The sequence below is a fragment of the Thalassotalea sp. Y01 genome (assembly GCF_012932945.1).
GTDB lineage: Bacteria > Pseudomonadota > Gammaproteobacteria > Enterobacterales > Alteromonadaceae > Thalassotalea_A.
In genome coordinates this window covers 165,101-222,771 of the sequence record NZ_JABBXG010000006.1, presented here as the reverse complement: position 1 = coordinate 222,771, position 57,671 = coordinate 165,101, and the positions used below count along the sequence as shown (strand labels likewise).

Below are 57,671 nucleotides of genomic sequence, written 5' to 3'. Positions count from 1 at the left end.
TTGCAAAAAAATAATGTTTTTATCAAGGATTGCAAATATACTCTAGACTCGAGAGAATAAAAAATGTACTATGTGCTCGCTTTGGATTGCTAATAGCTTTTTCTATACTGCTCTGTATTCTCTTTATTCTCCTTTTTAAGTCGTTTATAGATATTCATATGCTCTACTAGCTACCGGCTATCTATAGCTCCATTGGTGGATTTCCACCGCAAAACAACATTATTTAAAAAAGGCTCCAAATATGTCTAACACAGTAACTGGCGTAGTAAAATGGTTTAACGAAGATAAAGGTTTTGGCTTCATTACACAAGACGATGGCGGCAAAGACGTTTTTGTTCACTTCCGTTCTATTGTATCTGAAGGTTTTAAGACTTTGTCTGAAGGCCAGGCTGTTTCTTTCACTGTTGAGCAAGGCCAAAAAGGTCCTCAAGCTGCTAACGTGACTGTAATCTAGTTTATAGATAACAAGGCTAGATATTTATCTAGCCTTGCTTATTTCCACCCATATTGATATCACTGCACCCTAAACGTCAGGAGTGACCCATTACGACCATATCACTATACAAATATAAAGAATTTCATTAATGACAATAAATACCAACTCAAATACTTTCCAAGTATCTCCACCTATTTCTCAAATCTCAGTAAACAAACAAAACGTTATTTTTACCGATTTGCAAAGTAAGAAACACATCCAACTTAAAAACGCTGTAGAAGCAAAATGTTTTTTAAATTGGCTATTAAGTGTATCTGACGTTAGCTACTATTCTAGTGAAAATAACTAGAATAGGGTGAGCCGTTGGCGATGCCTCAACACCTCTTTTTTTCTAAATTGGCTATTTAAGAATTATTGTAAGATCTGATATTTACAGACTTATAATGTTCATATAGTTGGTTAATTCCACCAATATTTCAATCACTTAAATAGCTAATAATTAGTTAACTTCGCATTAACCTAATTTTAATAAATCGTATGTTTATGATTTTCATACGGTTATTTTATTGGCGCGGTCTTTGCTTTACTTCCTTTAGTAATAATTTTTACATGACAAAAATGTTTTCAAGGAAGTACACATGCAACAAGCTTTAACCGCCAATGAACCTCTTGCTAGTCCTATAAAAAATAACTGGTTGAGCCACAGTGCTAAATTTTGGTTTTTCGTGACCGTATTTGGTCAATGGATCTTCGCATCTTATGTGGCCATATTTTATGGTGGTGCCTCTTTAGAGGGAAACTTTGCCGGTTGGAATAAAGTTATGCCTCATGGCTACATTGCCGGAGACACCATAGGTAATATTGCCGTTGGGACGCATTTACTGTTCGCCTTGGTGGTCTTGATAGGCGGACCGCTGCAGCTTATACCGCAGATACGACGTTTAGCGCCTAAATTCCATCGCCTCAATGGTCGCATCTATATCCTAACCGCACTGATATTAAGTGTCGGTGGCTTATTTATGGTTTGGTCACGTGGTGTTGCCGGTGGTGAAATGACCAAATACAGTATTAGCATAAACGCTATATTGATTATGGTTTTCGCCAGTTTGGCGGTTTATTTTGCAATAAAACGAGATATAAAAACGCATCGTCGTTGGGCGATTCGATTGTTTATTGTTATGGGCGGGGTGTGGTTTTTTCGCATCGGATTAATGTTATGGCTCATGATTCATCAAGCACCGGTTGGTTTCGATGCAAAAACGTTTGAAGGGCCGTTTTTAACGTTTCTCGGCTTTGCCCAGTATCTTATTCCGTTAGCATTGGCGCAGTTATATTTTAACGCTTTTGAGAGTCAAAACCATTTATATAAAATAAGTGTATCTGTTGTGCTAACGTTATTAACCTTGGCCATGGCGGGAGGCATCTTTGCTGCCACTATGGGAATGTGGTTGCCACGTATATAGTAATATAGAGGTTATTGAGCTTAGTGAGGCAATTGGCTTAACAGAGTCATTATAAATAAACCAATAAAACAATGACGTATTGGCTTACAAACAGGGCAACATGTTCACTTCAATATTGGCGAGCAGATACAAAAAAGGGCTGGGTAATTATCATACACAGCCCTTATTTATTTGCTTCAGGTTAAGTTACTTAACTTCTTCACCAGCGGCTTGCTTATCAGCGTGGTATGAGCTGCGTACTAATGGACCACAGGCGGCATGTTCAAAACCCATTTTCATCGCTTCTTGACGGAACATTTCAAACTCATCAGGGTGAACATAACGCTCTACCGGCAAGTGGTGCTTACTCGGTTGTAAATACTGACCTATGGTTAACATGGTCACACCGTGTGCACGTAAGTCGCGCATAACCTCAAGAATCTCTTCATTGGTCTCACCTAAACCGACCATCAAGCCTGATTTGGTTGGTACCTCAGGGTTTGCTTCACCAAATTTCTGTAGAAGATCAAGAGACCACTGATAATTCGCACCTGGACGTGCCTTTTTGTATAGACGTGGCGCGGTTTCAAGGTTGTGATTGAACACCTGTGGTGGATGCGCATTAAGGATCTCTAATGCTTTGTCCATACGGCCACGGAAATCTGGTACCAAAATTTCTACTTTAGTGTGTGGTGCATGCTCACCGATTTCACGAATACAGTCAGCAAATTGTTGAGCACCACCATCGCGCAAATCATCACGGTCAACAGAGGTAATAACTACGTACTTAAGCGCCATGTCTTTAAGTGTCATAGCAAGTTTCTTTGGCTCATCCGCATCCGGTGCTAATGGGCGACCATGGCCAACATCACAAAATGGGCAACGACGTGTACAGATATCACCAAGGATCATAAACGTCGCTGTACCATGGTTAAAACATTCCGCCAGGTTAGGGCATGAGGCTTCTTCACATACAGAGTGCAGACCACCTTTACGTAGACCGGCTTTTACCTTATCGATATTTTCCGTGGTACGTGGCAACTTAATTTTCAGCCAATCAGGCTTACGCAACATGGTTTCACGTTCGCTTGGGATCACTTGCACCGGAATATGTTGCATTTTATCGGCATCACGTAGCTTTGTGCCTGGTGCAATTTGCGAGGTTTTTAAACGCTCAGTTGTGTTGCTCATAATTCATCTAAACCTGTTTTGTATTCGACATTGTCAGCTTGCAATAACTGTTGTAATTCTAGCTGTAACTTCTCGCCAGCTTCACTGACGTTATCCGGCCCATCTAATTCAGCCGTTTGCACCATCTCTAAACCGGCATAACCACATGGGTTAATGCGTAAAAAAGGTGACATGTCCATATTTACATTAATCGCTAAACCGTGGAATGAACAACCTTTGCGAACTCTTAAACCAAGTGAGGCGACTTTTTTGTCATCGACATACACCCCAGGTGCATCTGGTTTTGGATACGCCTTAATATCGTATTGAGCGAGCGTATTGACGATGCCGTTCTCGATTAAGGTCACTAATTCTCGTACACCCATCTTGCGTCTACGTAGATTGATCATAAAGTAGATCACCTGCTGACCAGGGCCGTGAAAGGTTACCTGTCCGCCACGATCGACTTTTACAACCGGTATATCGCCGGGCATTAATAAATGTTCTTCTTTGCCTGCTTGTCCTTGCGTAAAGACCGCAGGGTGCTCTACTAACCAAAGTTCGTCGTCGACGCTATCGTCGCGATCATCGGTAAACTGCTGCATTGCTCGCCATACGGTTTCATAATCCATGTTGCCGAGTTGACGAATAACCAGTGGGTAGCTCACATTCATTCCAAAGTTAAAAAATTAGGCCGCCATTATAGCTATATAAATCTAAAAATCCAGCAAGGCTGTAGGCTTACGCCTGAACTTTGCTGGAACCAGTGTCATCAATAAGTAACACCTATCATCGCCCATTGGACAATACTGTTCGCCTAGGCTTGGTGTTTATAAAACGTAACGGACTTCTTCAATGGCCGACAATTCTTTGTACAGCTTTTCTATATGCGCTTGGCTATTTACCGTAACGCGAACAGAAACAGAGTGATAGGTGCCTTTACTGCTCGGTTTAATCGTTGGTACATAATCACCCGGTGTGTCACTTTGTAATACTGCAACAACCAGATCGGGCAAATTAGGAACCGCTAAACCCATCACTTTAAAATTAAATACATAAGGAAATTCAATTATTTCATCGAATCTAGCTTTCATATAACTCTCTTATAACTGGCCTTGGGCCATATACAAATATAAATTTAATGGTGGTTGAAGGCTGCTTGAGTCTTGTGCTGACAAGGTTCGTATCGGTACATGTTGATGCACCCGCGATAACAAGCTTTATTTGCTTTTTGTCGCCAATAATTGACGTTTAAAATGCTGAAATTCCGCAAACAGCGTTTTGCTGATCGGACCGACTTTACCATGGCCGATTATTTTATCATCAATTTGTATGACAGGGGAAATTTCTCTGCTTGAAGAGCTTATCCATACTTCGTCAGCAGCCAACAATTGCTCTATATGGATGCACTGTTGTTGTATTTCAACCCCTGCAGTATGGCAAATTTCAATAATTACGTCGCGAGTAATACCGCCTAATATGTAGTTGTTTTGTGGTGGGGTGTAGACGATGCCGCCGTTAACGATAAAGACATTCGATGTGGTGCCTTCAGTAATTTTACCATCACGATGCAAAATGGCTTCATCATAGCCTTTAGCTTGGGCTTGATTGCGCAGCATGATATTACCTAACAAGGCAATACTTTTTATGTCGCAATGTTGCCATCGAGTGTCTGCTAATAGCGTTGCTTTGCAGGATGTAAGGGGTTGTTCAGCGACGGTTAACGGGCTGGCCATCAATAACACGGTAGGTGTTATATTTTCTTTGTAGAGATGATCTCGCTCGTCATGAACGCCACGGGTCACTTGTAAATAAATTGACATATGACCGCCGCCATTGCGCTCTATCAGTTGCTCTATAATGGTTTGCCATTGCTCTGACGAGTAGGGCGATGTGAGCTTAATTTGCTCTAGGCAGTATTGTAGGCGGTTGAGGTGATCGTTTAAGCGAAAGGGATTGCCATGGTATACGGGGATAACTTCATAGATACCGTCTGCAAACAAAAAGCCTCTATCAAAAATAGAGATTTTTGCTTGCTGTTTGGCGAGCCATTCGCCATTTAAATAGACGGTATCCAGATTAGTCAGCCTCGATTATTGAAACTGCAATTTAACGTAGTCAACTAGACGTGAAAACATACCGCCTTCATTAACATTTTGTAGTGTAACTAATGGGTAGTTTGCTACTTCGTCACCATTTAATTGCAATGACACACTGCCAACAACTTCACCTTTAGCCAAAGGCGCGGTTAGTTGACGATCTAATTTTACTTTCGCCTCAAGGTTTTTCTTTTGACCGCGAGGGATGGTAATCGCAACATCAGACAAAATACCTAGGTCAACTTCTTTAATATCGCCCATCCATACACGGTTGGTAGCAAAGCTTTCACCGGCAGCGTAAGGAGTCACTGTTTCAAAAAAGCGGAAACCGTAGTTTAGAAGCTTCTTACTTTCAATCTTACGAGCCTGTTCGCTGTCAGTGCCCATTACAACGGTTACTAAACGCATGTCACCTTTAGTCGCACTGGTTACTAAGTTATAACCGGCTTTTGAGTGATGACCTGTTTTTAAACCATCAACATTTAGGCTCTTATCCCATAACAGGCTGTTACGGTTGTATTGCTTGATGTTGTTGTAGGTGAATGACTTTTGCTTGTACAAAGCATACTCATCTGGCACGTCTTCAATAAGAGCGCTAGCAAGCGTCGCCATGTCGCGTGGCGTAGTGAAGTGGTTTGTACCACTTAAACCATGCGAGTTTTCAAAGTTAGAGCCTGACATACCCAATTGCTGTGCGTACGCGTTCATCATATCTGCAAATGCGCTTTCACTACCTGCAAGATGTTCCGCCATAGCCACACAAGCATCGTTACCTGAGGCAACAATAATACCTTGGTTTAGTAAGCTAACCGGTACTTCAGTACCTACTTCAATAAACATTTTTGACGAATCAGGGAAGTTTTTCGCCCAGGCGTTTTCACTTACCATGACCTTGTCGTCATTGGATATATTACCTAATTCAATTTCTTTACCGATAATATAACTGGTCATCATTTTTGTTAATGATGCCGGTTCTAATTGAATATCTGCATTACCTTCGGCAATGATATGGCCGGTTGCATGATCGATTAAAATATACCCTTCGGCGTTAATTTGTGGAGGCGCGGGAATGATGTTTTTAGCGCTTGCGACTGTGGCTGTACTAGCCAGCACAATGCCTGACAATAATTGAATTAATTTATTAGCTGAATTGCTCATTATTAACCTGTGTATTTTTATATTTGAAATAGTGAGTGAAACGACGTTCTTTATGCTTTTATTAGGTGAACGTGCTGTTTTTGCAAAATTGCCGAATAGTATAGCAATATTGGCCCCTTTGTTAAGAGGCTTCATCGCTTATTTTGCTATTATCAGCGCCTTTTGACCGGCTTTTTTCTGTTATTTTGGCGCAAACAGCGGATATGCTTCTTGATAACCCTGATTATGCAAACTGGCTAATAATTCTTGCGCTTGCTTCGCCTCTGATATTGGTCCTATTTGCACCCGAAAAAGTTCATTATTTTGCGTTAAATTTACCGGTACCTGTAATAAAAACTCTAACCCTTTGGCTGTATTATCCGCCAACATTTTATTGCGGGTTACCAGCACATGAATATAAGGTTGAAACACCTTGCCGTTATCGCTCTGAACTTGGCTTTTTTGCACAGCGTTTTGCTTTGCAATTAACGGGCTAGTTACCGCCGTGTCGTTAGGTGATTGTTGCGGCACAAACTGAGCGATATTAGATTTAGTTATCGCTTCAACTTTTACTTTTGCAGTGCCTTTGTTAAGCATGCCTAATTTGTATGCGGCACTGTATGACAAGTCGATTAACCGATCTTGATGAAATGGACCACGATCGTTGACGCGAACAATGACCTTACGATTATTCTCTAAATTAGTAACTTGCACATAGGTAGGTAAAGGCAAGGCTTTATGCGCGGCTGAAAAACCATACATATCGTACACTTCACCGTTTGATGTTAGATGACCATGAAACTTTTTTCCGTACCAAGATGCGGTACCCGTTTGCACGTATCCTTCAGCATTGTCCATGACCTGATAAGGAATACCAAACACTTGGTAATCTTTATTCCCGCCACGGCTCTTCTCGACAACTTGCGGTTGTGGTTCATTGAGTTCTTGCTCGCTAGGTAAGCGACTCGGAATGCTGTCATGTTTTTGCGAATATCGGGAAGGCTCAGGGCTTTGACAGCCAATCAAGGTGACACAGGCGCAAAACGCTAGACTTAAAACGGGCTTCTTCATGGAGAGTTCTGTTTATTATTATTGAGAAACGAATACTCCAACTATAAATGGCCTGCAGTGCAAGTACAACAGCACATTCAGGCCAATATCGTATTTTATTCGTTTAAGAGGAAATTAATCGCCTGTGAGTACTGATTGCCATCAGTACACCAAAGCCGGCCATCAAGGTAACCATGGAAGTGCCGCCATAACTTACCAATGGCAGAGGTACGCCAACCACAGGCAAGATACCGGATACCATGCCGATGTTTACAAACACATAAACGAAAAACGTTAAAGTCAGGCTACCTGCCAATAGTTTAGTGAAGGCCTCTTGAGCATGAGTGGCAATCCACAAACCACGCATAACAATTAATAAGTAAATGGTTAATAAGCCAATGACACCAAATAAGCCAAATTCTTCACTAAATACAGAGAAGATGAAATCGGTATGACGTTCAGGCAAAAATTCCAGTTGTGATTGGGTACCTTGTAACCAGCCTTTACCGGTTAAACCACCAGAGCCGATGGCAATTTTAGATTGAATGATATGGTAACCAGCACCGAGCGGATCTTCTTCAGGGTTCAGGAATGTCAGCACCCGTTGTTTTTGATAATCACGCATCAAAAACATCCACAAAATTGGTAGGAAAGCCGACAATAATCCCGCACATATGCCAATTAAACGCCAACTGGCACCGGCCAAAAATAATACGAATACACCAGAGCTGGCAATCAGTAACGAGGTTCCTAAGTCCGGCTGCTTGGCGATCATTAAGGTTGGGATCATAACCAAGGAAAAGGCGATAATGATGTGTTTGTTTTTTGCCGGTAAATCATATTTTGCAATAAACCAAGCAACGGTCATCGGTACCACAAGTTTCATGATTTCCGAGGGTTGGAATTTCATAAATCCCAAATCAAGCCAGCGCTGCGCACCTTTACCAACGTGGCCAAACAACAATACGCCAAGCAACATCAATAGACCGAGTACAAACACTACCACAGCCCAACGTTGATAAACCACCGGGGAGATTTGCGCAACCACAAACATGACACCTAAACCTATGCCTAGGCGAATCACTTGACGTACTACCAAGTCCATGTCTTGGCCACCTGCGCTGTATATCACAGCTAGGCCGAGCCCCATTAATACCAACAACACAAATAACAACGGCAAATCGATATGGATCCGCTGCAAAAAGGATTTCTTCTTTGTTTCGTCTTTACCGGTATTGCGTATCATTATTTATTTTTGCTCTGACTTTTACTGACCAAGGCGCGATTGGCGAAATATTGATCCATGATTTGACGGGCAACCGGGCCGGCGTTTGAACCACCACCACCTACAGCGACGTTTTCAATGGCTATGGCAACAACAATCTCTGGTTTATCATGCGGCGCATAAGCAATAAACATCGCATTATCACGCTGATTTTCCGATAATTTTGTCGCATCATAGTCAACGTCTTCAGCACGACCAACAACTTCACCGGTACCTGATTTACCCGCGGCTTGGTAATCGCTACCTAAAAACGCGTTATAACCGGTACCCGCAGGTTTGCCAACCGTAGCACGCATGCTATCTAGAATAATATCCCAGTTGTTTTCATCGGTCAGCACAATTGGTGGCTTCTCATTGATTTCAAACGGGATGATTTGTTTTTCAAGGTCTCGGGAAGTGGCAATCTCGATACCATCTGTTGCCTCGGCTAACGTATTCTCTGCAGTTAACTCAACTGGTTCGTGAATATGTGAGACAAAATGTGGTTCAACGACACGGCCTTTATTTACTAAAATGCTTGTGGCTTGGGCCAATTGAATCGGCGTTACTGTCCAGTAACCTTGACCAATACCGATATTTACTGTGTCACCATGATACCAAGGCTGGTTGTAGCGAGCACGTTTCCAGCCTCGACTTGGCAAGATCGCCGGGCTTTCTTCATAAATATCGATACCTGTAGATTCACCAAAGCCAAATTTGGCCATGTTCTCACTGATACGATCTACACCAATCTTGTACGCTAAATCGTAAAAGTAGGTATTGCAAGAGCGCATAACCGCTTCTTCAAGGGTAACCCATCCATGTCCCCATTTGAGGTGGTCACGATACTTACGCTTACCATTTTTTAAGCGGAACCAACCCGGATCCCATATTTTTGATTCTTCACGAATCAAATTTTCTTCAAGGCCAATTAAGCCGAGAAATGGTTTGATGGTCGAGGCGGGCGGGTACGTACCTTTGGTAACACGGTTGATTAACGGCTTATCTCTGTTTTGTAGTTTCTTGTAGTTTTTTGATGAAATGCCGTGTACAAACAAGTTGCCATCATAACTGGGGTTTGAATAAAACGCCAAGATGCCGCCGTCTCTCGGATCCATGGCGATAACGGCACCACGGGTACCTGATAAAGCGCGTTTGGCGATCATTTGCAACTCAATATCAAGGCTAAGGGTTAGATCTTTGCCAGATACCGGAGGTGTATAGTTTAAAGTGCGCAGAATACGGCCACGGTTATTCACTTCAACTTCTTGATAGCCCATTTGCCCATGCAGCATATCTTCATAAAAACGCTCAAGCCCCAGCTTGCCGATATCTCGCGTTGCTTGGTATTGTTCGAGTTTATCTTGTTGCTCAAGTCGATTTAAATCTCGCGTATTAATTTTGGCAACATAGCCAAGCGAGTGGGTGGTCAGATCGGCAAACGGGTAGTAGCGTTTTAGGCGTGCATCTATAACCACACCTGGCAAGCGGTGCAGGTTTACGGATATTTTGGCAACTTGCTCATCATTGAGTCTGGATATTAATTCAAGCGGTTTAAAGCGACGCTTAAAACGCATTGATTTGATAAAGTTTTGCTTTTGCTCTTCGTCAATGGCGATAATTTCTGTCAAGGTGGTCAATGTATCGTTGATATCATCGACTTGCTCAGGAATGATCGACAAACTAAAAACCGGGCGGTTTTCAGCGAGTAATACGCCATTGCGGTCATAAATTAAACCTCGATTCGGCGCAACCGGCAGCAGCTTGATGCGGTTCTTGTTAGAGTGAGTTTGATATTTCTCGTAGGCATTAACTTCTAGGTCATAGATATTGTTGAACAATATCAAAATCATCACCAATACGCCGATAAAGGTGATAAATGCGCGACGTGCGAATAGGTTCGCTTCAGCGCTATGGTTTTTTATACTGACCCGTTTTACTGCCAAGGGTTACTACTCCCGATGATAGGGGTGATTATTATTAATACTCCAGGCACGATACAGACTTTCTGCAATCATGATCCTTACCATGGGGTGTGGTAGCGTTAGAGGCGATAATGACCACTTTTGTTCCGATGCTTTTATGCATGCCGGCGCCAAACCTTCAGGACCACCTACCAATAACGCCACATCTCTGCCGTCCATTTGCCAATTTTGCAATTGAGTCGCGAGTTGTGGCGTGGTCCATGGCTTGCCTTCCACTTCTAAGGTCACTACACGAGAACCTTTTGGTACCGCAGCCATGGTTTGCTCGCCTTCTTTTTCTAGAATACGAGCGATATCAGCATTTTTACCACGCTTACCTGGGGTGATTTCTACCAGATCAAAGCTCAGATCACGAGGAAAGCGACGGGCATATTCACTAAACCCCTCAGCAATCCATTTTGGCATCTTATTGCCAACGGCAATCAGGGTAATGCGCATAAGTGCTAGTCTTCAGTCCAAAGTTTTTCTAACTGATAAAAGTCGCGAATGTCATCCGTCATAACATGGACAACGACATCGCCTAAATCAAGCAACGCCCATTCACCAATATCATTACCTTCAATACCCAAACTATCAAACGATGAACGTTTTACTTCGGTATGTAAGTTATCGGTAATTGATTTTACATGACGTGTAGAGTTACCCGAGCAAATAATCATAAAGTCGGTAAAGCTTGCTTTGCCTTGCACGTCTATGGTGACAATATCGCGAGCTTTCATGTTATCTAGTTGCTCTAGGACAAATTCAACTAATTGTTCAGTTTGCAATAGGATTCCTTACTGGTCGGTTAAAGGCCGTTTACAGCCACAAAATTGCTTACTCATTTCGGCTATTCTAGCCCGAACTGGCACTAATTTACAGAGCTTGGACGCTGATATAGCTGATTTTCTTTAATGTAGCGTGCGATGTAGTCAGGTAACGGCAAATTTTGTTGTTGGTCAGTTTCTATACTGTGGCGGATTTGTGTTGAAGAAATGTCTATCTGACAAGTATTTAGCAACAATATCAGTCCAGAAGGCTTGGCCAATACTTGCTTGATATCATCGCGAATCTTGTCGTGCAGTGGGGAATTGGATATGTCAGTTGGATCATAGCCTGGGCGAGTGCTAACCACAAAATGACAGTGTTGCAAGATGTCATCGATGCGATACCAGGTATGTAAATTCAATAATGAATCGGTACCAATGAAGAAAAACAACTGCGCATCAGGGTTCTCTGCTCGAAGTTCGATGATAGAGGTTAACGTATATGATGCTTGCTGGCGTTGCAATTCTCTGTCATCGCAGACAAATAATGGTTCGTGCTGACATACTAAAGTAATCATCGCTAAGCGTTGTTTACTGCTGGCATGGGCTAAGGCTTTATGAGGTGGAATGTTGGCAGGCATGAGGCGCACTTGGCTAAGGTTTAGCGCATTAGCGAGGTCTTTACATGGTTCGATATGGCCTGAGTGTATGGGGTCAAATGTGCCGCCAAATATGCCAATACGCTGTTGATTCGTCATAATTCGCTCGTGAATCGACTGTTTATGCCTGCATATCGTAATCTAGGGCCAACGCTTGTGTTCCATCGGCAAAATAAAGACTGATGCACACATCGCTAAGCAAAAGAAACGGGTCGAAATCACTGGCGGTTTTGCTGATCAAGTCGACTTGCCCTAAACGCTTTTTCGCTTGTTTGATGTTGTTAATGGAAACCTGTTTTAAGGCGTTTTGGTAGAGCGGCTTTTTCTTATCCCAGACTTTAAACTGCTTCATGACATCGTTAAAGCTGTCGCCTTGACTCAGCAGAGTTTGCATCTGCTCTAACTGACTTAACTGATTATGCAGTGCCCAAATCAATTGTGCGCCCACCACGCCTTCGTGCTTCATTTGCGTAAGCATGTCATTAACTTTGCTAAGTTCGCCTGCCAATAAAGCGTCGGTTAATTGAAATGGCGTAAACTTAGATTGGCGTATCAATAATGATTCCAAATGGTTGGCGTCAATGTACTGCTGATTATACAGCAACATTAGCTTTTCCATTTCTTGCGCAAGAGCGGGGATGTTACCAGCAAAAAAGTCAATCAACATGCGTTGCGCATCTGCGCTTAAGTTTAAGTTAAGGCGCTGACATTGTTGAGACAACCAAATAGTTAAACCTTTGCCTTCAAGGTCATACAAGGGAATGTAGCAGCCTTGCTTTTCTAACGTTTTAAACCATTTCTTTTTACTACTTGAGGCATCTAACTTATTGCCATGCAAGATCAACATCACATCGGATTGCCCGGTTGCTTGCAGTTCAGCAATTTCGGTTAAAACCTTACTACCTTGCTCATTAACTTTGTTGTTGCCCATGTCTATTTCAATGATGCGCAGGCTGGAGAATAAACTCAAGCTGTTAAATTCATTGAGCAAGTCATGAAAGTTAAAGTGCTCGTCATTACTGAACCGAATAAGTTCATCGTAACCTTGTTGCTTGGCGTGTAATTTAATTTGCGCGAGTGCGTCATTTTTCTGCCAAGGCTCATCACCAAACACTAAAAACGTGTGATTAAGTGTTTTCTGTAACTGCTTGTTGAGTTGGCTATGATAAATGCGCATTAATTACAAAACCTTAAATTTCAATACTGGCAAGGTTTCTAAGAATGATATCGGCGGCTTCCAAACGCATTTCTTTGCGCAGTAAGCTTAATTCCCGTGATTTTGCTAACGCTCTATCGGGATCATCTTGATAGTTTCGAGTGACGTTGAAATTAAATCGTTGGCTCTCATCGTAAGCAACAATAATTTCGTAACTTACCGAGTAGGTCAGTTCATATTCGGCAACTTGACCATTTTCAAATAAGCTCAAGGTACGACGACTTAAACCGTCTTTGACGATACGAAGATGTGGAATATTGGTGTCAGCGGTTTTAACAATGTTGACGTCATTGACGGCCAAATGTTGTTTAACCAAACGAGTGAGCTCACCATGTGGGTCCGGAGAGCTAACATAAAGTGTTTGCAGTTGCTCTGGAAGTAAGTAATCACCGCGCAGTTTAAATCCACAACCACTGATTAGAGAGACCGTAAGCAGAGTGCTTACGGTCAGGGTGAACAGATTTTTAATGGTTTTTTTTAATGACATTAATTGGCCACAATATTCACCAGTTTGCCAGGTACATAAATGACCTTACGAACGGTTTTTCCTTCAGTAAACTTAGTAACATTCTCCTCATTAAGAGCTTGTTTTTCAACATCTTCTTGAGAAGCAGTGCTTGCTACTGTGATCTTAGCACGTAATTTGCCGTTTACCTGTACAATAACCAATTTTTCGTCTTCAACCAAGGCTGCTTTGTCAACTTGTGGCCATGCGGCCTCTTCAACTTCGCTGCCGTCACCAACAAGTGCCCATAGTTCATGACCTAAATGCGGGGTAATTGGCGTAAGCATCAAGACAATCGCTTGCACCGCTTCTTTCATTACCGCTCTATCAGCGTCTGACTCTAGCTTGGCTTTAGCTAGTGTGTTCATCAATTCCATAATGGCTGCGATAGCCGTATTAAAGGTATTACGACGACCAATATCATCAGTTACCTTAGTGATGGTCTTGTGTACTTCACGACGAAGGTTCTTATGTGTTGCTTCAAGTGTTACTTGGTCTAATGCTAAGGCATCACCGGCTTCGGTAAAGTCATGAACCAATTTCCAAACACGTTTTAAGAAGCGATGCGCACCTTCAACACCAGCATCAGACCATTCTAGTGTTTGCTCTGGTGGCGAGGTGAACATGATAAACAAACGAACGGTATCGGCACCAAATTGGTCGATAACTTCTTGAGGATCAATACCGTTATTTTTTGACTTACTCATTTTGCTCATACCAGCAGAAATAACCGGCATGCCATCAACTTTTGAGTTTGCTGAAATAACTTGGCCTTTGTCGTTGCGTTCAACATCAACATCGGTTGGTGAAATCCAGGTTTGTGCACCGTTACTTTCTTCACGGTAATAGGTATCCGCTAAAACCATGCCTTGACACAATAAGCTTTTGAACGGTTCATCAGATTCAACTAAGCCGACATCACGTAGCAATTTGTGGAAGAAGCGAGAATACAATAAATGCAAAATGGCGTGTTCAATACCACCAATGTATTGATCTACAGGCAACCAGTAATTGGCTTTTTGTGGATCTAACATGCCAGTATCATGCTCAGGAGAACAATAACGGGCGTAGTACCATGACGACTCCATAAAGGTGTCGAAGGTATCGGTTTCGTGGAATGCAGGCTGACCATTGTAGGTTGTTTTTGCCCACTCTGGATCGGCTTTGATTGGCGATGTAACACCATCCATAACCACATCTTCCGGTAACTCAACGGGTAACATGTCTTCAGGTACTGGTACTGATTCACCGTTTTCCAATGTTAACATTGGAATTGGCGCGCCCCAATAACGTTGGCGAGAAACACCCCAATCACGCAAGCGGTAATTAACGGTGATTTTACCTTTACCTAGAGATTCAAGTTTCGCGGCAATCGCTTTAAATGCGGCATCAAAGTATAAGCCGTCAAATTCACCAGAATTTACTAAAGTATTTTTCTCAACGATAGCGGCCAAGTTAATATCGTCGCCTTCGGCAGCGGTAATGACTTGTTTGATTTCAAGGCCGTATTTTTTAGCAAATTCATAATCACGTTGATCATGACCTGGTACTGACATAACCGCACCAGAGCCGTAATCCATCAATACAAAGTTCGCTGCCCATACAGGCACAAGTTCACCGGTTATCGGGTGAATCGCTTTAAGACCGGTATCAACACCAAGTTTTTCCATGGTCGCCATTTCCGCTTCACTGGCTTTGTTGTTTTTGCATGCATCAACAAAGCTGGCTAGCGCGGCATTGTCTTTCGCAGCATTTAACACCAACGGATGCTGGGCGGCCAATGCGACGTAAGTAACACCCATTACGGTATCAGGACGAGTAGTGTAGATATCAAAGCTTTCGTCGCTGTCAGCCAAATCGAACGTCATATCAACGCCTTCAGAGCGACCAATCCAGTTACGTTGCATGGTCTTTACTTGCTCAGGCCAGTTTTCAAGCTGATCCAAGTCGTTTAATAACTCTTCCGCGTAATCGGTGATTTTGATAAACCACTGTGGAATTTCTTTGCGCTCAACAATAGCGCCTGAACGCCAACCGCGACCGTCGATAACCTGCTCATTTGCTAATACGGTTTGATCAACTGGATCCCAATTTACCGTGGCGTTTTTCTTATAGACCAAACCTTTTTCATAAAGCTTGGTGAAAAACCATTGTTCCCAGCGGTAGTAATCTTTTTGACAGGTCGCAAATTCACGATCCCAGTCATAAGCAAAACCAAGCGACTTAAGTTGGTTACGCATGTAATCTACATTTTCATAAGTCCAAGATGCCGGCGCGGCTTTGTTTTTAATCGCCGCGTTCTCTGCCGGCAAACCAAACGCATCCCAACCCATAGGCTGTAAAACATTTTTGCCCTGCAGACGTTGATAACGACTGATCACATCACCCAATGTGTAGTTACGAACGTGGCCCATATGTAGGCGCCCACTTGGGTAAGGGAACATTGATAGGCAGTAGAACTTTTCTTTGCCTTCAATTTCTTTGGCTTTAAATGTTTTTTTTTCCATCCAGCGTTGCTGAATTTTTTGCTCAATAGATTGAGGGTTGTAAATGGCTTCCATCAAAAGATTTTCCGAATATGATTGTCGTAAAGCGCCGCTACCAAAGTTTCATTAAGGCGTATTTTTCGCCTTGTTGGTCGTGCTTGAGGCGCAACATCCCAAATTAAAAATATGGCGGCAATATTACCTTATTTCGCCCCTGTCTCACAATGCTTTCTTGTGACTATACTTAAAACAAATGGGAGCTTTTAACGAGGAGCTCAAAGTGGCAGAGAAAAATCAGCAATATCAAAGCTTATTCGATCGCATTGGCGACTGGCTAAATGAGGCTGCGCCCAATGAAATGAATAATGTTAAACAATGGGTTAGCAAAGCCGAACAACTTATCGATGCGGCTGCTGACGTATCGGTCAATGAATATCAATTGAGTATCGACAGCTTTAAACATGATTTGTTTGGCTTTTATCGTCATTATCAACAAGATGCCGAACAGTCTTTGTATTTGGTTGGCTTGCAAGAAGGGATGTGGCAGCACCTGGCGAATATGACGGATCAAACCCAAGTAGAATGGCAAGAGTTTCTCGATGATATAGATCACGATGGCGTATACAAAAGCGGTGACTTAATTGGCTTTGGCCGAATCATTTGCACCAATTGCCAACATAAGATGGATATCACCCACGCGTGTAAAGTCATAGACTGTCCAAACTGTGGTCACACTAGCTACATTCGACAGGCATTTGAGCACAATATTTAAGCAATTGAATTCAATCAGTGACATTGCGGTTATTTAGGCTTTGATTTTTGCTGCTACACGTGGTTACACTGGCCTTAAGCAATAAAAATAAGGACAGTAGATGACAGCGACTACAGATGCGTTACAGGTTCCCATTGAACAGTTAACCGCAGCGTTGCCTGCACAATTGTTTACCCAATCGGTTGTTGATGACAAAGTAAAACAGAAATTTATTGGCCATGATCGCGCCAAAGAAGCGCTGAATTTTGGTCTGTCGATGACGTCTAACGGTTTTAACGTGTTTGCTAAAGGCGAACCGGGCACCGGACGACAAACGCTGATTAGCCAAATGCTGGCGGAATTCGCGTCCAATGAAGACACTGCTGATGAGTGGTGTTATATCAATAATTTTGATGATCCCCAAGCGCCCCACAAGCTCTATTTGAATGCCGGTGAAGGCAAGCAGTTACAGGCAAAAATTAACGATTTGCTCGATGACTTACTCGACTTGTTCCCTGAAATTTTTGATAATCCGGGCTACCAACGTCAAAGAGCCTCCATCGACCGTGAGTTTAACAAACGCTATGACTCGGCGATTGAAGAGCTCGAAGAATATGCCTATTCAAAAGATGTTGTCCTATACGAAGAGAAGGGTGAAATCAGTTTTTCGCCATTGGTCGATGGTAAGCCGCTAGGTGACAAAGAGTTTGCCAATCTCGATGAAAAGACTCGTACCGCCTTTTATCATTTGCTAGAAGAGCTTGAAACCATGCTCAGCGAGAAGTTGCTTGAGCTGCCACTGTGGAAACGTGAATCAAGTGTGGCATTGCGAAAATTGAAATTCGATACCGCAGAACAAAGTATTCGTCCGCTTTTAAAAGAGCTTGAGCATGAGTTTACCGCCAACCTTGGCGTGCTTAAATATTTGCGTCAGGTAAAAGATCATATCACCGAAGTGGTACTGGATATTCTGGTTGATGAAAATTCAGATAATCCTCGAGATGATAAAGCCTGTCGTAAATTATTGGTTGAACGCTTTATGCCAAACTTATTGGTTGCGCGAGAAACCAATGACGGCGCTCCGGTTGTTTATGAGCAAAACCCAACATTTCAAAATTTGTTTGGTACCCTCGATTATTCATCGATTCAAGGTGCGGTTTATACCAACTACCGCTTAATTCGTGCCGGAGCCATGCATAAAGCCAATGGCGGGTATTTATTACTGGATGCGGAAAAGCTGTTATCTCAGCCAATGGTATGGCAGCGCTTAAAGTTGGCGTTGAAAACCGCTGAAATCCAAATTGAACACCCTTATGCAGAGATGAGTATTGGTGGCAGCGTCTCTTTAGAGCCTGAAAAAATCCCTCTAAAAGTCAAAGTAGTATTACTTGGCAATGCGGAAATTTATTACACCTTGCAAGAGTACGATCAGGAATTTACCGAACTGTTTCGGGTCTTAGCCGACTTTGATCGTCATGTTGACAAAAGCGACGAAAATTTAAGATCTTATGCGACCTTGATACGTCAACATGCGGCAAAACATGAATACCCGTATGTCGATGATGAAGCAGTCAGTTTATTGGTGCGTTATTCACTGCGCAAAGCAGAGCATCAAAATAAATTGTCGGCCAATATCGTCAATATAAATGACTTATTAGACGAAGCGGTGTTTATTTGGCGTATGGATGATCAAGAGACCATTCAAGCCAGTCATGTTGAAGCCGCGCTTACCGCGAAAAAACGCCGCTCTGGGCGCTTAAGCGAAACTTGGTTACAGGAAATTAAAGAAGAACAGGTTCTTATTTCTACAGAAGGTGCAGCCGTCGGTAATGTCAACGGCTTAACCGTACTGGAAATTGGCGACAGCGTATTTGGTACGCCTGCTCGTATTTCCGCTACGGTTTATGCTGGTGCGCAAGGGGTTACTGATATTGAACGAGAAGCTGAACTTGGTAAGTCGATTCACTCAAAAGGTGTTTTGCTATTAATCGGTTATCTGGGTCATAAATATGGTCAAGGTTTTCCATTATCCATTTCTGCCAATATTGCTATCGAGCAATCCTATGGCCATATCGATGGCGATAGCGCCTCAATGGCAGAGCTTTGTGCTCTGATTTCATCGATTACTGGTTTGCCGATTAAACAAGAAATCGCCATCACCGGATCAATGAATCAACATGGTGGAGTGCAATCTATTGGTGGCGTAAATGAAAAAATCGAAGGTTTTTATCGTCTATGTAAGGACAAGGGCTTAACCGGTAGCCAAGGGGTTATTATCCCTAAAACCAATATGATGAACTTAATGCTGGACCAAGACGTTATTGATGCCGTGCAGCAAGGGAATTTTGCAATCTACGCTGTCGATAACGTCGATCAAGCGTTAGAGATATTGCTTGATGAAAAGGCTGGTACCGCCAAACGTGACGGGAGCTATCCGAAAAAGAGCATTCATGGTCAGGCACTTACTCGCCTTAAAATGCTATCGGATCTGCTTAATGGCAGTGATGACTAAGTCTTTACCTTAGCCTTAAATCTGCGTTAATACCCTTAACACCTTCAATAAAAGCGCCTTAATCAAGGCGCTTTTTTGTCGTCATTTTTTACAACTCATTTGTTACTGACTTAGCGGCGTTACAGAGCCATCTATCCGTCATTGTTTAAGTTAACTACTGTCAAAGTGATCTTTTTTTGCAGTTAACTCTGTTGTTGTTAAAGTAATAAGTAATATCATTATCAATGCTAAATATATGAATAAACTTATCGACTTAAGTCATACCATTGAAGAAGGAATGATTACCTACAAGGGTTTACCCGCGCCGTTAATTTGTGATTACTTGAGTAGAGAAGCCTCGAAACAACATTATCAACAAGGTACATCATTCTTGATAAGCTCCATTGAACTGTGCTCTAACACCGGAACCTATCTTGATTCGCCGTTTCATCGCTATGCAGAAGGTAAAGATTTGTCTGAACTTGAGTTGCAAGCCTTGGCAGACTTGCCGGCCATTAAGGTCGTCATTGAGGATAATGTTACCGCCATTGATAAACGCTACTTTACGGGCTTAGATTTGCAAGACAAGGCGGTGTTAGTGCAAACCTTATGGTGTCGACATTTTAATAGCGAACAATACTTTGAAGGGCACCCCTATCTAACCGCCGATGCCGCAGTTTACTTACGTGATAACGGGGTGAAGTTGGTGGGCATTGACTCCTATAATATTGATGATGTCAGCATTGACACTCGACCAGTACATTCGACTTTGCTCGGTGCCGATATTCTTATAATCGAGCACATGTGTAATTTAGATGCATTACCTAATAGCGGTTTTCAATTTTTTGCTGTGCCGGTGAAAATGAAAAATGTCGGTACGTTTCCGGTCAGGGCATTCGCTCAAGTCAAAGATACTTCGTGTTAAATCGAGCCCGTTGCTTGCACAGTTGGCTAAGGGTTTTAGGCTTTGGGGGAGATCGCAGCGAAAATAATAAACGGTCCTAAAGGTAAGGTAAGTATGCCGACGTAACGAAAATAGGGTTTAAGTTGTTGCGCTACTTGGAGCGCAAATGCTTGATGTTTTTTTACCGGCGTAAAGGTCAAACCCAACGCCACCAAGACCATCAATAGACCAAACATATCGAAAAATAACGGATATCGTGTTGCTTGAGCATAGGTTATGAACAATAAACCAAACCCCAACCGGGTTAAAATTTCAAACGGGTGAAAATAGCGCCAGTGGCTAAAGTGAATGATACGCTCGGCAAACTGTACCGGTCTTACTACCATTTGCAGGCAGAAATAGCACATCAGCAACCCAAAGGCGATAAACACCAACATCATTGTTCCTTACACCTATAATAATGAGCTATTAATATCAGTTTGTTAGTTAGTCTGTCAAAAAGCTAAGAGCTAAAAGCTAAGGACTAAGAACTAAGAACTAAGAACTAAGAACTAAGAACTAAGGACTAAGAACTAAGGACTAAAGCGAAAACAAAACAATAGGCAATCCGACACAGGAGCACAACGTGGCCAATATAATCATTAAAGACGCTGTTGCCAGCGATGCAGAGACCATCATACATTTCATACGAGAATTAGCGATATATGAGAAAGCCGAGCATGAAGTGGCAGCAACCGCCGATGATATTCGAGCTAGCTTATTTGATCCTCACACCACAACCCAAGCGGTACTGTGTTATGCCGATGATAACGTTGTAGGTTTTGCGGTGTTTTTCCTCAATTATTCAACCTGGTTAGCGAAAAACGGTTTGTATCTTGAGGATCTGTATGTCTCGCCAGACTTTCGTGGTATTGGTGCTGGCAAAGCGCTATTGCATCATTTGGCTGGATTAGCCGTGGCTAAAGACTGTGGTCGCTTTGAATGGAGCGTACTGGATTGGAATACGCCAGCCATCGAATTTTATCAATCAATAGGCGCCAAACCTTTGACCGAATGGGTTGGCTATCGCCTTGCTGGCGAGGCCTTAATACAGTTCGCTAAAAGTCCACTGTGATGCAAGATACCGCGATTCCTAAATTGCCATGAAAAAACTTACCAAGTTCTGTCGTAAATCTTTGTAAGTTTTTCATTTCTTTGTCTATTATTTAATCAGTAACAAAAACAACAACTCAACGCAACGGGCGTTGAGGTACGATAAGAATCACTGAGTTGAGCAACTAATTAGGCTTCAACTGTTTTCGGTATTGTTGGCTATCGCTACTTAGCATGGGGCGCTTTGCACCAGAACTATGTCGATAATAACAGTAATAACATCAAGCGTTCTCGCAACAACAACACTGGCAGATGCAGACAGTGGTACAACGCTGTGGCCTATTGCCTTGTATTTTATTTCCTTGGTCGTGCTATTGGCCTTGATGTTGTTTTTGGCGAAAAATCTAGGTCCCAAAACCGATCGCCGTCACACCCATACACCCTATGAATCTGGCATTGTTGCCGCTGATGCGCCGAATAGCCGTTTTACCAGTCATTTTTTCCTTTACGCCATTTTCTTTGTCATTTTTGATTTAGAAACCATTTTTTTATTTGCTTGGGTCATTGCCTTTGATGAAGTCGGTTTAGCCGGATTTATCGAGGCGTCTATTTTCATCTTTATTCTGTTAGCGGCATTAATCTATGTATGGCGCATAGGTGCGCTTGAACTGAAGCATAAGCACAAACCGGTGAAATTACCGAACGAGTCCATCAAACAATCAGGAGAGCTGTAATGGAATGGTCATTAACAAAAGCAGCCCTTGATCAACAAATGCAAGACTCACGCGCTCAGGCTGAGCAAGATTTAAAGCGCAGCGTATTGTTTGCCAAGCTTGATGATTTGCTCAATTGGGGTCGTAAGAATTCAATCTGGCCATTTAATTTTGGCTTATCCTGCTGTTATGTCGAAATGGCCACCAGTTTTACCTCGCGCCACGATATCGCTCGATTTGGTGCCGAAGTTATTCGCGCCACGCCAAGACAAGCTGATTTGATGGTGATATCCGGTACCTGCTTTCGCAAGATGGCACCGGTTATTCGTCACCTCTACGACCAATTACTCGAGCCTAAATACATTATTTCGATGGGCTCTTGTGCCAATTCCGGTGGCATGTATGACATCTATTCGGTAGTTCAAGGCGTCGATAAATTTATCCCCGTTGATGTTTACGTGCCGGGTTGTCCGCCGCGTCCAGAAGCCTTTATGGAAGGTTTATTATTGTTGCAAACCAAAATTGCCAATCAACCGAGACCGGTAAGTTACGTTGTTGGTGAGCAGGGGGTGCGAGAAATAGATAAGCCCTCTTTACGGGATATTAAACAGCAAAGTCGTATCGACGTGCGCCAACTGGATGAACCGGACAGCGTATGAGCGATAGCAATAAACCCCACTTTTTAAGTGGCAGCAAAGAGTGGCAACCAAGGTTTGATATTGCCTTGCTTGATGAAATTCTCGCTGAGAGTCCAAGTCTTGAACTGCAACCAGAAGGCGCAGAGCAAGCGATTAAAGATGGCATAGAAACCTATTGGGTCAAACCGCAACAGTTATTAACCTTGATGCAAGTATTGCGTGATGGTGTTAATGAAGGTTTTGACTTTTGTTTTGACATTACCGCCATTGATGAGCGTTTGCGCGAACATCGATTAGCAGAGCAGATTGCCGATTTTACCCTGGTTTATCATTTGCGCAGTTATCAGCGCAATCGTGATGTACGCATTAAGTTGGCCTTAAATGTTGGCAATACTGGTGTCGACAGCATTTCGCATATATGGCCTAACGCCAATTGGTATGAACGAGAAGTCTATGACATGTTTGGCATCGAGTTTCGTAACCATCCACATCTTACCCGAATTTTAATGCCACCGACGTGGGTTGGTCATCCGTTATTAAAAGATCATCCTGCCCGTGCCACCGAAATGGATCCATTTCAATTGCCGGACAGTCAGCAAGACATTGAACAACAAGCGTTAAAGTTTCGTCCTGAAGAATGGGGAATGAAACGACACAGCAAAATCGCCGACTTTAGCTTTTTGAATCTTGGCCCAAACCATCCTAGTGTTCATGGTGCATTTCGCATTGTGCTGCAAATGGAAGGGGAAGAGATTATCGACTCGGTGCCCGATATTGGTTACCACCATCGTGGCGCTGAGAAAATGGGTGAGCGCCAATCTTGGCATAGTTATATACCTTACACCGACCGCATTGATTACCTCGGTGGTGTAATGAATAACTTCCCTTATGTCATGGCAGTGGAAAAGCTCGCGGGTATTGAGGTACCTGAGCGAGCGAAAGTCATTCGTATTATGACCGCCGAGATGTTTCGTATACTGTCACACTTATTGTTTTACGGCACTTTTGCCCAAGATATTGGTGCCTTATCGCCAATCTTTTACATGTTTGTCGACCGTGAAAAGCTGTTTGCCATTATTGAAGCTATTACTGGGGCGCGCATGCACCCAAGCTATTTCCGTATTGGTGGTGTCGCACAAGACTTACCAAAGGGGTGGGACAAATTGGTGCGTGAATACGTCGAGTATTTACCTAAGCGTCTTGATGAATACGACAAGATGGTCATGGCCAATGAATTATTGAAAAAGCGAACCGTACATGTTGGTGCTTATAGTACCAAAGAAGCCATCGAGTGGGGCGTTACCGGACCGGGTTTACGGGCAACCGGTTACTCTTGGGATCTTCGTAAGCAACGTCCTTATAGCGGTTATGATCAATTTGAGTTTGATGTGCCAGTTGGTCACAACGGCGATTGCTACGATCGTTGTAAAGTGCGAGTTGAAGAGATTCGCCAAAGCATTCGCATTATCAAACAGTGTTTAGAAAATATGCCTGAAGGCCCATACAAAGCTGATCATATTGCCACCACACCGCCAGATAAATCGCGTACCATGACCGATATCGACACCTTGATACCGCATTTTGTCAATGTATCCTGGGGGCCAGTTATTCCGCCAGGCGAAGTGTCGGTTAGTGTCGAAGCCACAAAAGGCATTATGGCATATCACTTGGTCAGTGATGGCTCGACCATGAGCTATCGCACTCGCATTCGCACCCCAAGTTTTGCCCACTTGCAAATGATCCCGGCGATATCTCGCGGGCAAATGGTCGCTGACCTGATTGCCACCTTGGGCAGTATCGATTACGTCATGGCCGACGTGGATCGCTAGGGGGAATAATCATGAATCGACTCATAGATCTAGCTAAGCAAAACCTTGAACAACATATCGATGACCAAAACGTACAATCACAATCAAGCATAGATTGTCATTACATTGACTATAAACACTATTTAACCGATGCCGAAATTGCCGATATTGAACACGAAGCCGATATTCTTGAAGAGCGTCGAGCAGCAGGCATTGAAGCGCTAAAAATAGTTCAGCAACAGCGCGGTTGGATCAGCGATGAATCGTTATATGCGATTGCCGATTTATTGCAGATGAGTGCCGCCGAACTTGATGGCATAGCGACGTTTTATAACCTTATTTACCGCCAACCGGTTGGTAAATATGTGATTCATTTATGCAACTCCATCTCCTGTTATTTAACCGATTTTGAAGGTGTTGCCAAAGCCATTAAAGATGAGCTCGGAATCGATTACGGACAAACAACCGACGATGGCCTGTTTACCTTAATCACCAATGCCTGTTTAGGGGGTTGTGATAAAGCGCCGGTAATGATGATAGCTGATCGCCATTTTGAGCATCTCACCAGTGAGTCTGTTGTGACCTTACTTGGTCAGATACGAGAACATGGCTTACCGGAACTGGCTATTGGAGGCAAAGATGACTCAGCCCATTAATACCCCTCTAACAGCGCATGTGAATTTACTATCGCCGCCAGATTATCAACGCTATGTCGATAGCGGCGGATTTGTTGGCGCTAAGAATGCGCTGGCAATGAATCAAAGTGATTGTCTCGGCCAAGTTAAAGACTCTGAATTAAAAGGTCGCGGCGGCGCTGGCTTTCCGACAGGAATGAAGTGGAGTTTCGTGCCTATGGGCGACGGCGCCCCTGAGCGTAAGTATCTGATTTGTAATGCGGATGAGATGGAGCCCGGTACATTTAAGGACAGATTATTACTAGAAGGTAATCCGCTGCAATTGGTTGAAGCTATGCTTATTGCCAGTTATACCATAGGCGCAAACCAAGCCTTTATCTTTTTACGTGGTGAGTACCATCTTGCAGCTCAACGCATTCAAGCAGCGATTGATGAAGTGAAAAGCCAAGGCTGGCTTGGCAATAATATTCAAGGCAGTGGTTATCAACTCGAACTGTATTTGCATACCAGTGCCGGACGTTACATTTGTGGTGAAGAAACCGCGCTCATTAATGCGCTTGAAGGTCGTCGAGCAAACCCAAGGGCTAAGCCGCCTTTCCCACAAGTTAGTGGTCTATTTGGCAAGCCAACTATTGTTAATAACGTCGAAACCTTGTGCAATTTACCGCATATTTTTGCTCATGGGGGCCAATGGTTTAAAGAATTATCAGGCGATAGCGACGCCGGTACGAAAATATATGGCGCCAGTGGTCGTTTAAAAAATCCTGGATTGTGGGAAATGCCGTTTGGCAAAACCTTGCGTGAGGTGTTGTACCTAAACGCCGGCGGATTACAAGATGGTTTGAAGTTTCGGGGATTACTGCCAGGTGGTGCCTCTACCGACTTTTTGGTGGAACAGCATTTAGATGTTGCCATGGACTATGACTCCATTGCGAAAGCCGGCAGCCGACTGGGCACCGCCGGTTTAATTGTGCTTGATGATCATAATTGCCCTGTGGGCATGGTGCGTAACCTGTTGCAGTTTTTTGCTCAGGAATCCTGTGGTTTTTGCACCCCATGTCGAGATGGCACGCCATGGGCGGTTGAGTTGCTCACTCGCATTGAACACGGTCACGGCACCATGCAAGATATCGACGCCTTGGATCGTTTGTGTGACTTTATGTGGATAGGTAAAACCCATTGTGCGTTAGCACCCGGCGCGGTTGAGCCATTGCGCAGTGCGCTTAAATATTTTCGCGATGATTTTGTTGAGCATGTTGAAAAAGGTTGCTGTGCCATCGCTCAGGGGAAACGCCCCGGCACGTTAGGCTTGACAGGCCAACGCTTGACCAATGCCGCTGATACTCATGCGCAACAAGGAGCAAGCCATGACGGAAAATAACCAACAAAACGAGGTGACGTTTTACGTCGATGGTAAACCATACCAAGGGCAGGCAGGAGATAATTTACTGTCGGCGATGCTCTCTAACAAGCTTAATGTACCGTATTTTTGTTGGCATCCAGAGCTAGGCTCCATTGGCGCATGTCGCCAATGTGCGGTGACCCAATACAATGATGATAGCTGTCAAAATGGTCGCTTGATCATGGCGTGTATGACGCCAATTACTCAAGGCATGCATATTGGTTTGAGTGATGACTACTCAGCTGATTTTCGTGAACAAATTATTTCGGCAATGATGACCAATCATCCTCATGATTGCCCTGTATGTGCCGAAGGCGGCGAATGTCATCTGCAAGATATGACGGTGATGACAGGTCATAGCCAACGTCAATTCCAAGGGGCTAAACGTACCTTTAGTAATCAGGATTTAGGGCCACTAATTGGCCATGAAATGAATCGCTGTATAACTTGTTATCGCTGTGAACGTTACTATAGTGATTACGCTCATGGTAAAGACTTTGCGGTATATGGCTCGAAAAACCAAGTGTATTTTGGTCGCCAACAAGACGGCGTACTGGAATCTGAATTCGCCGGTAATTTAGTGGAAGTCTGTCCGACCGGAGTATTTACCGATAAGCCGTTTTCTCAGCATTATTCACGCAAGTGGGATTTACAATCATCGCCCAGTGTCTGCCAAGGTTGCAGTGTTGGCTGTAATATCAGTGTTGGCGAACGGTACGGCATTACCCGTCGTATAGTCAATCGTTACAATCACGACATCAATGGTTATTTCCTTTGTGATAAGGGCCGTTTCGGCTTTCAATACGTCAATAGCGCAACACGCATCCGCCAACCTCAGGGGTTTGATATCCAACCGAGCCAGCAAAGTAGCAAAGGCAATAATGGCCAAGCTAGCAACAGTTTGTCGGAAAAACATATTATTGGCCGTTTGAGTCGTTATAAAACGCAACGCTTTGTGGCAATGGGCTCGGCCAGTGCATCAATTGAAACCAACTTGGCATTAAAACATTTATTTGGCAGTGCTCAGTTTTGCTCGGGCTTAACCGACGCGCAAACCGAGCAGTTGGCTTATTTCGATGGGTTTAATCGTCGTTTTGGCAGTGACAGTGTGCGTGATATTGAACAATGTGACTGGTTACTTGTGGTTGGTGAGGATCTAACGCAAACCTCGCCACGACTTGCCTTGGCCGTCCGACAAATGGCCAATAACGTCAGTAACGCCAAAGCGGCACAATTAAATGTGCCACAGTGGCAGCAGCAAGCGGTAAAAACCCTAGCGACCGATATGCAAGCCCCCATTTTCCAATTAACCCTTGGCAAAAATAAATTATCTGACATTTGTGCTGTGAATGGTTATCAATCGCCTGCTGATATTGTTGTCAGCTTAGCGCAGTTAACCAAAGCGTTGACTCATACCATAAAGGACTCATCTGCAGGTGACGATGACAGCCAACAAGACTTTATTCAGGTCGCCTTAGCCGCTTTAAAAAACGCGCAAAAGCCAATGCTGATTTGCGGTCAATCTTTAGCGGGCAGCGATCATCTAAGTGCGTGTGAGCAATTACTTAATGTCATGACAAGTCAGGGCAAGACCGTAAACGTTTGCAGTGTCCCTAAAGACGTCAATAGTTTGGGCTTGTATCAATATCTTGATTCTGACTGTCTTTCGATTGAGCAAATGTTGGCGCTAAGTCAAGCCGAGAACTTTGATGGTATGGTTGTCGCAGAGCAGTCTGGGCAAAGCTTTAGCAAGGCGCAATTACAAACCATGCGTGACACATTCGATACCATCATTTGCTTAGATTATTGGCACAACCCAATCAGTGAGTCGGCGGATGTGCTATTGCCCGTGGCAACATTTGATGAGTCACAAGGATTGGTGGTCAATTTTCAAGGCAAAGCGCAATGCTTTTATCCAGCATTCACCGCCAAACTGCCTATATTGCCAGCTTGGCGATATATTAAATTGATTGATGAGGCGATGGGCAATGGTCATTTATCTCAGCCAGAGCAAGACGTAAACGATAACGCCTCGCTGTCGTTAAGTCGACGACTACAACCATCTGAAAAGCAACATTTAGCACATTCATTACCGAAATTTTGGCTTCGACTCAAACAACTGCAGAGCGACTTTATCGATACGGATGCCTATGTACGCACTGGACAGTGGTTATTAGCATCTAGGCAAACGCCACGAGCGTCAGGACGTACCGCCATGTATGCCAATCAAAGTGTGCATGAACCCAAATCAACAATTGATTTGAGCTCGCCATTTAACTTTTCAATGGAGGGCTTTATATCACGTGAAAACCAAGCGCAACAATTAAGCGGCGAACAACAGGCTGCACCGCCTGCCAATGCATATAGTTGGGCACCAGGATGGAACTCAAACCAATCGGTAAGCAAGTACCAAATTGCACCGGGTCAAGCGTTGAATAAGCCCAATGCCGTAGTGCATATTTATGATCCAACCAGCGGTCAATCGCAACCGAAAGACAGCCAAACCCATAAACATCAGGCGGCTAAGCAAACAGCGTCGGCCTCGCAAAAAAGCCAAGGTGAACTCAACTACCTAGGTAGCGAAGCGCACATTTTTGCCGATGATGCAAAAGGTCGGTTAGGTTTTGATTTTGAATTGTTATCGCCGCTACCTGCGGCGGTGATGTCGACGGATATCGCACAGTCATTAGCGCTTGAGAGCAGCTCTCATCTGCGCCTTAATTGGCAAGATAGTGCGCTTGCCAAAGTCATGCCAGCACAAACCTTACAATTGTTTGTTTGCGATGAACAGGCCGATGGCTGCTTGTTACTGCTTAACAGTTTATGGCGACAAGCAGATATTACCTTTGCCAATGAGCATACGGATATTGGCGCACAACTGCAGTTAACGGCCGCGAGTGCGCAGCAAGTCGACGACTATGAACAGTCGCTAGCAGCGCATTTGAACAATACTCAACAACAAAAAGCACAATTGATTGCCGATTTAAAACAACAGGATCAATATATACCAATCCGCCTTGTTGCTGGAGGCCTAGATGATCGCTAAGTTGATTGAAATTGTTGTTATCCTAGGGTTGTTGATCCCAATCGCAGCAATGTTGGTGTGGGTTGAACGACGTCTCATCGGTATCTGGCAAGACCGTTTAGGTCCTAACCGCGTAGGCCCATTTGGCATTTTACAATCTGTTGCCGATTTATTGAAAATTCTCGGTAAAGATGAATTTACGCCAAAATTCGCTGACCGATTTATATTTGTTTTGGCACCGCTAATTGCCGCCGTTACGGTATTGATGAGTTTTGTCGTGGTGCCATTTAGCGACACCATCGGCATAAGCAACCTCAATATTGGTGTGTTGTTTTTTATGGCGATGACATCTTTGGCGGTATACGCGGTCGTTCTTGCGGGGTGGGCGTCAAAGAGTAAATACGCCTTACTCGGCAGTATGCGAGCCGCGGCACAAACCATCAGCTACGAAGTCTTTATGGGCTTGTCGCTTATGGGGGTGATCATGCTTAGTGGTAGTTTTAACATGCGCGATATTGTTGAAGCGCAACAAGATGGTTGGTTTATTAGCTCACAGTTTATTGGCTTTTTTGTGTTTCTTATCGCCGGTATTGCTGAAAGTCATCGTTTACCGTTTGATTTACCAGAAGCGGAAACCGAATTAACCGCTGGCTTTCACACCGAATATTCAGGCATTAAATTCGCCTTGTTTTTCCTTGGCGAATATTTAGGTGTCACCCTTATTTCGGCGATGTCAGCGACCCTGTTTCTTGGTGGTTATCTGCCACCGGCGTTTCTGCAAGATACAATGTTTGCGGCTATCCCCGGTATTATTTGGTTCCTTGCCAAGGTCAGTTTGATGATCGTGTTTTTTATCCTGCTGCGTACCTCATTGCCTCGCCCACGCTTTGATCAATTACTGGCCTTTGGTTGGAAAGTCATGCTGCCGTTGTCACTGATTAATTTATTGGCAACCGGGGCGCTGAAGTTAACCGGCGTATTGGCCTTTGTCGACAACCTGTTTTTAACGGGAGTTGCCTATGCTTAAGCTTATCTGGAGCCAATTTCGTACCATGGGCTTGGTACTCAAGCACACCTTTAGCAAAGCCGATACCGTTGAGTATCCTGAGCAAAAACCGTATTTAGCACCGCGTTATCGTGGTCGTATTGTGCTTACCCGCGATCCCGACGGTGAAGAGCGTTGTGTAGCCTGCAATTTGTGCGCGGTCGCATGCCCGGTTGATTGTATTGCCTTACAACAAACCATCGACCCTGATGGCCGCAAGCGCGCTGAATTTTTTCGCATTAACTTTTCCCGGTGTATTTTGTGTGGCTTTTGCGAAGAAGCGTGCCCAACCTATGCGATTCAACTTACCCCCGATGTCGAGATGTGTGAATACGACAGACAAAACTTGGTTTATGAAAAAGATAATTTGCTGATCAGTGGGCCCGGAAAGTATCCGGATTACAATTTTTATAAACACTCAGGGGTGGCCACCAACGTCAAGCAAAAAGGCGAAGGTGAGAGCGAACAAAAACCGGTGAACGTAAGAGATTTAATGCCTTAAACAAGGCCAAACAACAAACAATTTGAATAACATACCACAACAATAAGAGAGTAATGATAGTGAATAATGTTGCTTTAATCAGCGCAATGATAACCAGTGGCCAGACTCCATTTTATGTCGCCGCAGCAATTGCTGTTGTCGCATCATTAAAAGTGGTCACCGGATCGAATGCCGTGCATGCATTGTTGTATCTGGTGGTGTCATTGTTGGCTGTTGCTGTGTGTTTTTATTTTCTCGGTGCACCTTTTGCCGCGGGTCTGGAAGTGATTGTCTACGCTGGTGCTATCTTGGTGCTGTTTGTGTTCGCGGTAATGATGTTTGATTTACAAGGCGATAAAGATCCGGTTCATTACGGGAACAAAGAAGCCAATTTGCAAAGCTGGTTTGGGGTATTTTTACTGCCGATTATTCTGGTTTCGATTTTATTGGTGCAAGTGGTGTATGCCATTGTTATTGATGCCAATCATGCAATCACCGCCAGCAACATTATAAGCGCTAAGCAAGTGGGTACGCTGCTTTATGGGCCGTATTTATTGGCGGTTGAGCTTGCGTCATTTCTCTTGCTAGCCGGTCTTATTGGCGGCTACCATTTTGCCAAAGCAAAAATCCCTCAGCTAAGCGACGGGGTAAACAGGGAGGTGCGCGATGACTGATATTCCCTTAACTCATGCATTGATTTTATCGGCATTACTTTTTGTCATCGGCTTAGTTGGTGTTTTGGCACGTCGAAATATGCTGTTTATGTTGATGAGTCTTGAAGTCATGCTTAACGCCACCGGTGTAGCGTTTATCGCGGCAGGCTCGGCTTGGCAACAAGCAGACGGTCAGGTGATGTTTATTTTAATTCTAACGTTGGCAGCAGCGGAAGTCGGTATTGGCTTAGCCTTACTTATCTCTTTGCATAAACAGCGTCAATGTTTAGACGTCGACAAACTCAGTGACCTGAAGGGGTAATGATGATGAACGATCAACAAATGCTCCTCGCATGGTTACCGTTTTTCCCATTATTGAGCTTTTTGCTGTTGGTCACGGTCGGCCATAAATTAAATTGGTTTGCCAATACCGCATTAAGCGTTGGCGCAGTGTTATTGTCCGCTGCGAGCGCCCTGTATCTGCAGTTCACCGTGTTTAGTGATGCCAGCGCAACAATCAACGTGCAGCTGTGGCGTTGGTTTATGATTGGCACAAGTGACGTTAACATTGCTTTTAAACTTGATAGTTTGTCGATGGTGATGACCCTAGTAGTCAGCAATATTGGCTTTTTAATTCATGCCTATGCTAGTGCCTACATGAAGAGTGATGAACACTATCATCGCTTTATGGCCTACATGAACCTGTTCATTGTCGCCATGCTTATTTTGGTGCTTGCCGACAATTTGGTGCTGCTCTATTTGGGTTGGGAAGGGGTTGGCTTATGCAGCTTCTTGTTGATTGGCTTTTGGTATCAGGATGCCAATAACGCTGCGGCGGCAAAAAAAGCGTTTATCATCACCCGAGTTGGCGATACCTTTCTGGCTATTGGCTTGTTCATGTTATTTAAACATACTGGCAGTTTACAAATCGATGAGATATCCGAGTTTGCACAATTGAATAATTTTGTCGATGGTGATGTGGTATTTATCATTGCCATGTTGCTGCTTGGCGGCGCCGTCGGTAAATCGGCGCAATTGCCATTACAAACCTGGCTTCCTGACGCCATGGCTGGGCCGACACCAGTCAGTGCACTAATTCATGCGGCGACTATGGTAACCGCGGGAGTTTATCTTATTGCCCGCATGCAGGCGGTGTTTGTACTCAGTCCTGATGCGATGATGATTGTAAGCTGGGTCGGTGCTCTTACATTACTGCTCGCAGGGCTATGTGCATTGGCGCAATCCGATATCAAACGGGTTTTAGCCTATTCGACTATGAGCCAAATCGGCTATATGATGCTGGCTCTTGGTGCCGGCGCATTTGCCCAAGGCATAGATCATTTAATGACCCATGCGTTTTTCAAAGCCTTGTTATTTTTAACCGCAGGCTCAATTATCCTTGCCCTACATCATGAACAAAATATCTTTAAAATGGGTGGTTTACTCAAACGTTTGCCGGTGATCAGCGGGTTGTTCTTTGTCGGTATCGCGGCATTATTGGCATTACCGTTGACCAGTGGCTTTGTTAGTAAAGAAGCCATTATTAATCAGCTGTATTTATCGCCTACCGCCGGGCCTATGTTTTGGTGGATGGCGGTAATTGGCGCCTTACTTACCAGTATCTATAGCTTTAGGTTGGTGTTTATTACCTTTTTCGGTCGCTATCGAGGCCATGCCGAGGTGAAATCTAAACGGCCAATCTTGGAATATCTGCCGTTGATCCTGCTGGCCATTTTATCAATTGTCGGTGGCATGTTACTGGCTGACTTATCCTTTGTCTTGCCTGATGTAGTGACCAATGGTCTGTACGAACCCGGTTTTACTCATATTTTGGCATTATCGACGCCATACCTAGGTGCGTTGATTGCCTATTTTGTTTATTTCCCCAAAGCGTCTAAGCAAACGGCCGACAACGCCATTGAGCCGCAAAGTCGAGTTTACCAATTTTGGCAAGACGGTGGTGGTTTTGATTTGGTCTATAAATACCTATTGATTAAACCGTTTGCATTTCTCGCGCACATTAATCGCCGCGATGTCATCGATAAAATCGTACTGCTGATTGAGTTTAATACGTCGGCGTGGTCTGAAATGTTACGCGCCTCTCAAAATGGCCTGTTGCGATTCTATGCCGCGATGTTGGTACTCGGTTGTGTTGTTGTACTCGCCTTTGTCATGGCGGTTATGGGGGCTAGCGCATGATTTTAACGCATATCATCATCATCTTAATGATTGGCGCTGTCATAGCGTGGGCCTTTGATTTTCGTCGTCCAGGCACTGGCCGCTGGATAGCACTGTTTAGTTTGGTTATGGCGAGCATCACTTTTATTGACTTTGCCAGCAGCAATAAACAATTGTTTCATGGTTTTATGCACGTCACTGAAATTGATTGGATCGAAGCGTTTAATATTCACTACGCAACCGGCATTGATTCGTTGTCTTTTATTCTAATCACACTGACCTTGCTCTTGGGGTTTATATGCGTACTGGTGTCTTGGCAAGAAATTCATTTTCGCCAAGGCTTTTATTACTTCAATTTACTCGCCACTTTGGCAGGTATTGTTGGTGTATTCATTGCCACAGATTTATTTTTGTTCTTCTTTTTCTGGGAAGTAATGTTGATCCCTATGACCATTTTAATTGTTATTTGGGGTCATGAACATCGCATCTACGCGGCGATTAAATTCTTTATTTTCACCCAAGCAAGTTCATTACTGATGCTAATTGCTATTGTTGCTATGGCGTTTTTACACAAGCAATATCATGGCGAGTTAAGCTTTGACCTGTTCGCGTTGAAGACTATGCACTTACCGGCTGACATGGGTATGTACATAATGTTGGGATTCTTTATCGCTTTTGCGGTGAAGTTACCGTCATTCCCAGTGCATACTTGGTTACCCGATGCTCATACGCAAGCGCCTACCGCAGGCTCGGTGTTATTGGCCGGCGTATTGTTGAAAACCGGTGCCTATGGCTTGATTAGGTTTGTTATTGAGTTGTTTCCGCAACAAAGCCATGAATTTGCCTATGTTGCCGCAACCTTGGGTACCATCAGCATACTGTACGGTGCAAAAATGGCATTTGCACAGACCGACTTTAAACGGCTGGTTGCCTATAGCTCCATTTCGCACATGGGCTTTGTTATGTTGGCCCTGTTTAGTTTCAACCAAAGTGCCTATCATGGTGCATTATTGACATTGATCGCCCATGGCTTAAGCAGTGCTGCTTTGTTTGCTATGGCAGGTATGTTATATAGCCGCCTGCATACCCGTGACCTGACGCAAATGGGGGGGTTATTTGCCAGTGCACCACAAATGGGGGCCATGCTATTGGCGTTCGTAGCCGCGGCATTTGGCATGCCGGGTTTACTAAATTTTGTCGGCGAGTTTTTGATCTTAACCGGTGCTTTTTCGGTGTTTCCAGTGCTGGTGATTGTCTCTGCCGCTGGGCTTATTGGTTCGGCTGTCTATGGCATGCGCTTGTTTCAGACAAGCTTTCAAGGACCAGTAAACAAACAGGTTCTTGATTTGAGTGGACGCGAGTTTATTATTTGCGTCAGTCTATTGTCTTTATTGTTGATTCTTGGCGTCTATCCCGAGTTTATTTTTTCCCACTTCCCAGATAATTATCCTGTGGTATTGAACGAATCCATGCAGCCAATTCAATCACAATTGGGCAGCTTAACGGCAACGCCATTATCGGGAGCTAAATTATGAGCTGGTTAGAAATACAAACCATTATGCCGCAGATTATCTTGTCGGCGTTTATTGTTGCGCAGTTGTTGTTGATTGCCATTAATCGCAGTCGCAAAGCTATTTTCTATTTAACCTTATTAGCGATAGCGAGTTGTTTAACCAGTTATTCGATGGTATTAGACACCATCAATACACAAGCCACCATATTGTTTTATTTTGATGGTTTCTCGCTTGGCATAAACGCCATCCTGTTATTTTGCGGTTTGATCATCACCTTACTCAGTTATCGTTATTTAAAAAGTGCACTGGAAGTCCATGACGAATTTTATGTGCTGTTATTATTGGTTTTACTTGGCGCAACATTATTAGCTATTTCCAATCATTTTGCTTCGGTGTTCTTATCAATAGAGCTACTGTCGCTGTCCTTGGTTGCTATGGTCGGTTATTTAAGGCGTCGACAACAATCATTAGAAGCCAGCTTTAAATACTTGATATTGTCGGCAACCGCGTCGTCTATTTTGTTATTAGGCATGGCGTTTATTTATGCTTATAGTGGCGAAATGAGTTTTTATTTTATTTCACAAAAAACCGCAGCAGCAGCTCCGCAAGTCGGTCATATTTGGATGTTTAGCGCAGGGTGTTGCTTACTGTTAGCCGGCATCGCATTTAAATTATCGTTAGTCCCATTTCATTATTGGACACCAGATGTCTATCACGGTGCACCAGCGCCGGTGGCAATGACATTAGCAACGGTGAGTAAAATCAGTGTGTTTGCGGTGTTACTCAAGTTTTGGTTCTTTTCAAATCAATACATCATAGACACGGGAGCTGAGCAGCATATAGAAAGCTTGATGATAAACATCATCGCTGTGATTGCCATCGCGTCAATGTTAGTGGGCAATTTATTGGCGCTTTTTCAAAGCAATATCAAACGCTTAATGGCCTACTCATCAATCGCGCACATGGGCTACTTATTGATTGTTTTGTACGTGCAAAACCAAAGCTCGATGCAATTGGCTTGGGAGTCGGCGCTGTTTTACTTATTCGTTTATGCTTTAGCGACCTTAGTGGTGTTTAGTTTCATCAGTCAGACCTCAAATGCACAGCACCCCAGTGACAACGATAACTGGCATAACTGGCAAGGCTTGTTTTGGCGTAATCGATTACAAGCATCAACTTTAATTGCGGCATTCTTGTCTTTGGCAGGGGTACCGTTAACGGCGGGGTTTATTGGTAAGTTTTACTTGGTGGCTACCGCGGTTGATAACCATGCGTGGGCATTATTGATTGCCTTAGTCGTCGGTTCAAGCATCAGCTTGTTTTATTATCTGAAAGTCATATTCATTATGTTTTCAAAACGACCTTCACAACACGAGTTGCCTCTCAGTGGCATATCCCATGCGGTACTTATCTTTTTGGCGATAAATATCATTGTCTTTGGCGTTCTTCCTGACCTGATAAGTGAGCATGTTCGTTTGGTGGCGTTATCTCATTTTGGTTAGTGAAAAAAACCAATAATTAGTTTAATTAACAATTTATTAACTTGGCTTTTGTGTTCGCTCAATTAAATGGTCAACAATATCAATAGCTTAAAAAGTTGGCGCGATACTTGATTGTATTTACGCAGAGATAAAAAATACACTCAGGGATACCTAAATGAAAATTAAATCAAATCTAGCTTGTTTACTTACTGCCGTTATTCTTTTACCTGGTTGCGTTATTCATGTTGGCGCGAAAAGCGCAGACGTCGAGATTCAAGAAAGCTTGTCTCTGGATGCAAACAACTTGAAGGCGTTGCATGTAGAGGCTGGTGCCGGTAGCTTGACCATTAAAGGCGATGAAAACGCCACCGACATTAGTGTCGATGCGGATATCTATACCACTAAAGATCGTGATTATGAATTGACGTTGGTGAAGAAAGGTGACAAAGCTGTATTGGTTGCCAAGCACGGTTCAACATCGGGTATGTGGAATAACTCACCCAGTATCGATGTCACGGTTACTGTACCTGCCAGTTTGCAATTGGATGTGGATGACGGCTCTGGTTCTATCGAAATTGCCGATATCAACAACATGGTAAACGTAAAAGATGGTTCAGGTAGTTTGGATATGAAAAACATCAATGGTGACGTGATCATCGATGATGGTTCTGGCGAAATGGAATTGCGTAATGTCGCTGGTAATTTAGATATCGAAGATGGCTCAGGTTCGATTTGGGTATCTGATGTAAATGGTAGCGTATCAGTTGACGATGGCTCTGGTGAAATGACCTTACGTCATATTGGCGGTATGGTGACTATCGATGATGGCTCAGGTGCTATTAATGTTCGCGACGCTGGCGGTTTAACCATAGTTGAAAGCGGCTCAGGTGGCTTGAACGTTAAAGAAATCAAAGGCGAAATGAATATCGACTCGTAACGATTTTGAGAGTTAAAAAATCCCGCTGCGGCGGGATTTTTTATGCTGTACATATTATCTTTTCAATTGCCTGGCAGGGTGCTTTATTTAATCGCTAAACCTACCCGTTTAATGTCAACAATATCAATTGATTATAAAGCTTTCATCAAATACTAATTTAGCAGTTTGAGAGCAATGCACTATAGTAAATCTATCGACCATATCGCTTGGAAATTACTATGATGAAAATGAACATGTGTATTGGCTTAATCTGTTCTTTTCTGCTGTGCTCAGCTGCAGCACAAGATACACCGTCTGAGACCTATCAACTTGATATAAAAGAGTGGCAAGTGCCATGGAAACAAACCAGGCCGAGAGATCCTGCCGTAGACTCCAAAGGTATCGTTTGGTTTTGTGGTCAAGCAGGTAATTATCTGGCCAGTTTAGATCCCGCCAACGGCGAGTTTAAACAGTATTCCTTACCTGACGGAACCTACCCACATAATCTCATTATCGATGCCGAAGACATGATTTGGTATGCCGGTAATCGCAACAATCATATTGGTCAGCTCAATCCAAAAGATGGCAGTATCAAACGCATAGAAATGCCCGTAGAGCAGCCTATTGACCCACACACCTTGGTCATCGATGAGCATCAAAATATCTGGTTTACCGCGCAATGGGGCAACAAAGTCGGTTATTTTGACCGTAAAACCGGCAAGGTAGATTTAGTCGATATGGAGATTGAGCGGTCACGTCCATATGGCATCAAGGTAAATAAGGCCAATACGCCTTGGGTGGTCTTGTTTGGTACCAACAAATTGGCCAGTATTGACCCGGTGAGTATGGCGTTGACCATTGTTGATTTACCTGATCAAGCAGAGCGTCCCCGACGCATAGAAATCGCCAGTAACGGCGATGTTTACTATCTTGATTACACCCTAGGCTATTTAGGCCAATATAGCCCGGTAACGAAAAAAACTCAGCGTTATATGGTCAAGCAGGGCAGTGATGCCAAGCTTTATGGCTCGGCGATGGATGATAAAAACCGTGTGTTTATTGCCGTAACTGGAGTGCAACCTAACATCATCAGTGTATTTGATACCAATAGTAAAGGTTTTATCGCCAGCAAAGAAGTGCCCAGTGGCGCCGGTACGATTCGGTATATGTATTACCATCAGCCAAGTGATACGGTATGGTTTGGCACGGACAATGACACTGTTGGTCAGGTGAAGCTAAGTACGATCAAACAGCCTTAAATTGCTGACCATTAACTACTAATAAAAAGGCACCGGCGCATATAAGCGATCAACGCCACGTTTTTCAATATTAGCTTGAGAATGATAAGGAATAATGCCAATAATACTGGCGGCTATTGACCTACTGAAACCCTGATTTATGCCACTTTAATGATTAACAGCAATGCATTAGCTATTTTCTTTCTGTTTGACAGAAGGCCTCCTTGTACGCTGTTTGGTATTTGTGCCTATGAAATTTAATACAAGTTAGCGACTTGGTATGCCTAGCCTTACTCAAAGCCACGAGCAATTCCTGTTTATCCCGCAACCCTTTGGTTTTATTGTAAATAATATCGATAAAACGACAGCTTAAAGATTACTACGTTATTTTCTACGAGTTTATGCATTCTTTGTATAAATGACTAATATTTAAGATAAGTAACTCGTAAAGGGAAAAAGTATGAATGATACAAGTAATGCAACATCGCGAATAAAAGGCGTTGTGTCATTTCTAATTAAGGCTGTGGTTATTATTGGCGTTGTTGGCATATTGTCTAAAGCACTTGCCTCACTTGGTGCAATTCATGGCAAAGAACTACCAGAAGAGTATTTCTCAACTGGCTACCCAACCATTTTAAAATTGCTCGATTCTGAGCTGTTTATGGGGCTTATTTTTCTAATTACATTATCCGTTTTCGCCTATGTTGGGTATTTGTTGTGGCAGCTGCATGAAATTGCTCTACATAAAGCAAAGCGTGACTCGTCACCACAAATACAACTCGTCTTTGCATTGTCTTTATGTGGCTTATTTATCGATAAAACATGGTGGGTTTTGGCGTTGATTATCGTGTTCACTAGTTGGGAACATATCATGGTGCGCATCAGTGACATTATCGGCAAAGGCGTAGCTAGTGCTCAGGTAAATGAAGATAAGGAGAAGCAATAATGAAAGAGATCATGCTTCCCTACATACTTATTATGTGGATTTTGGTAAAACTTGGCGTGATAAAGTGGACCATACGCAACGCCACATACATTATCGGTTTAGGTTGTTTTATCTCTTTTATGTTGTTTACAGCGCACCGATTTTGGTCGCCTGCCGACCTTACCGACAGTTCAACCATCAAAGCACCTTAAGCCATACTTAGCCCACTGATCGGCGAGCAAATAGCAGAGGTACTGGTCACTCATAACCAGATAATGTCTCGAGGCGAGGTCATCTACACCCTTGTTGATACAGAATCCGTGGCGGACTTGGAGAATATTGAAGCCGACATTAAGCAGCTTGAGGTGAAAATCGCCCAACATAGACGAGATATTCAGCGCAGTGTCGACGCACCAGGTGTGTTTGCTGAACGCGATATAGAGCGCATCAAAACCGAATTGGACGCTGAAGTATCAGCCAAAGAAGCATTACAAGCGGAATACGATCAGGCGATGTTCGAACAAAGTCGAAAAACTGTTATTGCACCGTTTGATGGCCAAGTGTCGATCACCAATATTGCCAAAGGTTCTCGCTTGGGCAACATGCACATTTACGATACCAGTCGCAAGTTTTTAGAAATGCGCATTCCCGATCAGTCTTATCGATACATCAAAAAAGGCCAGTTTGCTGAATTTTATGTCAATGCTTATCCGGGGGAAATATTTAGAGGACGGGTTCATAGTATTACCGCAGGTACGGGAGAAGCACAATTATCGGTGAGAAGCGGTGAGCAAATGGTTGGCCAACACATTGGTCAAAATGCGCCGTCACATGGCCGAACCGTGGTCATTGAGTTTATAGAACCTGAGGGATATAACGTGCCGATTGGTGCCACAGGTTCCGGTTGGATATCCGCAACGAAGCCACACCCAATACTAGGTTTTATGGATATTATAGGCGCCGCGACGGTGCGCCTTAAAGCGTACAAAGCCTATTTGAACGCGTTGTAATAGGCTTTCACAGCGAGCCTGGTGATATCTGAGATATATCGTGTCATGTATGTTTTGTTTTTGATACATGACACGACGTTATATACGTAACCCATATATTGGTGACCAATATAGTCGTGAAAAATAAGGCTTTATCTTTGGCGCTGAGTGCTCGCCTATGACTTACTTTGCACGTTCACTTTTTGTCCATCGCGCAAACGTTCAGCACCGCGAACCGCAACACGATCGCCTTCGCTAAGCTCACCTTCGATGGCAACCCAATCTCCTTGTCCTTGACCGACATTCACTGTCATCTTGTGAGCAATATTTTGCTTATCTATTTTCATCACGTAGGTTTGGTTTTTACGCAAAATCAATGCGTCGCGATGAATGGCCAATGTTTCTTGATCCGCTTGTACCGGAATTTCAACCTTAACCAGTTGTCCCGCAGTCCAATGACTTACGCTGTCAGCATCAAGCTCGAGGCGCAATTCAAAAGACTGTGAGCGTTGATCGGCAGCAGGGATGATCGCTTGAATGCGGGCGATAGTTTGATATTGCTCATTAAATACCTGCAATTGGCTTTTGTTGTTCAAATATGGCATGTAACGCACAGGCACAAACATACGCACTTGCAGGTTTTCGGTATCTAACATACGCAATAATACTTGTGAGCGATTCACATCGCTGCCTTCGCGCTCTAGTCGTTCGGTAATGACGCCGGAAAATGGCGCGCTGATCTCAGCACGTGCTAGCTGGTCGTGTATTTGCTTTAGCTTTAATTCAGCTATTTCTAAATCGGCCATCGCCAATTCATATTTTGATTTGGTTTGGTCTAATTGAAATTCAGCGGCGTTATTATTGGCCTTTAATGCTTCAAGACGCTGTAACTCACGCTTGAGGTAACCGATATTAATTTTCTCTCGTTTAATTTGTGCTTGCTGTTCAAGTTGCATCAGTTCAAGTGGCAGAGTATCCATTTTCACTAATACATCGCCTTTACTCACGAATGTGCCTGGCTCGACTAACCAAGTAAGCTGTCCATTGACACCGGCGGTAATGGCAATGTTGGAGCGGCTATACACGGTACCGAGTAAATTGGCACTCGGTGATAACTTCGTTTGTTTTACTTGTTCGGTTTTTACCGCTGGTGCAGGCGCTTCGCTAGCCCATGCAGCTGTCGCTAACAACAAGGTGGAAGTCAGCACGGCGGTCAGTTTTTTTGTTAACTTATTCATAATGGTTTCTCATTTCCGTGTTAATTGACGGCAACAGGTTGTTGTTCATTGGTGTTGCTTTTGACAAGTTGATTGTCTTGAGCACTGCCAAGTCGGAGCAGACTAGGTAGTAATATCAGTGTGAAAATGGCGCTGATTGCCATACCACCGACAATGACCGTCGCCAAACCGCGATATATTTCGGCACCAACGCCGGGCATGAGCATCAAAGGTAACATGCCAAATAAACTGGTCAGGGTACTCATATATACTGGGCGTGCACGAATACGCACCGCTTGCGCTACAGCGTCACTGCGACTGGCGCCAAGTCGTTCGGCACTGCGAGTTTGGTCGACCAGCAAAATAGCATTGTTAACGACCAGTCCAAGCAAAATAATAAAGCCAATCATGGTCAATAAATCCAACGACTGAAAGCTGAACAGATTTAATACATACAAAGACATCACACCGCCAGCAACCGCTAATGGCATAACCAGTAACACTAAAAAACTGTCTTTAGCTGACTTAAACAAGGCCGTCATTAGCAGGAATAAAATGATTAACGCTAAAGCAAAATTGGTCAGCATATCATTAATGGCATTGGCCATTTTATTGGCATTTCCACTGAGTTTGATACTGGCATCGCTCGGCAATACTTGGCGCATCTTAGGGATGACTTGGTTATTTAAGGCGCTGAGCGCTTCTTCCATAGACATCGATTCAAGTGGATACACCGTTAATGTCACCGTACGTTTACCATCAACTCGACGCAATTGCGTTGGCCCGACGGTACGACGAATTTCGGTCAGCTCGCCGAGGGTTTGCACACCAGCAAGCGGTGTATAAATAGGCATCTGCGCTAACTCGTCTGGATTACTCCATAACGACCCACGCAAAATAACGTTCATTCGTTCATTACCATCAAAGTATTCGCTAACAAATAAGCCGTCGGTAAACGCTCTGACGGCATTGGCGATGTCACTGCGGTTTAATCCTGCTTGGGCGATGCGTCTGTCATTCGGCAATAATTGCAGCTCAGGCTCTGCCATAGACAGGCCTGGCACAGGTTGTGCACCGACACCGGGTAAATGAGTTTGAATAGCACCAAGTCCGGCTTGTGCTGTTTGCATCAACTCATCCAAATCCGAGCCTTGAATGTCGATATTAATCGAACGGCCATTACCACCACCGCTGACGTTGATCATCGAACCTCGGAATAAGTAGACTTGGGTATCTGGCAATCCAGCCAAAATGTCATTTTGCACAATATCCATCAACTCTTCGACGTGCTCTGCATCATCGGCATAGATAAAACCACCACTTATGCTGGCGCCATAAGAGTAGAAGTTATAACTCTTGATCTTAGGCATTTTGTCACCATTTAGGTGCGGGTCGATACGTTCTTTAACCAGTTGTGCCATTTCTTGGTCGACAAAATTGAGGTTGCCGCCAGGAGGTAAACTGATATTGAAAAAGAAGCCATCAATAGGGGCACGAGGCATAAAGTCGGTTTTTGGAATAAGCAATATACTGATCGTTAATGAACCGCCCAACAGTAAGGCTATCCAGCTAAGTTGCTTACTCGTGGTGTCGGTCAAGCGCATCACAAATTGCGTTAGCTTGTGCCAATATTGCGCCATCGGGTCAACTTGGCAATATTCTTTTAACCAGTATTTACTGGCAATAGGCAAAACGGTGATTGCCGCCAATAACGAAGCGATGACCGCAATCGATAAGGTCAGTGCTAAGTCCGAAAATAACTGACCTTCAATGCCTTCCATAAACAGGATAGGTAAGAAAATTGCAACACTGGTTGCGGTTGACGCAAATAAAGCTCCAGTAACCTGAGTGGCGCCACGGATAACGGCTTTGTGTTTATCCATGCCTTCGGCACGAAGTCGGACAATATTTTCTTGTACGATAATCGCCGCATCTAACACCAAACCAACAGCAAATGCCAGACCCGCTAGGGAGATAACATTTAAACTACGATCGAATACGCTTAATGCTAAAAACGCCACCATCAAAGAAACTGGAATTGTGGTGGCGATGATCAAGGTTGGTTTAAGGCCGCGTAAGAATAACCACAAGATGGCAAAGGCAAGCAAGACACCGAGGCCAAGATTACTTTTTACCAAGGTTAGCGCGTTACGAATATGTACTGATGAATCAAAACTTAAATCAATGGTTAAGCCATTATCGGCCAGTACGCCTTGATTCAATTCATTGATGGCTAGATTGATGTCATCTAACAGTTTGACGGTATTGGCATCGTTATTTCGAGTCACCGTAATATAATAAGCTGGCGCACCATTGCGCAGGGTTAGGCCAAACCTGTCGACTAAAGTTTCTTCAACATGAGCGATATCTTTTAAGTAAATAGGTCGTTGATCTTGATAACCAATGATCATTTCCAACATCGTACTAACGTCGTATTGACCGATAAAGCGCACTGTATATTGACGGCGACCAACATCGGCAAAACCACCTGAAATATCAGAGGAACGCGCAATTTTACTGCTGATTTCGCCAATTTCGATACCCATGGCGGCAGCTAAATATGGGTCAAAACTGATACGTAATTCTTTAGCTCGTCGTGAATTTAGATTGACCTGACCAATACCTGGGATACGCGATAGTCTCGGTTCGACCACATCTTCAATAATTTTTTGGTAGCTTGAAATGTCTTTATTGGGATTGCTCTCGACAACCTTAACTAACAATGACGCGGCATTTGGACCACCGCGACCACCACCTGCCGCGACGACAGGTTCCATAGCATCTAGCGGTAATGGTGGTGCCTGATTAAGGTTGTTAATCACGTCCAACATCGCTTGTTGCATGTTGGTCCCTATATCGAAGGTTAAGGTGATATTACCAAACCCGCTATTGATATTGGTGGTGACGTCGGTGACACCTCGGGTGTTTTTTACCACATTTTCTTGTGGCTCGATGATCACCGATTCAAGCTCTTGCGGTGAGGCACTGCGCCATCCGGTGGAAATGGTTATTTGTGGTTGTTCAATATCTGGCGTGAGCTGAATAGGTAACTTACTGATACTGATCAATCCAAACACAAAAATCAGTGCGGTAATCACCAGCACAGCTGCGGGATTTTTCAGTGAACTTCGGGTTAAGTTCATTCGTTGTCCTTTAACGTAGCGATAGGCCGGAACATTCATTAAGCGCGGCTTAACGAAAAACAGTGAGCGCTGTATGTATTTGCCATCGAGTAAACACAGGCAAATATAGTTGGCCGACAATATTGTGCTGATTATGGATAGCTAGACCATGATCAGCAAAGCATTTTAGGTCTATCGCCATTTTTACGGGATAAATGACGGGAGATGTCAAGGCTGAAATTGTGGTGATAGTGTAATCCACTTGTAATTAAGTAACAGTGCTATATATGTCGAAAAGTCACTAATAAACAGCGGTTTGTATATGTTTGATGATTATTTGAGCATTAATTACATAATGTTACTTGCAAATTTTTAACAAAAAGGTATGATGCGCCCTCGATTGCAACATGTAATAGGGTCAAAGCTAAATAAGCTTGCTGACCAACATAAGTTGCGCAAAGAGTGGGTTATTTCCGCCATCCGACTTCTAAGCTGGTTCTCTGAGTATTACGCAGCCAGCCCATGTCTAAATAGTAAGTTGCTTACAACTTAACTATCGCCATAAGTCGCCAGGTGGATAACGAATATGAATTTGCAGTTATTTGCCTGGACGAACAATTTAGCTCGTCTGTACTAAGCTGCCTTTAAAATAGAAGACTATTAATGACTGATACCAACAATGCTGCCGTCAGCTTTGACGACTTAGGCTTGCCTGAATTTTTATTATCTGCAATTAAGGACATGGGCTTTAGTGTTCCAACTCCGATTCAGGAAAAAACCATTGTTCCTTTACTACAAGGTCACGATGTATTGGGTGAAGCCCAAACAGGTACAGGTAAAACTGCTGCGTTTGGTTTACCAGCGCTAGCAAAAATTGATACTAAATTGCGTCGTCCGCAAATGTTAGTCTTGGCTCCAACACGTGAGTTGGCGATTCAGGTTGCTGAGGCGTTAGAAGACTTTGCGAAAAACGTTAAAGGTTTACGCATTGCCACGTTATACGGTGGTCAATCATACGGTCCACAATTATCACAGCTAGAAAAAGGTGCACAAGTTGTTGTTGGTACCCCTGGCCGTTTAATGGATCACTTGCGTCGTAAAACATTAAAGCTAGCTGATGTAAGCTTTTGTGCATTGGACGAAGCGGATGAGATGTTAAACATGGGGTTCTTGGAAGACATTGAGTGGATTCTTGATCATCTTGCAAAAGACACCCAAATGGCATTGTTCTCTGCCACTATGCCGCCAGCAATCAAAAAAGTTGCCGATCGTTTCCTTGATAAGCCTGTGCATGTAAAAATCGCTCACAAGAAAGAGTCAAAGAAAAACATCACCCAGTTGGCATGGAAAGTAACCGGTGTTAATAAAAACACTGCACTTGAGCGTATCATTGAAACTCAAGACTTTGATGCAATGTTGATATTCGTGCGTACTCGTAATGACACGATTACGGTAAGCGAGCTATTAGAACGTCAAGGCTACCCATGCGCTGCATTAAATGGTGATATGAACCAGGCCCAGCGTGAGCGCACGGTTGATCAACTGAAAAACGGTAAGATTTCTGTGATGATCGCCACCGATGTTGTTGCTCGTGGTTTGGATATTCCACGCATTGACATGGTAATCAACTATGACTTACCAGGCGATACTGAATCATACGTGCACCGTATCGGTCGTACCGGTCGTGCAGGTCGCGAAGGTACCGCATTGTCATTTGTTCGTCCTCGCGAAATGTACAACTTGCGTCACTACGAACGTGCTACCTCTGGTCAAATCAATAGTTTTGAAATGCCAGCTATCGAAGAAATCGGTAAAAAGCGTGTTCAACGTGTGCAAAAAGAAATCATGGACATCGCTGCTAAGCAGGATTTATCTCACATGATGAAAGTGCTTGAGCAAATGACCGAACAGACTGAATTTAGCATGGAATATTTGGCCGCTGCCTTGTTATATCAAAAGCAGCTTAAACAGCCTCTACAACCAAAAGAAGATCCTCGTGAACGTCGTATGCGTGATGATCGTCGAGATGGTCGTGACAATCGTGATGAGCGCCGTGCTCGTAGCGACCGCGGTGAACGTCGTGGTGATCGTCGCCCAGAACGTGGTAATGAACGTCGCACAGAACGTAATGACAATCGTCCAGATCGTGGTGAACGTCGTCGCAGTTCAGGTCCTCGTGTAGAAGTTGATTGGCAAGCATACCGTATTGAAGTAGGTAAAGAGCATGGTGCTCGTCCTGGTGATATCGTTGGTGCCATTGCAAATGAAATCTCATTGGATAGTGCATACATTGGTCAAATCGATTTGCACGAACAACATTCGATCGTGCATTTACCAAAAGGTATGCCGAAAGATTCTTACAACAAGCTACGTACAGTACGTATTCGTCGTAAGCAGCTTGATATCACAGTGTCAGATGAAGCGGTTGCAGCAGCTCCGCGTCGTCGTACCAACAAAGGTGAGCGTCGTCGCGCCCACTAAGCTGATAAGCACAAACATGATATAAATGATAAAAGGAGGCCATAGGTCTCCTTTTTTTATCGCACACCTTGGCCATTATCAATAAAAGCTAAAAACTGATTCCAGTATTCTCGCATTATCAACTCCGCTCAATACCGCTATGCTGTTAACCAAATGTTAATGCGCGTCTTGTCATTTGACGTTAAAAGACGCGATTTTTTAATCGCAATGTATTGTGTTTTCTGGAGACGCAAATGGAGTACAACAATTTTCAAACGTTCACCGTCGAGGTTAAAGACGCCGTCGCGTGGGTTACCTTTGATTTTGGCCCTGTTAATGGTTAAGGACAGGAAATGCTGGCTGATCTAAGCAGTCTGGCATTGCGACTTGAACGTGATAGAGAAGTTCAAGTTGTGGTATTCCGATCCGCTAATCCTGAGATATGGGTTTGCCATTATGACACCAACTTACTTCGCGATATGGCACAACAAGCTGTGTCGCGAGAAGAGGCGCAGTAACTCGGTTTACAGGTCGTGTGCGAGCGCATCAGTAAAGTACCACAGGCGACGATTGCCAAATTAGAGGGCTATGCCCGCGGTGGTGGCCATGAGTTTGCTTTAGCCTGTGACATGAGGTTCGCTGTGCGAGGCAAATTTAAATTCATGCAAATGGAAGTTGGTATGGGGATTTTACCCTGTGGCGGAGGTACATCTCGCATGGCAAGACAGGTCGGTCTTGGTCGAGCGATGGAAATCATCTTGAGTGCTCGTGATTTTGATGCCGACGAAGCCGAAGCGTGGGGCACCATAAACAAAGCGATGGAGCCCGATGAGATTGGTCCCTATGTTGAAAACCTCGCAATTCGTATCGCTCAGTTTTCGGCAGAATCGATTAATGCGTGCAAGCAAATGGTCTATGAATCTATTGATAAACCGATCGCCGAGGCGTTAAAAGCCGAAGCATATTGGTTGTATCCGGCGACCAGTACAACCCCCGCGATTAAACGATTCACCAGGGCCGATGAGCAAGGCGCGCAGTTTGAGATTGATAACCAACGTAATTGGCCAGTAATGGTGATGCAAATCCAATCGATACAAAACAATGAATAACAAATGACGTTTGCTATTAATGGGGGCGGTAATTGTTGATGATGTTGTAAAGGCATCGAAAGCCCTGAAGGCCGTAAAAGCCGTAAGGCCCGAAAATATAGAATAAAAAAGCAGCTCCTAAGAGCTGCTTTGCTTTGTATTATACGTTGACGTTACGCGCTACGTGTTATTTTACCGCTTTTAAATCCTTGAGAGGATTCCACTGACCAGATTTAACCTTGTAGCTTGAACCATATGAGCGCCAAGTCACTGACCATTCATCGACACCATCGGTAGTGATGTTATTGATGGCGTCTTCGCCGCAGTTGATGCTAACGGTATAGGTGCCATCTTTGTTTGCTACAGCGTCTCGACTATTGATGACGTTGTCGCCTAATGGCAGTAACCAACCCTCGGCATCGTACAAAGTGAATGACCAAAACTCGTCGACACGTGGATCTTCAAAGGTTGTTTGCATACATTGTGTGCCTTTGATGTTGTTTGACATTTGGTAGTTATTGACACTAAATGCCATGCCACCCCAGCCTGCCGCATTAGATAGTGAGCGAGTCAGCGGGTCAATGGTGTCCTTATCGTAGGCATACTCAAGAAATATACCGGAACCAATAGCCTGTTTGTTTAACTTGGTCCATAATGCGTCTCGGTCGGCTTTATTATAACGAGGTGTGATATATGAACGTGTGCCGAAATCCGTCACAGATAACGTTTTTTGCGCTTCGCGTGCTTTATCAAGACCTTCTTCAAGACCTATTCTAAAAATAACCAAAACAAAACCATCGGAAGGAGCGACATCAAAACCACCAGGCGTCCAGACGTAATCTTTAGCAAAACCATTTTCATCTAACACCAAGGCAGATTGAAATATACCATTATCAGGTTGCTCAATATGAATACCGTTTTGGTTGTCATAAAGACCTACGGTGTATAGCGTATCGCGGTTAGCGCGAATCGTTGGTGCAGGTCCTGCAGGGTAGTAGTCGGTTAAATCAACCGAGCTATTCATAATGCCCTTGCTGGCCCACTTATTGAAATTGACTGCGGCTTCAACTTGGTCAAAATTGTCCATGGTCACTGGGATGGTTTTGTCATACTCTTTACCATCAATGGCCATATCCGCTATAGCTGCACCACTTAACAGCGACGATATCATCACGGTACTGGTTAATAATGTTTTAAGTTTCATGGTTCGATTCCTTTAAAGATATATAATCTGACTAAATAAATGTTTTACTGGGCTTTTTTCGAGTAAACCAAGTTGATATGTGACAATTATGGTTGAAGATTTGTTTTTTTTCTAACGGATAAAATGCATACTGGATATGTGTTGTGTGCATAATTGCATTGATGCGTTACCCTTTATTGTGCTGGCTGGTGAGGCGGGACAAGCTGATTAGCGGTTAATATTGACTATCATTAACACTATTAATGCCCATGTTATCGACACTAAATGCTCATTTTCGCCTATCTTTTATGACACTAATGGTTAAATGCATATTTCATTCTCTACTCTCTTGCTAAGGACACTTTATGAAGGCTATCGGTTATCAACATTCACTGCCTATTAGTGATGAAAACGCACTACAAGACATCGAACTCGAAGAGCCCCAAGCTCATGGTCATGATGTACTGGTTGAAGTGCAAGCGGTGTCGGTAAACCCAGTTGATACCAAAATACGTCAACATGTTAGTCCCGAAAATGGTCAATGGAAAGTACTTGGTTGGGATGCAGTCGGTATCGTCAAATCAGTCGGTGACAACGTGACTCGCTGTAAAGCCGGCGATAGAGTGTACTACGCTGGTGATTTAACGCGCAGTGGCAGTAATGCGCAACTGCAATTGGTCGATGAGCGAATTATTGGTCATGCTCCTAAATCATTAAGCAATGCTCAGGCAGCGGCATTACCGTTAACGTCATTAACGGCGTGGGAAATGTTGTTTGACCGACTCCAGGTAGAGACGAGCCAAGGTGGAAGTGAAAAAGGTGGCAAAGGCAAAACATTACTCATCATTGGTGCGGCCGGTGGTGTGGGTTCTATTATGGTGCAGTTAGCGAAAAGTTTGACTAACTTAACGGTGATTGGTACCGCGTCACGCAGTGAAACCAAAACCTGGCTGCAACAGTTGGGCACACATCAGGTCATTAATCATCGCAATCCATTATCACAAGAGCTGGCCAGTGCAGGTATAGATGAGGTTGATTATGTGGTGAGCTTAACCAATACCGAAGATCATTGGCCTGAGATCGTTAAGGTTATTAAACCACAGGGTAAATTTGGTTTAATTGACGACCCGTCAAGTTTGGATGTGGTAGCCCTAAAAAGTAAAAGTGTATCACTGCATTGGGAGTTCATGTATACCCGCTCGATGTACCAAACCGACGATATGGTCAGTCAGAGTATGATTTTAAATGAAGTGGCGAGTATGGTTGAAGCAGGGCAATTGCAAACCACCATGGGGGAAAACTTTGGTACCATTAATGCCGAAAATCTGCGTAACGCCCATGCCTTGCTGGAGTCGCAAAAAGCCAAAGGTAAGATAGTATTAGAGGGCTTTTAAGGATCGACAAACATTTATAAAAAAAGGGCTGAATATTCAGCCCTTTTTTTATAAATGTTTGTATACAATGCGTAGTCGTTAGTACTTATTTGCAGTACTTAGCCGCTAGTACTTAGCTGCAAAGACTTAGTCGATAGTACGTAGCAATTCGTTTAGACCTGTCTTGCCAAGAGTTTTCGCGTCAACTTTCTTAACGATGATCGCAGCGTAAAGGCTATACGTACCGCACTTAGACGGGATATTACCAGGAACAACAACAGAGCCTGCAGGTACACGACCGAAGTGAACTTCGCCTGTTTCGCGGTCAACGATTTTAGTCGACTGGCCAATGTAAACACCCATAGAAATCACCGCGCCTTCTTCCACAATAACACCTTCAACGATTTCTGAGCGCGCACCAATGAAACAATTGTCTTCGATAATTGTAGGGCCTGCTTGCAGAGGTTCAAGTACACCACCAATACCAACACCACCAGAAAGGTGAACATTTTTACCAATTTGTGCACAGCTACCGACAGTCGCCCATGTATCAACCATGGTACCTTCATCTACAAACGCACCAATATTAACGAATGATGGCATGACAACCACATTTTTACCGATAAATGAACCGGCACGAACAGAGGCACCTGGTACCACGCGAACACCTTCGTCAGCAAAACGGGCGTGATCATAATCTTTGTATTTCATTGGTACTTTATCGAAGAACTTGCCGTTCTTGTCGCCGTCTTCAATAACTTCGTTGTCCCAGATACGGAAAGACAACAATACCGCTTTTTTAAGCCATTGATTTACAACCCACTCACCGTCAACTTTTTCAGCGACGCGAGCAGTACCATTATTCAGCATTTCCAGAGCGTCAAGGATCGCCTGTTTAACATCAGGCGCTACCGATGAAGGGGTAATATCGGCACGGTTTTCGAACGCCTGTTCAATAATTTGCTGTAGAGAACTCATACTATTTCCTAAAGATAATTAACTAAATTTTGATCTGTTATTTATTATTCTTATATTCACTGTTGCGCGTGTTGACGGGTGCTACGCCATTTCACAAAGTCGTGATTCTAACTGATTTTGCTCGTCAATTGATAGTGCCTGTTCATTTTTATTTGAAACGATAAAAATATCTTCAACTCGCTCACCATAGGTACTGATTTTTGCGGTGTGAACAATAACATCACACTCCTGAAAAACCTGACCAATATCAGCGAGTAAACCAGGTCTATCCATTGCGACTACTTCGATTGAGCAGACATTGGGATTATTGTGCTTAATGAAACTGATCTTAGTGCGCACTTTAAACTGCTTGAGCTTACTCGGGATCGGCTTATTGGAAACGTCTATGGCTTCACCTTCGGTCAAGTACTGATTCAATGTTGTCTTGATGTTGTCCAAGTAATAAAGGTCTTTCAAAGGATGTCCTTTACCATCTAGCACAACAAAGGTGTTTAAGGTGTAACCGTCTTTTGATGTCATGATTTTTGCGTCATGAATAGACAGCTTCTTCGCCGATAACACCGATACGATGGTGGCAAATATATTGCTTTTGTCTTTGGTGTAGACGAATACTTCGGTACCACCTCGATAAGGTTTTTCGCTGATTATCACCAAGGGTTTTTGCTTATCATGACTGAGAATGTGCCGCGCATGCCAAGCTTGCTGCGTCGGCGTGTAGCGCAAGAAGTAATCTGGCTTGAGCTGCTTCCATAACGTTTTTACTGATTCAAGATCAATACCTTGCTCGGCAACTTTCTCCAAGGCTTTTTGGCGGTTTTCACGAATTTTAGTGCGTAATTCAACCGGTTTTTCCAAACCGCGTCTAAATGCCGCTTTTGTCGCAAAGTACAGCTCCTGCAATAAATTAGACTTCCAACTGTTCCATAAGCTTTCGTTAGTGGCACGCATGTCCGCGACGGTTAAGCAGTATAGATAGTCCAGTCTATTTTCATCTCGCACTACGCTAGCGAATTTGGCAATAACTTCAGGATCTGAAATATCTTTTCGTTGCGCCGTAACCGACATTAATAAGTGATGCTGTACTAACCAAGCGACGAGACGAGAATCATGCTCTGACATCTTATGAACTTTACCAAAAGCCAAAGCATCAACTGCGCCTAATTTACTGTGATCACCGCCTCGACCTTTGGCGATATCATGAAAAATACCGGCGATATATAACAGCTCAGGCTTGCGAATTTTTTGCGCTATGGTCGAGCACAATGGAAATTCGTGATTATGCTCAGGCAAAGAAAAACGATACAGGTTTTTGATCAGTCGGTAACTGTGTTCATCAACGGAATAAGCGTGAAACAAATCAAATTGCATTTGACCAACAATACTCTGCCATTCCGGTAAGTAATTGGCTAAGATTTCGTGACGATGCATTAAGTTAAAAGCGCGTCCTAAGCCATTTGGATGACGCATCAGTTCCATAAATAATGTACGGCAGGTCGCGTAATCATTAAGACCACCAATTAATCGGCGACGGGTATTTCGCATATTACGAATGGTCTGCGAGTGAATACCTTTAATTTTAGGGTTATCAGCTATCGCGATAAACAATTTTAAAAACATCGAATGGCGAATAAAGCCACGTCTGTTTTTGACTCGAATAAGTGTGCCAACTTGCTCAAAATGTTTGTCGATATCAACCGGAGTAACGTGTTGGTCTTTACCGAGAATGCCTTGCTCAAAATGTTGTAATAACATTTCATTTAATTCGTTAATGGAGTTAATGATACGGAAAAAGCGTTTCATCATACGTTCAACCGCCGGTTTACCATCATCACCAAACCCCATCATGTTGGCCACGTCGCCCTGATAATCAAACAACAGGCGATTTTCACTGCGCCCAGCGACGATATGCAAACAAAAGCGCATACGCCATAAATAATCCTGACACTCTATCAGTTCGGCCAGTTCATTGTCTGATAAGTAATCGTGTTCGACCAATTGCTGAATGGTATTGGCAAGGAAGTGACGCTTGGCTACCCAGCTTATGGTTTGAATATCACGCAGGCCACCTGGGTTGGCTTTCAAATTAGGCTCTAGGGTATAAGCGGCACCTCGGTATTGTTGGTGACGCTGTTTTTGTTCGTCGCGTTTGGCAATAAAAAACTTATCCGAAGGCCAAAACTCTTTTTTATTTAGGTGCGGGCGTAATTGCTCTTCAAGCATGGTATTGCCACAGATCAAACGCGATTCAAGTAAGTTTGTGGCAATCGTAACATCGGCTTTAGCGCGTGTTACACACTCCTTCACACTGCGCACGCTATGACCAATATCGAGTCGAATATCCCATAACTCGGTTATAAACGCTGCTATATAGTGTTCCAATTCTTTACTGATTTTGGACTGGGTCAGAATCAAAATGTCGACATCTGAATGCGGATGTAACTCGCCTCGACCATAACCGCCAACCGCGAGTAGGCTGATTTGATGTTCGTCCAAATGGTGTTGACACCATACCTTTTGCAAAACCTGATCAACAAAGTCGGCTCGAGCGTGAACTAGGGCTGTGATTTCATATTTGTGAAAATTGTCAATCAACCATTGGTAAAACTCTTGGCCGAGTTCGACCAGTTCGCTGGTGGATAAAGCCAATGCCGCCGGAGCAAGTTTGCTGGTGAGGTGTGCAGGTATTATTGGGTTATGTAACATGAAACGTCGCAGCCTATATCAAGTATATGGTTTTAGTTTATTAGCACTTAGTAGGTCAGTCTGTTTAGGCAATAAAAAAGCCCTGACTCAATATCTAAGTCAAGGCTTTATTGTCTACTAGTTATGCATGATGCGTTGAATACCTTTTTCGTCATCACGTAAGGTCAGTATTTCACAACCTGTATTGGTCACTAATATCGTATGTTCCCATTGTGCTGAGTTTTTACCGTCCACTGTGTAGGCTGTCCAACCGTCGTCTTTGTCTAATACCGTGCCGCCTTTACCCAAGTTGATCATTGGTTCTATGGTAAAAATCATACCAGGCTGCATTTTACGGTTATCGGCATTTTTGTAGTGCAGTATTTGTGGCTCTTCATGGAACACACTGCCAATACCGTGACCGCAAAAGTCTTTTACAATGCCGTAACGGCCAGCTTTTTTTATGTATTTTTGAATGGTCGCACCGATATCGGCAAAGGTATTGCCTGGCTTTACCTTTTTAATGGCCGCATATAGGCTTTCTTGAGTAATACGACATAAACGTCGATTCTCTGGCGATACGTCGCCAATCAGAAACATTTTCGAGGTGTCACCGTGAAAGTAAGTGCGATCTTGCTCGGCTGTCGTGTCATCATCTAGGCTAATTTTAACGGTAATATCGATGTTGACGATATCACCATCTTGCAGAATATGCGCAGATGGAATGCCGTGACAAACCACATGATTGACTGATGTACAAATGGATTTTGGGAAACCACCTTCGCCATTTTGATCCGCACCATAATTTAATGGTGCAGATAAGGCATTGTTTTCGGCGGTGAAGTCGGCACAAATTTGGTCTAGCTCAGCGGTTGTTACACCGGCTTTTACATGAGGCTCAATCATTTGCAGAACCTGAGCAGCCAGTTTACCAGCTACACGCATTTTTTCGATTTCATCTTGCGTTTTAATAGCAATACTCATCAGTTTCCTCAGTGGTTAGCGACAGGCGTTTGTCTAGGATAATCGTCTAGGGGAATCAAAGCCTGCGAAATCAATATTTTAAAAGACTAAATAATAACCCAGCTTTATTGAAAAAGCACCTGCACGCCATGAAATTTAACGGTCTTGGCTGTGACCGTTAAAAAAAATGCCCTAAGACACTAGATTTAGGTCGTTTTATGTACTTTCTGCTTTTCTTTTACTGGCAATAATGGTATAAAGCACGGCTCCTGATAAACAGCATTTATCTGTGGTCAGGAAACCCTGTGGTTAATGTATTATGTTAATCACAGATAAATTAAATTTTTTATTAATCTCACATACATTCAGCGAACATATTCCGGGGTGCCTGTTACCTGCCTTAAGGTAACCATAGGTCGGAGATATGGAATGTATGAACGCATAACCCCAAGAGGATTTTAAAATGCCAAACGTATCTATGCGCGACATGCTTAAAGCAGGTGTTCACTTCGGTCACAAAACTCGTTACTGGAACCCTAAGATGAAGCCATTCATCTTCGGTGCTCGTGACAAAGTTCATATCATCAACCTTGAAACGACTGTTCCAATGTTCAACGAAGCTCTTCAATTCCTAGCTGACGTTTCAGCTAAGAAAGGTAAAGTTTTATTCGTTGGTACTAAACGTGCAGCAAGTGATTCAGTTCGTGAAGCAGCTAGCAAGTGTGACCAATTCTACGTTGATCACCGCTGGTTAGGTGGTATGTTGACTAACTGGAAAACAGTTCGTCAATCAATTCGTCGCCTAAAAGAACTTGAAACTCAAAGCCAAGACGGTACTTTCGATGCTCTTACTAAGAAAGAAGCATTGATGCGTACTCGTGAAATGGAAAAGCTTGAGAAAAGCCTTGGTGGTATCAAAAACATGGGTGGCCTACCTGACGCTATCTTCGTTATCGATGCTGACCACGAGCACATTGCTATTAAAGAAGCAAACAACTTAGGTATTCCTGTAGTTGCAGTTGTTGATACTAACTCAAACCCTGATGGCGTTGACTATATCGTTCCTGGTAACGATGATGCTATCCGTGCAGTTAGCCTATACCTTGAGTCTGCAGCTAACGCAGTAATCGAAGGTCGCGATACAAACATCGCCGTTGCAGCAGAAAAAGACGGTTTCGTAGAAGCTGAATAATTGCTGCATGTCACAGGTGTCATCTCTTTGACATCTGTGGCTGATACCCTTTAAGGAAAGGGAATTCTTTCCCTTTCGCATGAAAAAATACAGATATTTAGAGGAATAAGTCATGGCAATTACTGCTAAAGACGTTAAAGAATTACGTGACCGCACTGGCGCGGGCATGATGGATTGTAAAAAAGCTCTTCAAGAAGCTGACGGTGACATGGAACTTGCGATTGAAAACATGCGTAAGTCTGGTCAAGCTAAAGCGGCTAAAAAAGCGGGTAACATCGCAGCTGAAGGCGCAATCATCATCAAGCAAGCTGAAGGTGTTGCGGCACTAGTTGAAGTTAA

Annotated in this window: 49 protein-coding genes and 1 pseudogene (1 of these 50 cut by a window edge); 29 read left to right on the top strand and 21 right to left on the bottom strand. The window is 43.6% G+C overall.

Going from position 1 to position 57,671, the window contains the following annotated elements:
* The first annotated feature begins 241 nt into the window (after positions 1–241).
* Positions 242–454 (top strand): cold-shock protein, encoded by a 213-nt coding sequence (locus HII16_RS10975; RefSeq protein WP_135439761.1) that lies wholly within the window; start codon positions 242–244, stop codon positions 452–454.
* Between the two features lie 620 nt (positions 455–1,074).
* Positions 1,075–1,899, top strand: a complete 825-nt coding sequence (locus tag HII16_RS10970) for a DUF2306 domain-containing protein (RefSeq protein ID WP_169130094.1) — start codon at positions 1,075–1,077, stop codon at positions 1,897–1,899.
* Positions 1,900–2,085: 186 nt separating this feature from the next.
* Here HII16_RS10970 and lipA read toward each other — a convergent pair whose 3' ends face one another.
* The 14 genes from lipA to leuS all read right to left on the bottom strand — a co-directional run bounded on the left by lipA (position 2,086) and on the right by leuS (position 16,270).
* Positions 2,086–3,069: a lipoyl synthase gene (gene lipA / locus HII16_RS10965; RefSeq protein WP_169130092.1), complete on the bottom strand. Its 984-nt coding sequence runs from the start codon at positions 3,067–3,069 to the stop codon at positions 2,086–2,088.
* Positions 3,066–3,722, bottom strand: coding sequence for a lipoyl(octanoyl) transferase LipB (gene lipB / locus HII16_RS10960; RefSeq protein ID WP_169130090.1), 657 nt, complete (start codon positions 3,720–3,722; stop codon positions 3,066–3,068). Before lipB ends, lipA begins: the two co-directional genes overlap by 4 nt.
* A 156-nt stretch (positions 3,723–3,878) precedes the next feature.
* Positions 3,879–4,142 carry a DUF493 family protein YbeD gene (ybeD, locus tag HII16_RS10955; protein WP_135439766.1) on the bottom strand — a complete coding sequence of 88 codons (264 nt, stop codon included), beginning with the start codon at positions 4,140–4,142 and terminating at the stop codon, positions 3,879–3,881.
* 126 nt (positions 4,143–4,268) lie between these two features.
* A complete protein-coding gene (locus HII16_RS10950; RefSeq protein WP_211183489.1) occupies positions 4,269–5,051 on the bottom strand; it encodes an aminotransferase class IV in 783 nt (260 codons plus the stop codon).
* A gap of 90 nt (positions 5,052–5,141) precedes the next feature.
* The gene (locus tag HII16_RS10945) at positions 5,142–6,305 is read right to left on the bottom strand and encodes a serine hydrolase (RefSeq protein ID WP_169130088.1); all 1,164 of its coding nucleotides are present in this window, start codon (positions 6,303–6,305) and stop codon (positions 5,142–5,144) included.
* A 180-nt stretch (positions 6,306–6,485) separates the two neighbouring features.
* The gene (locus HII16_RS17065) at positions 6,486–7,355 is read right to left on the bottom strand and encodes a septal ring lytic transglycosylase RlpA family protein (protein ID WP_169130086.1); all 870 of its coding nucleotides are present in this window, start codon (positions 7,353–7,355) and stop codon (positions 6,486–6,488) included.
* A gap of 103 nt (positions 7,356–7,458) precedes the next feature.
* Positions 7,459–8,580 carry a rod shape-determining protein RodA gene (gene rodA / locus HII16_RS10935; RefSeq protein ID WP_169130084.1) on the bottom strand — a complete coding sequence of 374 codons (1,122 nt, stop codon included), beginning with the start codon at positions 8,578–8,580 and terminating at the stop codon, positions 7,459–7,461.
* Complete coding sequence (mrdA, locus tag HII16_RS10930) at positions 8,580–10,544, bottom strand: penicillin-binding protein 2 (protein ID WP_169130082.1); 1,965 nt, start codon at positions 10,542–10,544, stop codon at positions 8,580–8,582. The genes rodA and mrdA overlap by 1 nt, the downstream gene beginning before the upstream one ends.
* A 6-nt stretch (positions 10,545–10,550) precedes the next feature.
* A complete protein-coding gene (rlmH, locus tag HII16_RS10925) occupies positions 10,551–11,021 on the bottom strand; it encodes a 23S rRNA (pseudouridine(1915)-N(3))-methyltransferase RlmH (protein WP_135439771.1) in 471 nt (156 codons plus the stop codon).
* A 5-nt stretch (positions 11,022–11,026) separates the two neighbouring features.
* Positions 11,027–11,350, bottom strand: a complete 324-nt coding sequence (gene rsfS, locus HII16_RS10920; RefSeq protein WP_169130080.1) for a ribosome silencing factor — start codon at positions 11,348–11,350, stop codon at positions 11,027–11,029.
* Positions 11,351–11,433: 83 nt separating this feature from the next.
* Positions 11,434–12,087, bottom strand: coding sequence for a nicotinate-nucleotide adenylyltransferase (gene nadD / locus HII16_RS10915; RefSeq protein WP_169130078.1), 654 nt, complete (start codon positions 12,085–12,087; stop codon positions 11,434–11,436).
* A gap of 22 nt (positions 12,088–12,109) precedes the next feature.
* Positions 12,110–13,165 (bottom strand): DNA polymerase III subunit delta, encoded by a 1,056-nt coding sequence (gene holA, locus HII16_RS10910; RefSeq protein WP_169130076.1) that lies wholly within the window; start codon positions 13,163–13,165, stop codon positions 12,110–12,112.
* A gap of 13 nt (positions 13,166–13,178) precedes the next feature.
* Positions 13,179–13,691, bottom strand: coding sequence for an LPS assembly lipoprotein LptE (gene lptE / locus HII16_RS10905; RefSeq protein ID WP_169130074.1), 513 nt, complete (start codon positions 13,689–13,691; stop codon positions 13,179–13,181).
* Positions 13,691–16,270 carry a leucine--tRNA ligase gene (gene leuS, locus HII16_RS10900; protein ID WP_169130160.1) on the bottom strand — a complete coding sequence of 860 codons (2,580 nt, stop codon included), beginning with the start codon at positions 16,268–16,270 and terminating at the stop codon, positions 13,691–13,693. Before leuS ends, lptE begins: the two co-directional genes overlap by 1 nt.
* A gap of 205 nt (positions 16,271–16,475) precedes the next feature.
* On the opposite strand from leuS, the gene HII16_RS10895 reads away from it, so the two are divergent.
* The 3 genes from HII16_RS10895 to HII16_RS10885 all read left to right on the top strand — a co-directional run bounded on the left by HII16_RS10895 (position 16,476) and on the right by HII16_RS10885 (position 20,362).
* The gene (locus tag HII16_RS10895) at positions 16,476–16,967 is read left to right on the top strand and encodes a hypothetical protein (protein ID WP_169130072.1); all 492 of its coding nucleotides are present in this window, start codon (positions 16,476–16,478) and stop codon (positions 16,965–16,967) included.
* A gap of 100 nt (positions 16,968–17,067) precedes the next feature.
* Positions 17,068–19,458, top strand: coding sequence for an ATP-binding protein (locus HII16_RS10890; protein WP_169130070.1), 2,391 nt, complete (start codon positions 17,068–17,070; stop codon positions 19,456–19,458).
* A 235-nt stretch (positions 19,459–19,693) separates the two neighbouring features.
* Positions 19,694–20,362 carry a cyclase family protein gene (locus tag HII16_RS10885; protein ID WP_169130068.1) on the top strand — a complete coding sequence of 223 codons (669 nt, stop codon included), beginning with the start codon at positions 19,694–19,696 and terminating at the stop codon, positions 20,360–20,362.
* Between the two features lie 35 nt (positions 20,363–20,397).
* Here HII16_RS10885 and HII16_RS10880 read toward each other — a convergent pair whose 3' ends face one another.
* Positions 20,398–20,781, bottom strand: coding sequence for a hypothetical protein (locus HII16_RS10880; protein WP_169130066.1), 384 nt, complete (start codon positions 20,779–20,781; stop codon positions 20,398–20,400).
* A gap of 185 nt (positions 20,782–20,966) precedes the next feature.
* On the opposite strand from HII16_RS10880, the gene HII16_RS10875 reads away from it, so the two are divergent.
* From HII16_RS10875 to HII16_RS10790, 19 genes are all read left to right on the top strand, one after another.
* A complete protein-coding gene (locus HII16_RS10875) occupies positions 20,967–21,455 on the top strand; it encodes a GNAT family N-acetyltransferase (RefSeq protein WP_169130064.1) in 489 nt (162 codons plus the stop codon).
* A gap of 235 nt (positions 21,456–21,690) precedes the next feature.
* Positions 21,691–22,167 (top strand): NADH-quinone oxidoreductase subunit A, encoded by a 477-nt coding sequence (gene ndhC / locus HII16_RS10870; RefSeq protein WP_169130062.1) that lies wholly within the window; start codon positions 21,691–21,693, stop codon positions 22,165–22,167.
* A gap of 38 nt (positions 22,168–22,205) precedes the next feature.
* On the top strand, positions 22,206–22,805 hold the full coding sequence (locus HII16_RS10865) for an NADH-quinone oxidoreductase subunit B (protein ID WP_228445615.1): 600 nt from the start codon (positions 22,206–22,208) through the stop codon (positions 22,803–22,805).
* The gene (nuoC, locus tag HII16_RS10860; RefSeq protein ID WP_169130060.1) at positions 22,802–24,613 is read left to right on the top strand and encodes an NADH-quinone oxidoreductase subunit C/D; all 1,812 of its coding nucleotides are present in this window, start codon (positions 22,802–22,804) and stop codon (positions 24,611–24,613) included. Before HII16_RS10865 ends, nuoC begins: the two co-directional genes overlap by 4 nt.
* 11 nt (positions 24,614–24,624) lie before the next feature.
* A complete protein-coding gene (nuoE, locus tag HII16_RS10855) occupies positions 24,625–25,248 on the top strand; it encodes an NADH-quinone oxidoreductase subunit NuoE (protein ID WP_169130058.1) in 624 nt (207 codons plus the stop codon).
* Positions 25,232–26,608 carry an NADH-quinone oxidoreductase subunit NuoF gene (nuoF, locus tag HII16_RS10850; protein ID WP_169130056.1) on the top strand — a complete coding sequence of 459 codons (1,377 nt, stop codon included), beginning with the start codon at positions 25,232–25,234 and terminating at the stop codon, positions 26,606–26,608. Before nuoE ends, nuoF begins: the two co-directional genes overlap by 17 nt.
* On the top strand, positions 26,595–29,675 hold the full coding sequence (nuoG, locus tag HII16_RS10845) for an NADH-quinone oxidoreductase subunit NuoG (protein WP_169130054.1): 3,081 nt from the start codon (positions 26,595–26,597) through the stop codon (positions 29,673–29,675). Before nuoF ends, nuoG begins: the two co-directional genes overlap by 14 nt.
* The gene (nuoH, locus tag HII16_RS10840) at positions 29,665–30,681 is read left to right on the top strand and encodes an NADH-quinone oxidoreductase subunit NuoH (protein WP_169130052.1); all 1,017 of its coding nucleotides are present in this window, start codon (positions 29,665–29,667) and stop codon (positions 30,679–30,681) included. Before nuoG ends, nuoH begins: the two co-directional genes overlap by 11 nt.
* Entirely contained in the window at positions 30,674–31,201 is a 528-nt protein-coding gene (nuoI, locus tag HII16_RS10835; RefSeq protein WP_211183488.1) for an NADH-quinone oxidoreductase subunit NuoI, read from the top strand. The genes nuoH and nuoI overlap by 8 nt, the downstream gene beginning before the upstream one ends.
* Positions 31,202–31,254: 53 nt before the next feature.
* A complete protein-coding gene (gene nuoJ / locus HII16_RS10830; protein WP_248289598.1) occupies positions 31,255–31,854 on the top strand; it encodes an NADH-quinone oxidoreductase subunit J in 600 nt (199 codons plus the stop codon).
* Positions 31,847–32,155: an NADH-quinone oxidoreductase subunit NuoK gene (gene nuoK, locus HII16_RS10825; RefSeq protein WP_169130050.1), complete on the top strand. Its 309-nt coding sequence runs from the start codon at positions 31,847–31,849 to the stop codon at positions 32,153–32,155. Before nuoJ ends, nuoK begins: the two co-directional genes overlap by 8 nt.
* A gap of 2 nt (positions 32,156–32,157) precedes the next feature.
* Positions 32,158–34,032 (top strand): NADH-quinone oxidoreductase subunit L, encoded by a 1,875-nt coding sequence (gene nuoL / locus HII16_RS10820; protein ID WP_248289597.1) that lies wholly within the window; start codon positions 32,158–32,160, stop codon positions 34,030–34,032.
* Entirely contained in the window at positions 34,029–35,546 is a 1,518-nt protein-coding gene (locus HII16_RS10815; protein ID WP_169130048.1) for an NADH-quinone oxidoreductase subunit M, read from the top strand. The genes nuoL and HII16_RS10815 overlap by 4 nt, the downstream gene beginning before the upstream one ends.
* On the top strand, positions 35,543–37,027 hold the full coding sequence (locus tag HII16_RS10810; RefSeq protein WP_169130046.1) for an NADH-quinone oxidoreductase subunit N: 1,485 nt from the start codon (positions 35,543–35,545) through the stop codon (positions 37,025–37,027). The genes HII16_RS10815 and HII16_RS10810 overlap by 4 nt, the downstream gene beginning before the upstream one ends.
* Positions 37,028–37,181: 154 nt before the next feature.
* Complete coding sequence (locus HII16_RS10805) at positions 37,182–37,943, top strand: hypothetical protein (RefSeq protein ID WP_169130044.1); 762 nt, start codon at positions 37,182–37,184, stop codon at positions 37,941–37,943.
* Positions 37,944–38,161: 218 nt separating this feature from the next.
* Positions 38,162–39,181, top strand: a complete 1,020-nt coding sequence (locus tag HII16_RS10800; RefSeq protein WP_169130042.1) for a lyase — start codon at positions 38,162–38,164, stop codon at positions 39,179–39,181.
* A 439-nt stretch (positions 39,182–39,620) separates the two neighbouring features.
* A complete protein-coding gene (locus tag HII16_RS10795; protein WP_169130040.1) occupies positions 39,621–40,106 on the top strand; it encodes a magnesium transporter in 486 nt (161 codons plus the stop codon).
* On the top strand, positions 40,106–40,297 hold the full coding sequence (locus HII16_RS16950; RefSeq protein WP_248289596.1) for a hypothetical protein: 192 nt from the start codon (positions 40,106–40,108) through the stop codon (positions 40,295–40,297). Before HII16_RS10795 ends, HII16_RS16950 begins: the two co-directional genes overlap by 1 nt.
* A 63-nt stretch (positions 40,298–40,360) precedes the next feature.
* The gene (locus HII16_RS10790) at positions 40,361–41,095 is read left to right on the top strand and encodes an efflux RND transporter periplasmic adaptor subunit (RefSeq protein WP_248289595.1); all 735 of its coding nucleotides are present in this window, start codon (positions 40,361–40,363) and stop codon (positions 41,093–41,095) included.
* A 155-nt stretch (positions 41,096–41,250) separates the two neighbouring features.
* Here HII16_RS10790 and HII16_RS10785 read toward each other — a convergent pair whose 3' ends face one another.
* Positions 41,251–42,312, bottom strand: a complete 1,062-nt coding sequence (locus HII16_RS10785) for an efflux RND transporter periplasmic adaptor subunit (protein WP_169130038.1) — start codon at positions 42,310–42,312, stop codon at positions 41,251–41,253.
* A 20-nt stretch (positions 42,313–42,332) separates the two neighbouring features.
* The gene (locus HII16_RS10780) at positions 42,333–45,434 is read right to left on the bottom strand and encodes an efflux RND transporter permease subunit (RefSeq protein WP_169130036.1); all 3,102 of its coding nucleotides are present in this window, start codon (positions 45,432–45,434) and stop codon (positions 42,333–42,335) included.
* Between the two features lie 642 nt (positions 45,435–46,076).
* On the opposite strand from HII16_RS10780, the gene HII16_RS10775 reads away from it, so the two are divergent.
* Both HII16_RS10775 and HII16_RS16940 read left to right on the top strand, forming a co-directional pair.
* A complete protein-coding gene (locus tag HII16_RS10775; protein ID WP_169130034.1) occupies positions 46,077–47,894 on the top strand; it encodes a DEAD/DEAH box helicase in 1,818 nt (605 codons plus the stop codon).
* A 233-nt stretch (positions 47,895–48,127) separates the two neighbouring features.
* Positions 48,128–48,982: pseudogene (locus tag HII16_RS16940) on the top strand (enoyl-CoA hydratase/isomerase family protein).
* 166 nt (positions 48,983–49,148) lie between these two features.
* On the opposite strand, the gene HII16_RS10765 reads toward HII16_RS16940, so the two are convergent.
* Entirely contained in the window at positions 49,149–50,165 is a 1,017-nt protein-coding gene (locus HII16_RS10765; RefSeq protein WP_169130032.1) for a DUF1214 domain-containing protein, read from the bottom strand.
* A 344-nt stretch (positions 50,166–50,509) separates the two neighbouring features.
* Here HII16_RS10765 and HII16_RS10760 point away from each other — a divergent pair, with 344 nt between their 5' ends.
* Entirely contained in the window at positions 50,510–51,538 is a 1,029-nt protein-coding gene (locus tag HII16_RS10760; protein WP_169130030.1) for a zinc-binding alcohol dehydrogenase family protein, read from the top strand.
* A gap of 126 nt (positions 51,539–51,664) precedes the next feature.
* Here HII16_RS10760 and dapD read toward each other — a convergent pair whose 3' ends face one another.
* The 3 genes from dapD to map all read right to left on the bottom strand — a co-directional run bounded on the left by dapD (position 51,665) and on the right by map (position 56,161).
* Positions 51,665–52,495 carry a 2,3,4,5-tetrahydropyridine-2,6-dicarboxylate N-succinyltransferase gene (gene dapD / locus HII16_RS10755; protein ID WP_135439804.1) on the bottom strand — a complete coding sequence of 277 codons (831 nt, stop codon included), beginning with the start codon at positions 52,493–52,495 and terminating at the stop codon, positions 51,665–51,667.
* 81 nt (positions 52,496–52,576) lie between these two features.
* Positions 52,577–55,198 (bottom strand): [protein-PII] uridylyltransferase, encoded by a 2,622-nt coding sequence (gene glnD / locus HII16_RS10750; RefSeq protein ID WP_169130029.1) that lies wholly within the window; start codon positions 55,196–55,198, stop codon positions 52,577–52,579.
* Positions 55,199–55,315: 117 nt separating this feature from the next.
* The gene (map, locus tag HII16_RS10745) at positions 55,316–56,161 is read right to left on the bottom strand and encodes a type I methionyl aminopeptidase (RefSeq protein ID WP_169130028.1); all 846 of its coding nucleotides are present in this window, start codon (positions 56,159–56,161) and stop codon (positions 55,316–55,318) included.
* A 442-nt stretch (positions 56,162–56,603) separates the two neighbouring features.
* On the opposite strand from map, the gene rpsB reads away from it, so the two are divergent.
* The gene (gene rpsB, locus HII16_RS10740; protein WP_135439807.1) at positions 56,604–57,332 is read left to right on the top strand and encodes a 30S ribosomal protein S2; all 729 of its coding nucleotides are present in this window, start codon (positions 56,604–56,606) and stop codon (positions 57,330–57,332) included.
* Between the two features lie 112 nt (positions 57,333–57,444).
* Positions 57,445–57,671: the 5' portion of a translation elongation factor Ts gene (gene tsf / locus HII16_RS10735; RefSeq protein ID WP_135439808.1), read on the top strand. Its footprint extends 625 nt past the window's final position; the window shows 227 of its 852 coding nt (coding positions 1–227); the start codon lies at positions 57,445–57,447; the stop codon falls past the right edge of the window.

Coding starts and splice junctions, on each gene's coding strand:
- rodA (WP_169130084.1), bottom strand. CDS start 8,580: ATGATACGCAATACCGGTAAAGACGAAACAAAGAAGAAATCCTTTTTG.
- HII16_RS10785 (WP_169130038.1), bottom strand. CDS start 42,312: ATGAATAAGTTAACAAAAAAACTGACCGCCGTGCTGACTTCCACCTTG.
- lptE (WP_169130074.1), bottom strand. CDS start 13,691: ATGTCATTAAAAAAAACCATTAAAAATCTGTTCACCCTGACCGTAAGC.
- glnD (WP_169130029.1), bottom strand. CDS start 55,198: ATGTTACATAACCCAATAATACCTGCACACCTCACCAGCAAACTTGCT.
- nuoJ (WP_248289598.1), top strand. CDS start 31,255: ATGATAGTGAATAATGTTGCTTTAATCAGCGCAATGATAACCAGTGGC.
- HII16_RS10880 (WP_169130066.1), bottom strand. CDS start 20,781: ATGATGTTGGTGTTTATCGCCTTTGGGTTGCTGATGTGCTATTTCTGC.
- HII16_RS10805 (WP_169130044.1), top strand. CDS start 37,182: ATGAAAATTAAATCAAATCTAGCTTGTTTACTTACTGCCGTTATTCTT.
- dapD (WP_135439804.1), bottom strand. CDS start 52,495: ATGAGTTCTCTACAGCAAATTATTGAACAGGCGTTCGAAAACCGTGCC.
- HII16_RS10780 (WP_169130036.1), bottom strand. CDS start 45,434: ATGAACTTAACCCGAAGTTCACTGAAAAATCCCGCAGCTGTGCTGGTG.
- HII16_RS16950 (WP_248289596.1), top strand. CDS start 40,106: ATGAAAGAGATCATGCTTCCCTACATACTTATTATGTGGATTTTGGTA.
- nadD (WP_169130078.1), bottom strand. CDS start 12,087: ATGACGAATCAACAGCGTATTGGCATATTTGGCGGCACATTTGACCCC.
- HII16_RS10810 (WP_169130046.1), top strand. CDS start 35,543: ATGAGCTGGTTAGAAATACAAACCATTATGCCGCAGATTATCTTGTCG.
- nuoF (WP_169130056.1), top strand. CDS start 25,232: ATGACTCAGCCCATTAATACCCCTCTAACAGCGCATGTGAATTTACTA.
- HII16_RS10765 (WP_169130032.1), bottom strand. CDS start 50,165: ATGAAACTTAAAACATTATTAACCAGTACCGTGATGATATCGTCGCTG.
- nuoL (WP_248289597.1), top strand. CDS start 32,158: ATGATGAACGATCAACAAATGCTCCTCGCATGGTTACCGTTTTTCCCA.
- nuoH (WP_169130052.1), top strand. CDS start 29,665: ATGATCGCTAAGTTGATTGAAATTGTTGTTATCCTAGGGTTGTTGATC.
- HII16_RS10790 (WP_248289595.1), top strand. CDS start 40,361: ATGTCTCGAGGCGAGGTCATCTACACCCTTGTTGATACAGAATCCGTG.
- nuoI (WP_211183488.1), top strand. CDS start 30,674: ATGCTTAAGCTTATCTGGAGCCAATTTCGTACCATGGGCTTGGTACTC.
- HII16_RS17065 (WP_169130086.1), bottom strand. CDS start 7,355: ATGAAGAAGCCCGTTTTAAGTCTAGCGTTTTGCGCCTGTGTCACCTTG.
- HII16_RS10975 (WP_135439761.1), top strand. CDS start 242: ATGTCTAACACAGTAACTGGCGTAGTAAAATGGTTTAACGAAGATAAA.
- HII16_RS10800 (WP_169130042.1), top strand. CDS start 38,162: ATGATGAAAATGAACATGTGTATTGGCTTAATCTGTTCTTTTCTGCTG.
- lipA (WP_169130092.1), bottom strand. CDS start 3,069: ATGAGCAACACAACTGAGCGTTTAAAAACCTCGCAAATTGCACCAGGC.
- nuoK (WP_169130050.1), top strand. CDS start 31,847: ATGACTGATATTCCCTTAACTCATGCATTGATTTTATCGGCATTACTT.
- nuoG (WP_169130054.1), top strand. CDS start 26,595: ATGACGGAAAATAACCAACAAAACGAGGTGACGTTTTACGTCGATGGT.
- HII16_RS10815 (WP_169130048.1), top strand. CDS start 34,029: ATGATTTTAACGCATATCATCATCATCTTAATGATTGGCGCTGTCATA.
- map (WP_169130028.1), bottom strand. CDS start 56,161: ATGAGTATTGCTATTAAAACGCAAGATGAAATCGAAAAAATGCGTGTA.
- HII16_RS10795 (WP_169130040.1), top strand. CDS start 39,621: ATGAATGATACAAGTAATGCAACATCGCGAATAAAAGGCGTTGTGTCA.
- leuS (WP_169130160.1), bottom strand. CDS start 16,270: ATGGAAGCCATTTACAACCCTCAATCTATTGAGCAAAAAATTCAGCAA.
- ndhC (WP_169130062.1), top strand. CDS start 21,691: ATGTCGATAATAACAGTAATAACATCAAGCGTTCTCGCAACAACAACA.
- HII16_RS10945 (WP_169130088.1), bottom strand. CDS start 6,305: ATGAGCAATTCAGCTAATAAATTAATTCAATTATTGTCAGGCATTGTG.
- HII16_RS10890 (WP_169130070.1), top strand. CDS start 17,068: ATGACAGCGACTACAGATGCGTTACAGGTTCCCATTGAACAGTTAACC.
- HII16_RS10865 (WP_228445615.1), top strand. CDS start 22,206: ATGCAAGACTCACGCGCTCAGGCTGAGCAAGATTTAAAGCGCAGCGTA.
- ybeD (WP_135439766.1), bottom strand. CDS start 4,142: ATGAAAGCTAGATTCGATGAAATAATTGAATTTCCTTATGTATTTAAT.
- HII16_RS10775 (WP_169130034.1), top strand. CDS start 46,077: ATGACTGATACCAACAATGCTGCCGTCAGCTTTGACGACTTAGGCTTG.
- nuoC (WP_169130060.1), top strand. CDS start 22,802: ATGAGCGATAGCAATAAACCCCACTTTTTAAGTGGCAGCAAAGAGTGG.
- lipB (WP_169130090.1), bottom strand. CDS start 3,722: ATGAATGTGAGCTACCCACTGGTTATTCGTCAACTCGGCAACATGGAT.
- HII16_RS10760 (WP_169130030.1), top strand. CDS start 50,510: ATGAAGGCTATCGGTTATCAACATTCACTGCCTATTAGTGATGAAAAC.
- rlmH (WP_135439771.1), bottom strand. CDS start 11,021: ATGCGCATTACCCTGATTGCCGTTGGCAATAAGATGCCAAAATGGATT.
- nuoE (WP_169130058.1), top strand. CDS start 24,625: ATGAATCGACTCATAGATCTAGCTAAGCAAAACCTTGAACAACATATC.
- HII16_RS10970 (WP_169130094.1), top strand. CDS start 1,075: ATGCAACAAGCTTTAACCGCCAATGAACCTCTTGCTAGTCCTATAAAA.
- holA (WP_169130076.1), bottom strand. CDS start 13,165: ATGCGCATTTATCATAGCCAACTCAACAAGCAGTTACAGAAAACACTT.
- HII16_RS10885 (WP_169130068.1), top strand. CDS start 19,694: ATGAATAAACTTATCGACTTAAGTCATACCATTGAAGAAGGAATGATT.
- rpsB (WP_135439807.1), top strand. CDS start 56,604: ATGCCAAACGTATCTATGCGCGACATGCTTAAAGCAGGTGTTCACTTC.